This is a genomic window from Saccharospirillum sp. (assembly GCF_039982735.1).
Classification (GTDB): Bacteria; Pseudomonadota; Gammaproteobacteria; order Pseudomonadales; family Natronospirillaceae; genus Saccharospirillum.
Window position 1 is genome coordinate 288,357 of the sequence record NZ_JBDWXV010000010.1, and the last position, 43,683, is coordinate 332,039.

Genomic DNA, 43,683 nt, shown 5'->3' on the forward strand with positions numbered 1-43,683 from the left:
CGATGAGTTCAGTTACGATCCGATGGATCCCGTACCAACCCTCGGTGGACCAATCTGCTGCACTTACCGGCCAGAAGACAGGGCCGGAGTGCTCGACCAACGACCGCTGAAGTCTCGCCAGGATGTGCTTGTCTACACCAGCAAACCGCTGGAAGAAGATTTGACGATTACTGGAAACCCCAGCGTAGTATTGCACGTCTCCACCAGCGCGCCGGATACGGACTTCACCGTCAAGATGGTAGACCAGTACCCGGATGGCAGGGCTTACGGACTTCAGGATGGCGTAGTAAGGTTGCGATACAGGAATGGAGTTGATCAACCGAGCCTCGTTACTCCAGGGCAGATCTATCAAATTAAGCTTGAGATGAGGCCACTTGCCTATGTGTTCAAGGCCGGGCATCGCATTGAGTTCCATGTATCAAGTAGTAACTTTCCACGCCTGGTACGAAACCTGAATACTGGCAAAGATGAGTACAGCGACTCAGAAATTTTTGTGGCAAAGAACAGAGTTCACCTAAGTGGTGACTCCCCTTCATATGTGACGCTACCGGTCACCAGATCGGGCGACCCACTTTGAACTCAAATATACCGGGGAGAACATAGAAGTGTACAAATCCGTTAAGAGCAGGATCATCAATGGAATAGAGCTTCTACCGTTTGGTCACGATATTTACCTCCAATTAGCCAAGAAGCGACTCGGCATCACATACCGCGGGGTATTTGATACGAGCCGTGCTGCTCAGCACAGTGCTTTCGGTGAGGTAACCAGTGAGTACGATGTCATCAATGAAGAAAAAAATGAAAATCTGGATAATGAAATGCCCATACTCGATAAACGGGTATTGGATATCGACTACCCGCTGTTGTTCTGGCTTTCCAGGTTGATGAAACCTTCTCAGAAGATTCTCGAATTGGGAGGAAGTATCGGGCAAGGGTTCTACAGCTTTGAACGTTATTTTCCCTACCCAGACAACATCATATGGGTGATTGCAGAGCTGGCAGGGGCTGTAAAAGCCGGCCAAAAAGTCGCTGAGATGAAGCAGGAAGAGCGACTGGACTTTATAGAAAGCAATTGCCTCAGCGACGTACATTCTGCTGATATTTTTATGACAGCAGGAACCATACAATATATTGATACTAACTTGAGCACCCTGCTAAACGATCTTAGGCAACTTCCGGAACATGTGCTGATACACAACCTGCCGGCTCACCCGACTGAAGACTTCTGGACGCTCCAAAATCTGACCGTCTGTGAAGTACCTTATCACATTCATTCATTGGCCAATCTTGTCAGTGATATGGAGAGTTCCGGCTTCGAACTTATCGATCAGTGGAAACACCCCCGACAGATAGAGATACCCTACAACCTTAATAAAAAAGTTGAGCATTATTTTGGTTTTTACTTTAAGAGGAGGTTGTCTGCCCACCCGAAGGTCCAGAATTGACCCAGATAATGATAGCGCGCTTATCATGACGTAATCGTACAGTGTTATGCGGCGGTTAGGTAATTGGTGCACGCTGCCTTATAAGCTTTTGCTTCTATTACGGCAGATCAAAAAACAGGCAATAGATCGCCATTCCCTCTTCCTCTAACAGTTAAACTGTGACAAAGTTAACGTTGTTAAGGATAACAGCAGTTAAGATGAGATGTTACGGATGACCGTCAAAAGCACTCTGATTCAAGCACTCACCAGCGCCCCCATGAACCGCCTCATGAGCGGGATACGCAACCAGTGTGTCCCTGTATTCATGTTTCACCGAATGCAGGACAAAGCGCTGGGAGTCCATGGCCACCAGCCAGACACCTTGCGGGCAGCCTTGTCTTACGTCCGTGAGAATCACTTTCAACCCATTTCAATTCGTACGCTGGTCGATCATCTGAACCAAGGAACGCCGCTGCCCGAGAAAGCCGTTGCTTTCACAATGGACGACGGCTTTTACGACCAGGCCGAAATTGCCGTGCCCATTTTTCAGGAATTTCAGGTTCCAGTAACTATCTTCATTGCCACTGGCCTGCCGGACAACGAGTGGTGGTCTTGGGACTACAAGCTTGAATACCTGATCATGTCACGCATGCGAAGCGCGCAACAAGTGCACATTGCCGACCAGGCTTGGGACATAGACAACGCTGATCGCGACAGCCGCCGGCGTTGCTTGCGCTCCATGCGCAATTACATCAAAGGCCAGGATGGCACCGGGTACGATGCCTTTGTAGAAGACATCAGCCATCAACTGGGCTGTGACTTGCCGCCCTTGCCACCCCCGGCCTACCGCGCCATTTCCTGGTCTCAGGCCCGGGCACTGGAATCCCAGGGCGTGGAATTCGGCCCCCACTCACACCGACACAATATTTTACAAGCCCAGTCGCTGGCCGATGCCGAGCGCGAAATTCGTCACAGTTGGAGCCGGCTGAAAGCCGAACTCAAGCACCCACTGCCGGTGTTCTGCTATCCTACCGGGCGCAGCGGCGTGGACTTTGGACCGCGCGAAATGGCGATTGCCCAGCACATAGGCTTAGAAGCTGCCATGTCGGCCGATGCGGGTTATATTGACCTGGGTGCCGATGCGCATAACAATCTGTTCGCCCTGAGGCGATTCGCCTTTCCCGACAAGCTCAGTGACTTTCGCCAATACTGCAGCTGGCTGGAACGGTTCAAAGAACGTCGCTACGCCTTCTGACAACGTTAGAGCGTGGAAAATTACCCAAAACTGAATATACTCACTACAGATGTAGCAAGGAGCATACGCCGTGTACCAGGAAAGGATTCGCAGTATTGTCGCCAAGTCCGTCAAACTGTCCAAAGACATCACTGACATTCAGGATTCCGACGACCTCTATTCGGTCGGCCTCACCTCACTGACCACCGTCAACCTGATGCTCTCTCTCGAAGACGAATTCGACATTGAATTCGACGATAACCGCCTTTCCAGACAAACCTTTGAAAGCATTGCCGCGTTGAACGACGCCGTAGAAGAGCTGAGTGCCTAACCGCCACTGACGGCGGCACGTGCAGTTCTAATTGTAAAAGAACAGGAGAAAACGCATGGAAGCACACGCACTTAGAACGTTCGCTCAAATAAAAGCCACCGTTCATGAGCTGGGGCAGAGCATTGTTGCCGCTCACGCCGACGACGTAGACCAGCAAGCCCGTTTCCCGCACGAGGCCTTCGCCGCCCTGCGCAGTGAACGCTTACTGTCGAGCTATGTGCCATCGAGTTTTGGTGGCGACGGCCTGAGCCTGACCGAAGTGTCCGAGCTGTGCCGAATTCTCGGCCACTATTGCTCCTCGACCGCGATGATTTACGCCATGCACCAGATTCAGGTGGCCTGCATCGTTCACCACGGTCAGGAATCCGCTTATTTCAGCCGGTATTTGCGCCAGATGTGCGAACAGCAACTGTTGCTGGCATCGGCAACAACAGAGATGGGCGTCGGCGGTGACTTGCGTTCCAGCCTCTGCCACGTAGAGGTCGCTGACGATCAATTCACACTGACCAAGCAGGCGCCAGTTATCTCCTACGCGCTGCATTCCGATGCCATTCTGGTTACCTGCCGCAGCCATAAAGACGCCCCGGCCAGCGACCAGGTTCAGGTATTGGTCGAAACCCAGAAAACCAACCTGACCCCGCTGACTGGCTGGGATACCCTCGGCTTTCGCGGCACCTGCAGTGCTGGCTTCACACTGGAAGCCCAGGGTCATAAAGATCAGATTCTGCCCACTCCTTTCTCAGTGGTGCTGGCGCATACCATGCACCCGGTATCGCACCTCACCTGGGGCTCACTCTGGACCGGCATGGCCCAGGGCGCGACCAACAAAGCCCGGCTGGCCGTGCGCGACATGATGCGCCGCAGCGATGAACTGCCTCAGGTCACCGCCCTGCGTTTGGCCGAGCTGGACGAAGTATTGTTCAGCATGAAGGGCGGACTGGCCGGTGCCATGCAGGCTTACCAGGCCATGCTCGATGACAACAACCTGTTCCAGGCCGAGAAATACGGCTTTGCCATTCAGGTGAACAACGTGAAAACCAGCTGTTCGGAAATGGTGGTCGATGTGGTCGGCAAGGCGTTGCAAATCGTCGGCATCGGCGGCTATCGCAACGATGGAAAATACAGCCTGTGCCGCGAACTGCGCGATGCCCATGGTGCCGCGCTGATGGTCAACAACGACCGGATACGCGGGCACAACGCCACCATGCAAGTGGTGGTTAAGGAAAGCTAACACCCGGATCGCAAGGAGAGGCCGGGCTGTACAAGCCCCGGCCAGCGCTGCTTATGAAACACATACTGTCATTGGACCCGACCACCTATCAACGTCACGCCCTGCACGGCGAGGACCGGGTATGGTCGGAAACCAACTGCTACGTCGATGTACTGATCGAACAAATTCATGCCCTGGGTTTCGACCCCGTGGCCGGTCTTGCCTTTACTCTGGCGATTGATTTTGAAGTCGATCAGTGGACATTTTTCAAATACCCCCATGCCGACCTGTGGCAGCTGTACGGTTTTGACATTCAGGAAATGAACCCCTGGCACCGCCTGGCCGACCATGTTGAACGTCAGGTTAGTGCCGGCCGGCCTGTATTGGTAGAACTGGATTCGTGTTATTTACCGGACACTCAGGGAACCACCTACCACTGCGAACACGTTAAATCGACGGTCTCTGTCAATGCCATCTCCGTTGCCGACCGAACCCTGGGCTACTTTCACGGTCAGTCTTACTACCAGGTCGATGGCGACGATTTTGACCGCTTGTTTCAAACCGACGGGCTGGTGCACGAACGCATGCTGCCGCCCTACGTTGAATACATTAAACGGCACCATACCCCCACCACGCTGGATGCCCAGACCCTGACTCAACGCTCGCTGGCCTCGTTGCGTCATCAGTGTGCCCTGATACCCAAGCACAACCCGTTTACATTGTTTATTGAAGCGTTCAGTCGCGAATTACCCGAATTGAAAGCGGCGGGCATGTCCCACTTCCATCTCTACTCATTTGCCACGCTGCGGCAGTTTGGCGCCTGCTATGCGCTGGCTGAAACATATTTGAACTGGCTAGACCAGCGAACGAACCTCCCATTCGCAGACGCGGCAGCGGCCTTCGGGCGCATTAGCCTCGCCGCCAAGACACTGCAATTTCAACTGGCCCGGGCCATTGCTCGCGACAAGCCACTGGATTTGACCGCACTGGAGCAGATGGCAGGCGACTGGCAACAGGCGGTCGATCAGGTTCGCACACTGATGCGGGAATGATCCGATGATCGACGTGTCTCTCAGCCATGCCAACGGATGGCTACTGGCCAGCACCGAGCCCGAGGGGGAGCCGGCGGCGTCAGACTGGATACCCATTGCTGCTGCCCGGCCTGTTAACGCGCTGCTGTGTGAAGGCGAGCTCGATGTTTTACCGAGACAAGCGGTCAATCAGCCCGGCGACCGGGACTGGTGGTACCGGCTCGACTTGCCCGCAGACCAGCCCCACCAGGCCGTGCTGCGCCTAACCAACCTGGCGACGCTGTTTGATGTGTGGTTCGACGACCAACCGGTTTTTTCTGGCAGTAACCCCTTTGTAACCGACTATTTGCCTGTGCCCCCCGACACCCGGCAACTGACGCTGCGATTCCGGTCTCTGGCCAGCGCCCTCAGCACCCGCAAACCCCGACCTCAGTGGAAAACCGGACTGGTTAATAACAACCTGCGCTGGTACCGCACGTCGTTGCTTGGCCATACCGTCTGGTCAGGATCGCTGTGGGCCATTGGGCCCTGTCAGCCACTTGAATGGCTGAGTAAGGCGCAGGCCTGGCTCGACCAATGGTCGTTTTGCCCGAGCGTAAACGGTGACAATTGTCAGGTTTCCGTGAGCCCCCCCGAAGACGCTGCATTACAAAAGACCGGCCAGCACCTGACGTTTCAGTTAGGCGACGCGGCGCCGGTTACCCTCACCGGAGAGGGTGAAACGCTGTCGTTTGGTGACTTGCCACGCTGGCAGGTCCACAGCCAGGGCACTCCGCACCGGCACCGCGTTACTCTGGCACTGTGGCAGGGTGACCAGTGCCTGGCCGAACGTACGGTTCGGCTTGGGTTCCGGAAACTCACGGTTAGCCTGAGCGGGCAGGCGCCGGCCTTTTACATCAACCAACAGGTGCTGTTTATGCGCGGTGCCTGCTGGTCACACAGCAATCTCCCTGGCTTTGAATTCGATGCCGACAAGGCCCGGCGCATTCTCACAGCGGCCCGGGATGCAGGCATGACCATGCTCCGTATCGGCGGCACCATGCAGTATGAAACCGATGCGTTTTACGACCTGTGCGATGAGTTGGGCTTGCTGGTATGGCAGGACGCCGCCTTCGCCAATATGGACTACCCGCATGACGACCCGGACTGGCTGGCCTCGGCTTCAGCCGAACTGCACCAGCAAGCCCGCCGGCTTAGCCAGTATGCCGCCGTGGTTGCCTGGTGTGGCAGCAGCGAAGTCGAACAACAGGCCGCCATGCTGGGCCAGCCCCGCGAGCGATGGCGCAACCCCTGGTTTGCAGAACACCTGCCCGCCCTGCTGCGCGATGCCAACCCAGACTGGCCCTACTGGCCTTCAACCCCGTGCGATGGCGCCTTGCCGTTTCATACCGATACTGGCCTCGCGCACTATTTCGGGCTGGGCGCCTACCGCCGGGATGAACAGGACCTGCAACTGAGCCAGGTGCGGTTCACCCCCGAATGCCTGGGGCACTCACACTTACCAGACGATGCCTTTACCGCCCGGCACTTTGGCGCCACACCGCCGCTTACCCACACCCCGTCCTGGAAAGCCGGCGTGCCCCGGGATGCCGGATGCGGCTGGGATTTCGAAGACATCCGTGATCATTACCTGCACCGGTATTTTCACTGTGATCCGGTGCGCTTGCGCTCCGTTGACCCGGCTGGCTATGCCCAGCGCAGCCGTCTGCTCACCGGCTACCTGCTAAGCCAGGCGTTTCACCTGTGGCGCAGTAACGCCAGCCCGTGCCAGGGTGCACTGGTCTGGTGGTTGAACGACCTGGTGCCCGGCGCTGGCTGGGGGTTGTTCGACAGCGACGGCGGTGCCAAACCGGCATTGCACGGTGTCGCGGATGCCTGGCAGGCGGTGCAAGTGAGCCTGGTACCGCAGGGGCTGAATGGCCACAACCTATCGTTCATCAACGAAAGCCCCGCCAATATTAATGCCCGAATTAAGGTCACGTTGCTTCAAACGGGCCGGGGCAACACGTTAGAACACGAACAAAAGGTAACGCTGGCACCCTACAGCAACACCCTGACCCGTCTGGATTCAATGCTCGATGGCTTTCAGGACACCACTGCCAGCTATCACTTTGGTGCTGAACCCTGGGATGTGATTGCGGTATCGCTCTATGACGAAAACAACGACTTGCTCAGCCAGCACTGCCACTTCCCGACCGGGCTGAATTTGCCCGTTCAATACGACCGCGACCGCTTGGGGCTGAGCTGTAACATAGCCCGCGAAGGCGACGACGTCTGGCTGACCCTGAGCGCCGATCGCTTTGTGTATTTTTCTGAAATCACCCTGACTGGCTGGCAGGCCGCGCGCCAGGGTCTGCACCTGTTGCCAGGGCAAGTACAGCGCGTTCGGCTGATTCCCGATGCCCCGGGCCAAACTCGATTGCGCGGTCACCTTAGCGCCCTGAACCTGGCCAGCACCGTGCGCCTGGCGGCGGAGGTCGAGCTGCTATGACCACCGTATCCGAGGTGACAACAACGACCGTACCGTCGGCCACATCTCCCACCCCGCCCATTCATCGCCAGGCGGGCTGGCTGGCGCACAACGACGACCAAACTTTCTACTGGTTGCATCAACCGGCTGAACAGCCCATTACTCACCTGGTGGTGCTGTGCCCGCCGATTGGCTACGAGTACGTGCACAGCCACCGTACGCTGAAATTTCTGGCCGATCAGTTGGCTCAGGCGGGCTGTTGCGTCGCCCGACTCGACTACCCGGGCACCGGCAATGCTGGGTCGGACCTTACCTCCCCAAACCTGATTAACCGCTGGATTGACGCCATCAGCGCGGTTCGCAATGATCTGAAACGTCAGCGCCCCGACCTGGCGTGTACCCTGATGGGTCTTCGCCTGGGGGCGACCCTGGCCGTGCAGGCCACCCAGCCCGGTGACGACCTGGTGCTGATTGAACCCGTGGCAAGCGGCAAGCGCTTGGTGCGGGAGCTCAACGCCGCCTCGCGCTTTGCTGAAGTTCAAAGCCAGAGCGACTTTATTGAATCGGGCGGGTTCATCTACACCGAAGCAACACTGGCCGCGCTCAGTGCGCTGTCCATCTCCGGTGCCGACCTGCAACCCGCCAAACGCGTACTCTGTTTTAGTGAACAACCGGCCAAAGCCTTGAAAGTCAGCCTGGCGGAAGTAGACGCTGTCTGCCAGCCGTACCAGGGCTATGCCGGCATCATGGCCGAGCCGCAACACACGGAAATCCCCGTCGATCTGTTAACGCAGATCGTCAGTGCCGTGGTGGAAGCACCCAAAGACACCTCAACACCCGCTCAGCCTGAGCGCATCGCCGTAGCAGACCATCAATGGCACGAAGGCCAGTTCACAGAGACCACCGCGACAGACCCCCAGGGCCAGTTTTATCTGGTCACCCAGCCGGTTACCGAGGCCCCGGGGGCTTCAGTTCTGGTACTGATCAACTCGGGGTCGGTGCATCATGTTGGTCCGAACCGAACTTATACAGAGTTCTGCCGCGCAGCGGCGCTGCAGGGTATTCCCTCTGTCCGGTTCGATCTGCTGAATCTGGGTGACAGTGCCCGGGCAACCGTGGCTGAAGAAAACCACTGCTACCCGGCCGAGGCCAACGCCTATGTTGCTTCCCTGCTCGCCTACATCCGGCAGCGTTTCCCCGGGCGCGCCATCACGCTGGGGGGCATTTGTTCCGGCGCCCACCACGCCCTGCACACTGCGCTGATGCAACCTGACCTGGTGCAGCGGCTGGCCATCATCAACCCGCTGACGTTTTACTGGCGACCGGGCCTGTCACTGGACATCCCACGGGAGTCATCCACGCATCAGGATACCGCTTATTACCGACAAGCGATGAAAGATCCGAAACGCTGGATAAAATTATTGAAAGGCCAGGCCAGCCTGGGCTACATCGCCGGTTACGCGGTTCGCTTTGCGCGCAAACGCCTGGCGGCACTGGGTGACCAGATCAGCGGGATACTCAAACCCATTCCCGATACGACACTGAACAGGGATTTGCAGAAACTGGTGCGGGCCGGCATTAAGGTGAACTTCGTGTTTTCGGACCGAGACCCGGGCTGGGACATTCTGGCCGACGAAACCCGGCTGCCCAAAACCAAACTGGCGCGCAAGCTTGGGGTTCGTATTCACCCGGTCACCGAGGCCAACCACACCTTTTCGTGGTACCGAAGCCGCGCGGTCGCAGCCCAGCTGCTGACGTCTCTGGCGAGTACAAATACAGTCCAGGTAGCCTCATCAGACAACGGTGTCGCGCCCCATGGGTGAGCCAATAAACGCCTCATGGCGTGCTGCTCTGTCTAGCTACCGGGCGCTGGCGTTGCTGATAGCGGTGGCAAGCCTCGCCTGTTTCGATCTATTAAACTGGTCGGGCAACCGCACCACGGAACGCTGGCTGTTGAATCTGTTTAACAACGCACCGGTGTTTTTTGTCTTTTTAACCGGTCTGTTGCTGACGCTGAAGCGCACTGAACTCAACACAGCAACCGCTTATGGCCGTTTTCTGGCAAGGCAGGCCTGTTTTATAGGGGTGCCTTATCTGGTCTGGCTGTTACCGGGGCTGGCCTATGAGTATTTTCCCAACGGCGAGCCAAGCGCGAATTATCCACACCTGGCCGAGTGGCCTCTGTGGTTGCAACTGGGCTGGTACGTTGTGACCGGGGGTACCACAGCGAATTACCCGCTCTGGTTCATTCCGATGCTCGCCCTGATCTATCTGTCGCTGCCATTGTGGCTTGCTCTGGCAAGGCGCCCCGCCCTGCTGCTTTGCGTGTTTATCGGGGCGGTGATCTGGGCCAACATGATTCAGCGCCCGCACTACCCCAACCGGGAAGTCTGGTGGCTATGGATGTATTTCTGGCCCGGTTTGTTGCTGGGTATGCTGGCGGCGCTCTGGCTTGAACGGGGGCAGCCGGGTCATCGCACCATTGTGTGGGTCTGTGCCGTGCTGGCGGTTGCATCCTTTCTATGGATGACACTGGTGGAACAGCATGCAGGTGTTTACCGGGTGACTGAATGGCTTGGGCCCGAGCGTGCGCTGATCGATTTTCTGTTGATTAACAAATTATCACTGGCCGTGCTGTTACTGAGTGTTTGCCTGTCGTTGTCAGCAGCAATGCATCGCCTACTGCAGCCTTGGGCCGCCGAGAGTTACGGTATTTTTCTGGCGCATACCTATGGCACGCTTGCTGTGGCCATTGCGCTGGATCATGGGCTGATTGCGGGCAACCTGGGTACCTGGCTGATCCGGGTGGCGCTAAGCCTGACAGTCTTTTACGGCGTCATGGTGCTTACCCGTCGGGTTTTCTCACACCAGGCCAACTGGCTGATTGGACAGCCACGGGGGTGGGTATGAAGGCATACTGGTTTTCGGCACCGCTGCCACGACAGGACATACGTTTGCCCGCACTGGATCTGCTTCGGTTTTTTGCGGCCCTGATGGTGTTGTTGTACCACTACACCGCCAGCGGCGTGGGCAACACGAATTTCCCCAATCGCTACAATCTCATTGCCTCGACCGAATTACTGCCTGGCTGGTCCAACGTTACCCATTTCGGGTTTATGGGCGTTAATCTCTTTTTCCTGATCAGTGGCTTTATTATTTTTGCATCGGCCAGTGGCCGCACGACGCTCGATTTTGCGGTCTATCGCTGGATTCGGCTGTTTCCAACCTACTGGGTATCCATTCTGTTTACCCTTGCCATGCTCTGGTTCTTTCTTGGCGCCAGCCTTGAGGTCAGTGCGTTCGAGGTCGCCGCCAACCTGACCATGGTGCAGTCGTATCTGGGCGTCACCCATCTCGACCCGGTGTACTGGACGTTGCTGGTCGAACTGCATTTTTACATTCTGATCGGGCTGGCATTACTGACTCGCCAGCTTGGTGCCTACCGGTTCTGGCTCAGTCTCTGGCTGATCTCAGCCATCGGCTACCGGTTGGTGGGCCAGCCGTTTTTTCTGAAATACCTCATCGCGCCTGATTACTCTGCTTATTTTATTGCCGGTATGACCCTGTGCGCCTTGCGCACTGAGCGGCGAGACCCCTGGGCCTGGCTGGTGTTACTGGGCAGCTTTGCGCTGGCCTGCAGTTACCTGCCCGAGCAAATCGCCTTTTACAACTTTGGCACCAGCACCGGTCTTGACTGGCTGGCCGGCAGCCTGTTGCTCGCACTCGGCTTTGCCGCGCTGACGGCCATCAGCCTGGGTTACTGGAACCCGGCCAACCGCCCCTGGATCCTCCTACTCGGCAGCCTGACTTACCCGCTGTATCTGGTGCATCACCAGTTAGGCCGCTACCTGATAGACGCCTGGTATAGGCAAATGCCGGGCCTGGTCATTCTGTTGCTGTGCACCGCCCTGAGTCTATTGTTTGCGTTGCTGGTTCACCTGCTCGGTGATCGCTGGATCGCCGGTGCCTGCCGCCAGTTCTATAAACACCGCATCAGACCCAAACTCACTCATCGACCCAAACCAAAAGGACCCGCGCATGGAAGCCTCCCTTCGTGACGACATCGACGCCATTCTGAGCAGCATCATCAAACTCGACACGGCTGAGGGCGTGCATCGCAGCCAGTGTGACACCTGGGATTCAATGGCACAGGTGGCTCTGGTATCGGCACTGGAAGGTGAGTTCGACCTGGCGTTAAGCCTCGACGACGCCATGCAACTGAACACGCTCGACGATTGCGTCGAGCTGGTGAACCGCTACCTCTAGGCCGCTGCCATGAAATATCTGCAAGCACAACGCGCGGTCGCCGCGCTCGCGGACGACGCACCTGCCTCAATCGTCCTGCTGGCAACGTCGTTTCAGAGTGAGAACCTCGATCGGTACTTACAGGCGCGACACGCCCTGGCAGGGCAACGGCTAACGGTTCAGCATTTGCCATTCAATACGCTGGCACAACAAAGCTATACCGCCGCCAGCCTCGATGAAGTCTGGCTGATGCTGCCCTGGGACTGGTTGCCGGAAACCGACTGGCGCACCGGGTTGCCCGCACAACCACTGGGTCTGGCTGATCTGGAGGCGAGGTTGGCCGCACAGGAACAACGCCTGCAGCAACGCGGCATGCCCATTCTCTACCTCGATGCGCCCATGCCACCGGTTATGGCCAGCCCGGCCCAGCAAGCGCAACTCGCAAACCGGCTGCGCGAAGCCGCGTATCGGGCTGGCGCCAGGTTGCTTGATGGCGAGGCCTTTGATCTGGCCAGTTTTCTGAACACCGGCGTTGCCATTGCAGGCCGCAGTGCCGATGCCATTGCCGAAGCCCTCTATGAGCAGCGCTACCCAAGCCCGAAGTCGCCGCGCAAGGTGCTGGTGACCGACCTCGATCAGGTCATGTGGCAGGGCATCATCGGTGAAGACGGCCTCGATGGCATTCAATACCGGCCCGAGGGCGCCGGCTACCCGCACTTCTTGTATCAGCAGGCGCTGCAGCGCCTGAAGCACGGCGGCACCCTGATCGCCGCTGTCAGTCGCAACGATGCCGACCTGGCCCGAGCTCCGTTTGAAACGGGCACCATGTCACTGAGTGAATCTGACCTTGTCGCCATTCTGGGCAGTTACCAGCCCAAGTCGGCCCAGATCCGTCACTTGCTGGAACAGCTGGATCTGGGTCTGGATGCCGTGGTGTTTGTCGACGACAACCCGGTCGAACTGTCGGAAGTCAGCACCGCGTTGCCCGACGTTCAGTGCCTGCAGTTTCCGGATTCCGTGGCTGCCTTTCCGGATTTTCTGGAACGGCTGCTAACGCACTTCGAGCAGGACACCACCAGTCAGGAAGACCGGCAACGCACAGAACTCTACCGAACACGGCTTAAAGGCATGGCGCCGGTAAACGCCGAAGGGGCCGATCTGACGGACTTTCTGAGCTCACTCGACATGCAGCTCACCTGGCACGACCGCAGCCAGACACAGCGCGACCGAGCCTTGCAGCTGATCAACAAGACCAATCAATTCAATTTGAATGGCAAGCGCTGGACGGACGACGAGCTCGATGCAGTTCTTAGCCAGGGTGGCCGGCTGTACTCAGCCAGCCTGGCCGATGCGCACGGTGGCCATGGCGAGATCATGGCTTGCCTGATCGATGTGGAGGGCTGCATTCGTGCCTGGGTGATGTCATGCCGGGTGCTGCAGCGTCAGGTCGAGGCCGCGTTTTTGCATATTCTGTCTGAGCACTCAGTCGCCGGTGAGATACTGGTGTTCGACCGGGTGAACACCGCGCGCAACCGGCCCCTGCAGGATTTTCTGGACACATTGGCACTGAAACACAACCAAATTGAACGGGACAGGCTGGCGCAACAAACGCAGGCGGCGCGCGCCTTATTCACCCTTCACAACGCCACCGAAACGAGCCCTTCATGAAGCAGCACACCTTCTGGCTACCCACCGACAACAACGGTGCCGTTTTTGCACACTGGTTCGATGTAGAGGCGCACCGTGCGCCACCTGTGGTGCTGTGCCACCCGGTCGGCCCGGAATACATGCACTGCCACACGGCGCTGCGTCAGCTTGCGTTGCAATTGCAGGCCGCCGGTCAGGCAGCACTGGTGTTTGACCTGCCCGGTTATGGCAACAGCAGCGGTCAGTTAACCGAGCCCGGCATACTGGACGACTGGGAACAGGCCCTGATTGCGGTCACTGGCTGGGTGCAGCGGCACTGCGGTATCGCCCCTGTTTTACTGGCCATGCGGGCCAGCAGTTTGCTCACACCGGCGGTTGTTTCCCGTGTCCCGCTGGCAGGCCTGGTGTGGTGGTACCCGCACACCCGGGGCCAGACGTTCGTTCGCGACCTGAACCTGATTGATTTGCAACTGCACAGCCAGGCCCCGGAAGATGCTCCCTGCCTGACCGGGGGCGGCTACCCCATGCACCGCGACACAGCGGCGCAGCTTGAACAACGGTCGCTGGCCATAGAACCCGATTACCCACTGAATACGCTGGTTATTCATACCCCTGAACAGAAGCGCATTGCTGCGCTGGCCGGGCTTGAAGCGGCTGGCGGTCAGGTCGACCGCATCCGTTCTTCGGAACTGTCGGCCATGGCCCGCCAGGCCGAGGCATCGGTGGTTCCGCAACACGATATTGACCACCTGGTCGAGTGGCTCGGCTCACAATCAATCTCCTCCAAAGCTCATCAGCCCGAAAGCCTGGAGCCTGCAGATAGCTGGCAATCCACCGGGTTTACTGAGACATCGCTGCGGGCCGGCGCCGTTTTTGGCATTCTGACCCGGCCGTCACGGTCTGAGAGCACGACCCCCTTGGTACTGATCCCCAATACGGGCGCTGGCCATCATGCCGGGCCAAACCGGCTTCATGTTGACCTTGCCCGGCAGTTGGCGGCGCAGGGCATTGCCAGCGTTCGGCTGGACCTCGCGCATTTGGGAGACAGCCCGCAACACACCCATGCATTGAGCAATGAAGCCTACAACCTGACCGGTCGCGATGATCTGGCCGCCATGGCACGGGCAGTGATCGAGCTCGGCGCGTCCTCAGTGACCTTGCTTGGGGTGTGCGCCGGTGCCTATAACGCCTTTCAAGCGGCCCTTGCGCACCCGGACGTTCCTGTGGCCGGGCTGACGCTGATTAATGTGCAAACGCTGTACTGGCAACAGGGTGACGACAGCCGCATGCCTTCGGGTGCCCAATCGGCACTGACCCGCGCGCAATATGCGCAATCGACCAGCGACCCCAAAGCCTGGCTGCGATTACTCACCTCGCCGCGAAAGTGGCTGAACGTGGGGCGTCATCTGGTGGAACGCGTCGGCCGGGTTGCCCATGCAACCGGCCAGCGGCTCAGCCGGCATCTGTCACCCCTGGAGAGGGATCTTAGTCGGCTGACGGAGCGTGGTCTGGTGGTCCGTTTTGTGTTTTCACCAGATGAACCTGGTATGGCGGCTCTACAAGAGGCGGGCGGACGAACCCTGGCAAGGTTGATCCAAACCGGTCAGGTCAGCTGGGATCAGGTCGAACAGGCCGATCACACCTTCACCACCGCCGTTAGCCGGCAGCGGCTGATTGATCACCTCTGCCAGCAGTTAACCCTTGTCGATCACTCTTCAACTACTGTATCGACAGCGGGGCTCAGGGCGGAAAGCCAGGCATCATAACCGGCTTGATTCAGGTGGATGCCATCGCCGATGTGCATGGCCACGGCCAGGTTGTCGCTGTCGCTCTGCGGGGCATGGGGCGAGGCGACCAGTTCCACCTGTTCCGAGTCGGCAAAGGCCTCCTGGTAGGCGTCATTCCAGCGGCGAATATTGCGGTTATACCCCACCAGCCCAACGCGCTCATCCATGGCGTGAATGGTCGTCAGTAAGACCGGGGGTTGCCCGGGCAGTCGCGAGACGATATCGCGCAGGTTGGCCACAGTTTGGTTGACCCGATAGCCCTGGGCGATGTCGTTGGCGCCCAGGCTGATAATCACAACCCGGGCGGTTGCCAGGCTCTGGTAGCTGTCCATTCGATCGAGCACGGCCGCCGTGGTGTCGCCCCGTATGCCGAGGTTCAGGGAACCAGGAAAGCGCTGTTCGTTGTCCATCAGTTCCAGATGGCTGTCGCCGAGCAGTACAATGGCACCGGCGCCGGTGGCGCTATCCTGTTCCAGCAGCACTTGCTGGCGCTGGGCAGCATGCTCATCAAACATTGCGTCTCTGAGCGGCAGATCCGTTTGCCTGAAAAAGGCAATCGCGACTGTTGCCAGCGTGGCCAGCGCTACGGCGGTGATCAACAAAACCCATTTAAGACCCGGGCGCCGCCGTTTGATCAGGGGGTTTACAATCATGCGGCCTCCGTCGTGACAAAACGTTTCAGAATGGTTTTCCGATCGTACTTGCCATTGGGCGTGCGTGGAAACGGCTGGTCGGTTCGCTCAATGCGAGTAGGCACCATATAACCGGGTAACCGCGCTTTCATGGCATCGATCAGGTCTGTCTGGCTAGCGGACGAGTCGGCGTGAATCAGAGCGGCAATAAAAGGCTCCTCGCCTTCCTGTTCCGGGCTGAACACGACAACGGCTTCTTCAATGGCGTCCAGACTGTTCAACCCAGCTTCTATTTCACCCAGCTCAATGCGATAGCCAAGGTATTTGATCTGGTCGTCCAGACGGCCGAGATAATGCAGCAAACCGGCGTCATCGATCTGAACCAGATCGCCGGTGCAATACAGCGGGTCGTGGAATCGCTCGTGCCAGGGGTTTTGAATGAACACCTCGGCGGTCTTTTCCGCCAACCCCAAATAGCCATAGGCGACCGAGGTGCCGCGTACCAGCAACTCTCCCTGGGTACCCGGCTTACGGGACAGCTCACCCAGCTCGGTTCTGACCCAGATGTCCATGTTGCGCCGCGGTTTGCCAATCGGGATGGAGCGGGCGTCGGCGGCCGGCACCTCATCGATGATGTGATACGTGCAATCGACGGTGATTTCTGTCGGGCCATACATATTGGTGAACTGAATGTGCGGGTACATCAGCATCCACTGGCGCACCACCGTTGGTGGTAAGGCTTCACCGGCGCACAGAATGTGCCGTACCTGGCGAAACGCCTCCGGCTTCAGGCGACGGGATTTGAGCAACAGGGTCAGCACCGACGGCACGCAGAAAAAGGTGGTAATGGCATGCTCGTCGAGCCAGCGGATCAGCCTGGGCAAGACGGCATTCAGGGCATCGTCGACCAGATGCAGAGTCGCTCCGGTCTTGAAGGCGGTGTAGAGATCGAAGGTCGAATTATCGAAATACAGCGGCGCGTGGTTGGCAATCTCGTCCTGGTCGGTTAGCTCGTAGGTTTCAACACACCAGTCAATGTAATCCACAATGGCTTTGTGCGGAATCATCACGCCCTTGGGTACGCCGGTGGAACCGGAGGTAAACAGCACATAGGCCAGGTCGATCGATAAATTGGCGCAGGTTGTAGGCTCAGAACTCAACGATGCATCTGCAAGTTGATTGACGTTGATGATCTCGATGCCGGCATCTTCCGGCAGGCGCTCCCGCAGCAGGGCTTCGCTGGTATCGCTGACCAGAATGACCTGGGAGTCGAGACTCTTAAGAATCGATTGCAGTCGTTGGGCGGGTGAATTCACATCAATGGGAACGTAGGCACAGTCGGCTTTCAAAATTCCCAGGATGCAGTGCATCGACTCCAGACTCTTGGGCATGAAAAACGCGACCATGGACTTGGCTGGTACGCCGCACCCTGAAAGATGGCGGGCCAGTCGGTTGGTGGCCTGATCAAGTGCCTGGTAGGTAATGGACTGATCGGCGCAACGCACGGCGATCTTGTCGGGGAAGCGGTGTGCCGAGGCGGTAAAAAAATCCTGGACCAACTGCGTCATGGTGTCCTCCTTAACGGTCGATATCCTGATGCTCTGACAGCAGAGCACGGGTTCTGATCATGGCGGCCCAATCATATAGTGAGAGTTTTATTGACCTGCGTCGATCAACTGCACTCTCAGCCCGATCAGCCATTGCCATTCCTCATCGTTGTCACTTTCGGTGTACTGCACTTCCGCCTGACTTTGCCAGCGCGGACTCAGCACCCGCGTCCACCCCAGGTTGGCTTGCCACAGCGATTCTTCCAGCCACTGGTACGAGGTATCCAGCGTGGTGGTTGAACGCTGCGAGGCCTGATATTCAAACCCGAGTTCAACCCGGGCCGTGCGTTCCCGGTCGTCGGCAACATTGCTGCCGGCCAGCGTCAGCTCCTGCTCCTGATCACTCAGTTCCAGCAGTGCCGAGACCGTCAGATCCCGCTGCCATTGTACGTCGGACAGGCTCAGCGTGAACTGGCGGGTAATGGCCAGCGCTTGCTGGTCTACCGCTGTGTTCTGGTTGCCAATGGTCTGCGAACTGAGGGTGTCATCCACCGATCTCGCCAGCTGCACCTGCCACAGACCCAGCTCGGTTTCTCGCTGCCACCGGGCCGACAGGCTGTAAGTTTCCAGCTCCTGCTGCTCGCGACTGGCTTCAATCCACTGGCCGTTCAGGTTCCAGGTATTCACCTGGGTCTGGTACTGCCAGCCCAATCCATACCGCCACTCACTGAGCCCCGACTCGCGCTCCTGATAGCGGGTTTCGGCCTGCCACAGGGTTTGCCGGCTCTGCTGAAAAGCGGGGGCATACCCCGCCTGCCAGCCCTGGTCTTCCACCTCCGACAGCACCAGATCATCATCGACCTGGCGATTGTTCTGCCAGTCCCACTCTGCTTCCAGCCGGTGAATCAGCCTCTGGCCCTGTCGACGCTGAAGGGCTACCAGGGTAGCCACCCGGTCATCAATGGTTCGGGCTTGGCTGAAGTCGACCTCGTCTTCGGTATGCTGATGTTCCAGTGCCACAGACAACACCTCGTCACTGGATGTCCAGACAATGTCGTTCTCGGCCTGCCAGGGGGTGGTTGGCTGCCACTCTTCGAGGGGCGATGTGACCGCTACGTTTGCCGCGGATGTCCAGTCAACCCAGGGTGTTTCCAGTTCGAACTCGAACTCCGGCGTTACGGACCCGGTTGTTTCGGTACCGTCATTGGCCAGCGCACCGGTCGCCGCCGCTTCCAGTGACCATTCGGCCAGCGCCGGTTCAACCGCAGCGATCAGCGCCAGCAACACCACCTGCCGGCCAAACAGCCGGGGTGTTGAGCACCGTGGGTCATAGCTGCTATTGCTGGTACACAACACCGGTCACCCGTTCAGCGCCTATTGCCTCCACCGCGTCTTCAATGGCGTCCATGCTGGCCCGGCCATACGGCACGGTAATCACCGACTGGTCGCAGAACTTGGACAGTACCCGGGCTTCGCTGTTCGCCAGCACCGGCGGTGTATTGATCACGATGAAGCGGTCCGGGTAGCGGTTTTTCAATTCATAAATCAGGTGTTCCATGCCCTGAGATGAGAATTGCTCGACGCTGATGCCGGTTTCATTACCGGCCGGTATCACCGCCACCCGATCAATGCCCGAAGGATAAATAATTCGATCCAGCCCCAGCGAGCGGTCTTTCAGGTAATCGGTAACACCCACCGACAGCGGGGCGGTCACCAGGCGTTGCAGGTCGGAACCGTAGGGGTTGCAGTCGACCAGCAATGCCGAGGAGTTGAGGTCGAGCGCAAAGGATATGGCGAGGTTCATGGGCGTCAGAATTGAATTGCTGTTCACGTCGACCGAGGTGAGCATGACGACGATGTTGCCACCATTGGTGTTGGCGCTACCAGCCGTGCTTTTCTCTATCAGCTTGATACGCAACTCACGGTAGGCATTGAGCACAGCGCGGTTTTTCATACCGGAATAGACGAGCTTGTTCTTTTTCATATCGGCCTTCGACATCGGATCCGGATTGGGCATTAATTCAAGCGACGCCTGGCGGGTCAGCCGATGCTCCTGGGGCAGCAGGTCGGTAATAATGTCTGCCCCCCGCGGCTTTTCGCGTACGGGTTTGGTTTCACTTTGCAGCTCAAAATCAGCCGCCTGGCTGCGTTGCGCCTTGTTTTTCTCCAATGCTCGCAAGAGCTTACTGTTATCCATTCATACTCCGGCATGGCCTTACAAGGTTGGCAAAAAGGTGCTGATCAGTTCGGGCGATGCACCAAATACAACAAAGCCATAAACCGCCAGATACAATAGCACCAACAGCGCCAGAAGAATCAGGCTGCGTTTGCTCGCCACCTCACTGACGGCGCTGTTGTATAGCGGAATGCTGGTCACCAGCTGTACATGGGCCGGCAATTGCGATTCCATATAACTGGCTGAGCGAACCCGGGGATCAAACAGCACCAGTGCACCGGTGAGCCCCAACGGCAACATCAGGCCAAGCAAAGGCCCCAGCGCGGCGAAATGAACCAGTTGCAAGCCGTCCCATCTGACCGGGTAGGACGGCGGTTCATGAATTTTGTAGGTTACGCCCTGGCCTTCGATATCCAGCGTCATGGACAGGCGTGCATTTTCACGGGTTTTTAGCATGTCTTCGTAAACGTCTTTGGTGACCGAGTAATCGCGCGTCAGCTCCTGCAGCCGGGCCTGCTTCGACGCTACTGTCTCGGCGCTGGCATATTCGGTTTCCAGTAAATTATTCAGGTTGGTCAACCGCTGACGCGCTGCACTGAGAGTGGCTCGCTCGTTGCTGATCATTTCTTTCAGGTTAGTCATGGCCGGGTTTTCCACCCGCTCCACAGCACTGCGCCCCGGGTTGTTGATGCGCTCCTGCTCGATCTGGGTTTCCAGAACGACCATTTGCTCCATCAGATTCACGATGTCCGGATGGGTATCGCGATAACTCAGGCGCAGTTCCGCCAGTTGCTCTTCATAGGCTTCCATGCGGCGTTCGCGACTGGTGGGCTCAATGTCCCGCTCTACCGTGAGAAACTCAGGTTCGGTCAGCATCTGGGCTTCAAAGCTGCGCAACCGGGCCTCACTGTCCTGCACTGAAAGACGCAAGGTTTGTATTTCATTCTTGATGCCGTTTACCCGGTTGGTCACGCTTTGTTCGGTAACATCGATGTTCTGGCTGTTGAATTCCTTCAACCGGTTTTCAGCCGCTTCCAGTTGGCGCTGGTAGGAGGCAACCTGAGAGTCAATGAACTCGAAGGCTCCCCGGCTCTCTTCCCGTTTTTTGCGTGAGGTCTCTTCGATAAACTCCTGAGTAACAGCGCTGACCACCTTAAACGCGGTATCGGCATTACTCGAGCGGTAGCTGATTTCCACGTAGTCGCCGTTAGCCGAGATACGCAACCCGTTGCGCAGCCGGGGAATGGTGTCGTCAGGATTTTCAAAACCGCTTTCAATGGCGACTGACCGTAAAATGCGATCGGTAAAGACGATATCCCGTGCTTCCTTGGCCCGATCAATCCGGGTTATTTCAGCCTGACCTTCCAGCAAATTACCAATAATATTACTCACGTCCGCATAGAGAATGACTTTGGACGAATAGGTTTTGGGCATCATGAACCCGGCTACCAGTACGACAGAAGAAACAGCTATAAACAACGCCGCGATAACATAGCGGTAACGCAGGGCTTCCATTTTCAATGACTGTAATAAATCTTTAATGTTACTCGGATCCATCAGAGCTCTCCTCGAAACACTGATTTTTCAGGTACGGTTAGAATGTCGGACGGCTGTAAAGGATAGTTGGTCTGAATGTCACCCTTGTTTAGGATGTCGTCGAGTCGCACCCTGTATTCGACATAACCATCGGGCGTTTCCCGGTTGAGCACTGCCCGGTTGCCGGCACCGAAAGGGCTGATTCCGCCAGCGGCTAGCACCAGGTCGACGACCGTCATGCCATCGACAAAGGCGATCGACACGGCTTCATTCACCTGCCCCATGGCCCGCACCCGGTACTGGTAGGCAACGCTGACCGGGTTGGTCACCGTGACGCTGACTTCGGGTGAAATAATGATAACGCCCAGCTCATTTGAAATGGCAGCCGCCAATTCTTCGGGTGTTTCTCCCTCGGCTTGCATGTCGCCCATCAGCGGCATGGTGATCAGTCCATCGGGTCTGACGATCAGATCTCTGGTTAATTCCTGGTTGCGCCAAACATCAACCCGCAACTGGTCGCCAATACCAATAACATAGGCCTCGCGTTTGTAAGTAATTTCCGGGCCTTGCCCGTCGGTCACCCCAGAAGAGGCACACCCGGCCAGAGCCAGGGCCCACAGCACTCCCAGGGCGGCCAGCAGAGAACGTTTGCAGCCTGAAACACTCATCAGTGAACTCCTTTGCCGAGCAATACCACTTCAACGGTTTGGATCATAATCAGTATGTCCATCACAAAGCTGTGGTTCTTGGCGTAGTAGAGGTCGTACTCAAGTTTGCAGCGCGCATCTTCAACCGACGCACCGTAGGGGTAATTCAACTGTGCCCACCCCATCAACCCGGGTTTGACCGCGTGACGGTGAGTATAAAAGGGAATGCTGTTTTCGAGGTCCACAACAAATTCGGGTCGTTCGGGCCGGGGGCCTACGAAACTCATGTCACCGCGAATCACGTTGTAGAGCTGGGGAATCTCATCGAGCCGGGTATTGCGGATAAAGGCGCCCACCCGGGTTACGCGCGAATCCTGCGCTTTGGCCCACACTGCCTTGCCGTCTTTTTCGGCATCCTGACGCATGCTTCTGACTTTGTAGATTTTAAAGGGTTTGCCGTGCTGCCCGGTGCGTATCTGGCTATAAACGAAAGGCCGGCCCGACTCAAGATAAACCGCCGCAAAGACAAACAACATGATTGGCGCCAGTAGAATAGCCAGCGCTACGCTGACCACCAGGTCGAACAGGCGCTTGATGGCATCGCGGGCTTTAGAGGCCTTGAAGCCGTCGGAGAATATGATCCACGACGGTTGCAACAGGGTCAGGTCAATGCGGTTAAGCTCACGTTCGTAAAACGCTTGCGCACTGGAAATTTGTACGCCCCCGAGCTTGCAGCGTATCAGGTCATCGAGCGGGAACTGGGCGCCCTCGGTGCGCCGGCGTTCCTGCGTTGCGACGACAATCTCGGAGATACGGTTGTTTTTGCAAAAGGTAAAGAGATCTTCCGGTGTTGGCATGCAAGCGTGGGCTGGCAACGCTTCTTCCTCACTGCCCAGGTAACCGACAATGCGAACCCCCAGGCTGCGCCGGTAGCGCTCATACTCACGATGAATCTGACCTGCTAACTGGCCGGTGCCAAGTACCAGGATACGGCGCGACAGCTGGTCTGAATCGACCAGATGCACAAAGGCCCGTCGAACCAGCAAGGTGATGCCGGTCGAAATCATCACCGCCCAGAACAGGTTGGAACTGCCCACATCGAGCGCGGGCCAAATGACGGTGACAACCGATAACCCCAGCGACCCCAAAAAACAGAAGGCGACCAGAGTTCGAAAAAACATGGCGGCAAAGCCTTCGCGCATCATCGCCAGGTAGACCCCCATGGCAAGGGAACCGGCACTGAGCAGGGACGCATATAACAGGGAAGACCAGAGACTGTAGGAGACCGGCACCAGGTCGAGCGCCTGCTGGATCTCGCTGAGTACATAAAAACTCAGAAACAGCACCAGAAACTCAAGCAGACCGAGCGCCAGGTAGGGGACGTGCAGGTAGTGTTTTCGAATACGGATATACGACACAATAGCTTCCTTGCCCAATGATCTGGAACGATGACCCAATTGGCTAGCACCAATGGGACAGCCAACTCCGATGGCTATCGGTCATTATGGTGCTCTTTTTCCATAAAAATCACAAGTCCTGCCCTAGTGCATATTGTTAACAGAAGCAGTAAACTCGTCCTTCAAAGGATAGCCAACCCGGTGGCGTTGTTCCAACGTTTGATACCCGGGTACGATGTTACAGGATGTAGCCATGCTTGCCGGAACCACCACAGCCAAAACCCCAGCGCCGATTAACGCGATGACCATCGATGTGGAAGACTATTTTCACACCCTGGCGCTGTCTGGTGCGGTTTCCCGGACCGACTGGCACCGCTTGCCCTCCCGCGTTGAAATGAACACTGATCGGCTGCTGGAACTGTTCGAGCAGCAAAATGTAAAAGCCACTTTTTTCATTCTCGGCTGGGTTGCCGAACGGTTCCCCAACCTGGTGCATCGCATTGCCGCCGGCGGCCACGAGATCGGCTGTTACGGCTACCACCATGAATCGGCACACGACCAGCTACCCGCAACGTTTCGCGAAGAAACCCGCCGTGCCAAATTCCTGCTCGAAGATCTGACCGGACAAAGCGTAGTGGGCTATCGTGCCGTCAATTGCTCGGTCACCCGCACTTCGCTGTGGGTTTTGGATGTATTGGTCGAACTCGGGTTCAAGTGGGATGCCAGCATCTACCCGATCTACCACGATCAGTATGGCCTTCCGGAAACACCTTCAGAACCGTACACCATCATTACCCGGTCGGGCCGCAGTTTGTTTGAGTTTCCGTTTACAACCACCCATTTCATGGGTTTGCAGGTGCCGGTATCCGGCGGCGGCTCGTTTCGGCAGATGCCTTACCCGCTGTTCCGCTATCTGTTTCGGGCTGCTGGCCAGAGTGGCAATACCCCGCGTGTGTTCTATCTGCACCCCTGGGAAATCGACCCGGAGCAACCGCATTTCAGTGGCTTGAGCCTGATATCCCGGCTGCGTCATTACCGCCACCTTAAGCCCTGTTTCAAGCAGTTTAAGCGCCTGCTCGATGACTTTCATTTTACCACTCTGAGCCAAAGCCTTACCGGCCACCGCTGGGCAACGACTTACACTAATCTAGACGGTTCGCTCGTCCAATTGACCTGACTGACCACTGGCAACCACACTCTCACAGGATGTGACTATGACCCAAAAACACTCAAACCCCGCTCGCGATGCCGCCACTGCAGATCATTCGCCTCACAACCGCCGTATCTCCATCATCGGCCTGGGGTATGTTGGCCTGCCGGTCGCCGTTGCTTTCGGGCACCAACATGGCTGCGTTGGTTTCGACGTGAACACCAGCCGCATCCTGCAGCTACAGCAGGGCGACGACCATACCGGTGAAGTGGCCATTAAGGATCTGAGCCAGGCAGACATTCTGTTTACCAGCGATGCCGCTGATCTGGCGCGGGCCGATTTTCACATCGTCTGCGTACCGACACCGATTAACGACTCCAAGCAACCCGACCTGACGCCACTGATCAAAGCCTCTGAAACGCTGGGGCCCCACCTAAAAGCCGGCGACATTGTCGTGTATGAGTCGACCGTCTACCCGGGCACCACCGAAGAAGACTGTGTTCCGGTGCTCGAACGCACCTCAGGCCTGACCTGCGGGGTGGATTTCTTTGTCGGCTACTCACCGGAGCGTATCAACCCGGGGGATCGCGAGCGTACGTTTACCAATATTCTGAAAATTGTGTCTGGCCAGACACCGGAGATTCTCGACATCGTCGCCCGGGTGTATGAATCGGTGGTCACGGCCGGCGTTCACCGGGCCCCCTCAATTAAAGTGGCCGAGGCAGCCAAGGTGATCGAGAATACCCAGCGCGATCTCAATATTGCCTTGATGAATGAGCTGGCCATTATTTTTAATCACATGAACATCGACACCACCGAAGTTCTGGAAGCAGCCGGTACCAAGTGGAATTTCCTGCCTTTCAAACCCGGCTTGGTCGGGGGGCATTGCATCGGTGTTGACCCTTATTATTTGACACACAAAGCAGAAAAACTTGGCTATCACCCGGATGTTATTCTAGCCGGCCGTCGAATTAATGACGGCATGGGTGAATTTCTGGCAACTCAGATTGTGAAGCAACTGGTGGCTAGAAATCAGCCAGTTAAAGGCGCACGACTCGGTATTTTCGGCATTACATTTAAAGAAAACTGCCCCGATATTCGCAATTCGAAAGTCATTGATGTTATTCGCAGTTTGCGCAGCTGGGATGTTGAGGTGTTCGTTCATGATCCGCACGCTGACGAAGCCGACACCTTGCATGAATACGGTCTGCCGCTGGCAAAACTGGAAGACCTGAATCAGCTGGATGGCATTGTTATCGCCGTCGCCCATAACGAATACCGGGCCATGACACCAGCCGACCTGAAAGGCATGCTGGTTCCGGGCGCGGGCGCTTTCGATATAAAATGCATTCTTGATCGGGCCCGGTGCGCTGAGCTGCAATTACCGGTCTGGCGTCTGTAACCGCGGCACACCCGCAGGAGAGTTCACATGAGCCAACACAGCAAGCCCGACCCGACCCGAGCCGTTCACGCGCTAAGCATCGATGTGGAAGATTACTTTCATGTCGCGGCAATGGCCAAGGTGGTAAAGCCGGCCGACTGGGATGCCATGCCCTCCCGGGTAGAAGCCAACACCGAGGCGATGCTTCAGTTGTTTGAACGCAAAGGCGTCAAGGCAACGTTTTTTGTGCTCGGTTGGGTAGCCGAACGCTACCCACAGCTGATTCGTCGCCTGGCTGACCATGGCCACGAAATCGCGTCACACGGTTACAGCCATCAGCTTATTTACAATCAGACACGCGCCGTTTTTACCGAAGAAACCCGTCGCTCCAAAGCCTTGCTTGAAGACATTGTTCAGCAACCGGTCACGGGCTATCGCGCGGCCAGTTATTCAATTACCCAGCGCTCGCTCTGGGCACTCGATGTACTGACCGAACTCGGCTTTACCTGGGATTCCAGCATTTTCCCGATCCGCCACGACAACTACGGCATTCCCGGTTCCCCGCGCGAACCTTACCTGCTGCAAGCCGCTAACGGGAACACCTTGCGTGAGTTTCCGTTAACCACCGCGCAGGTTATGGCCCTCTCAATTCCGGCCGCCGGTGGTGGTTATTTTCGCCAATTTCCTTATCCTGTATTCCGACAGTTGTTTCGCCAGGCTAGCCAGGGGGACAGCGTTCCTCAAATGTTCTATCTACACCCCTGGGAAATCGACCCGGATCAACCCAGGTTCGATGCCGCCAGCTGGTTTTCACGATTCAGACACTACACGAATCTGGACCGGTGCTATGCTCGCCTGGAGCGACTGCTGGATGATTTTCAGTTTGATACCGTGTCGAACAGTTACCGGCAGTATCAACCGGCAGATACGGTGTTTTTTGCCAGTGAACTTGGAAGAGCGGTCTGACCCCGATGACCAGATCTGTCATCACCCCTAAAACTGTTCGGTGCCCACAACTGGCACCCAACTGGATGCAATAACATGTACCTCGAACATTTCGGTCTGCAACGTCACCCGTTCCGGATGGCGCCGGAAGATGACTTCATCTATATGAGTCAGCAGCATTCGCGCGCGTTCGTGTATATGGATTCGGCCGTCTGGAGCCCTGAAGGATTTGTCGTCGTCAGCGGCGAAATTGGCTCGGGCAAGACGACCTTGCTCAAGAAGCTGATGCGTGGCCTGAATCAGGACCTGAAGCTGTTTCACATTGCCTACACCAATTTGAAATCGGATGATCTGTTCCACCTGATTGTCCGCCAGGCTGGCTTGCCATATGACGACAAGAACAAGGTATCCATGCTGCTGGCCATTAACGACTATTTGCAAAAACTGTCGGACGATGGCGTACCCGTGGTACTGGCGGTGGATGAAGCCCAGAACCTGAGCCGCGAGAACTTGGAAGACATTCGCATGCTTTCGGGCCTGGAGGGCAAGGGTGGCCCGGTGATGCGAGTCATCCTGCTGGGCCAGCCCGAATTGAAAGACGCTATCTACAACATTCCGCAGCTGGCGCAACGCGTTAAACTCTTCTTTCACCTCAACGGCCTGAGCGCGAAAGAGACTGGTGAGTACATCGATCATCGCCTCTTTATTGCCGGTTACGAAGGCGACACCCTGTTTAATGCCGACACGGTGCAACAGGTTTATGCACTCAGCAAAGGGATTCCCCGGTTAATCAACAAATTGTGCGACGGCCTGATGCTGTGCGCCTATTCCGACGACCGCCCTCACCTCAACGCCGCCGATCTGGTCGAAATTCGCCAGGACCTGATGGGTGAGACCTTTATGGCCCATATGGAAGCGGAAACCGGCGACGAGGAGAAAGCGTCGGGCGCAGCGGAACACTCAAACGCAGTCGCCGGCAAGTCACCGGTTAACGAGCAAGCGTCAAGCCCGATCGACGATACGGCCCTGGGCCGCATTGCCAGCGCGCTCGAACGCATCGATGCCAAGCTCGATCGGCTGGTCAGCCAACAAGACACGCCGCCCAGCAATGTTAAACCGCTGAACCCCAAGCGCCGGAGTTGAACTGCAAGCCATTCGCCCTGACCCCTTCAAGGGGGGTTAGGGCGACTACCGGATGCCGCTTTACACCCAGCCCTGCAACTCCTGAGTAACAATCTTGTCCAGCATCTCAATGCTCCGATCGGAGGCATTCAGGCACGGCAGTACATCGCACACTTCACCGCCTGCTTCCAGAAACCCATGACGCGCCTCAATGGCTATCTCTTCGAGCGTTTCAACGCAATCCGACACAAACCCTGGCGTAGCCACAGCAATGCGTTTAATGCCCTCTTCCGGCAGCTTTTCGAGTACCTCGGCAGTATAGGGCTGCAGCCACTTGGTTGGCCCAAGACGCGACTGAAACGTCACCCGCACCCTGTCTTTCGGCCAGCCCAGCCCTTCACGCAGCAAACGGGCGGTTTTCTGGCAATGGCAGTAATAGGGGTCGCCCTTATCGAAATAGGCTTGTGGCAGACCGTGAAACGACAGCACCAGCACCTCGGGCTCCTGCTCCAGCGCAGCCAGTTGTTCCCGAGTTTGTGAGACCAGCGCATCGATATGAGCCGGATGGTCGTGCCAGGGGTGGGCGACGCGCAGGGTTGGCTGCCAGCGCATCTTCTTCAGGGTATCAAACACCGCATCGGTGACCGAGGCTGACGTGGTGGCTGAATATTGCGGGTACAGCGGCAATACCAGCAAACGGTCACAGCCCTGAGCCATCAGGGCGTCAATGCGCGAGGCGATCGATGGCGTGCCATAACGCATGGCCCAGTCGATGACCCATTCGGGCTGCTGCTGTTGCAGACGCTCTGCCTGCTCGCGGGTATATCGCCGCAGCGGGGATTCATCCGGGTTGGTCAGCCAGATTTTCTGATAGGCCGCGGCCGATTTCTTCGGGCGAAACGTCAGAATGGGGCCAAACAGTATGGGCCACCAGATCAGCGGGCTGACTTCGATAATGCGCCGGTCCATTAAGAATTCACGCAAATAGCGGCGCACACTGGTGGTATCAGGAGCATCCGGCGTGCCCAGGTTGACCAGCAAGACGCCAATGCGACCGTGCTTTACTGCAGGATGTTGCTCGGGTTTAGACATTCCGTTCCTTCCAATCGGGCGATAGGGGCGAGTAGATCTTTACGGCGAGGGTTACACCATGAATACTGCTAAAACCATGATTACTGATAACGTATTGTAACGCGCTAGGCCCGCTGACCAATAATGCACGTCTGGCATCGGGTTTTATACCACTGTGGCTCAGACACTACGGAGTACGCGGGTTGCTGGTTCATCTGCGCCATAAACCCGTGCGGGCTGCCGGGTAAGCCTATTCGGGGCAGCGTGAAATAGAGCCGGAGAACCTTCCGGCTACCGGGTATGCCTATCCGGGGAAGTCCGCAACATGGATGTTGCGGTCTAGGCTCCATGGACGGGTTCACGCCGACCCCGGATAGGCATGCCCGGTTGCCGGCTTTCAACCGGTGAAGTCTAAGAATACCTAATAATAAGAGGTGCAGTACCCCCGTGATGAACCCCTGGTCGTTATTCTCCCTGGCGATCGCCTATGTGGCGGTCCTGTTTGTGATTGCCCTCTATGGTGACCGGCAAAAAGAAAAACGCTGGCCGGGGTGGATCAATGCCAGCATTTATTCCATGTCGCTCGCGGTCTATTGCACCAGTTGGACCTACTACGGCGGTGTGGGCCGTGCCGCCAGCGGTGGCTGGGAGTTTCTGCCCATTTATCTCGGGCCCATTCTCGTGTTTACCCTGGGTGGGCCGGTGCTGATCAAGCTGGTGAAGCTCGGGCACCGGCAGAATACGACCTCGATCGCTGATTTTCTGGCATCGCGCTATGGTAAGCGCAACGGCATAGCCGTGCTGGTAACCTCTATTTGCACCCTGGCGGGGGTGCCCTACATTGCGCTGCAGTTGAAGGCGGTTTCCACCAGTCTGGAAGTACTGGTCGACCCGGTGCTGATTCAGCAAAGCGGCATCAGCGACACCGCGCTGATGGTGGCACTGGCGATGATCGGCTTTGCCACCCTGTTCGGCACCCGGCAGGTCAATGTGTCGGAACATCACCGGGGCATGATGCTGGCGATAGCGTTTGAATCAGTGATCAAGTTGGCAGCACTGGTGACGCTGGCGCTTTTTGTAATCTATGTCTTCTTTAACGGCCCGTCTGACTACATGACCACCTTCCGGCAAATCGAGGTGTTCGATTGGGATGGGCCGTCACTCAATTTCATTACCCAGACGATACTGGCCGCCAGTGCCATTCTGGTGTTGCCACGCCAGTTCCATGTGACGGTTGTGGAAAACACCGATCTGCGCCATCTGAACCAGGCCCGCTGGGGATTCAGCCTGTACCTGATTCTAATCAGCCTGGTGATTCTGCCTATTACCACGGCTGGTCTGATGCTGTTTCCGGCTGATACCGTTAACGCCGATACCTACGTACTGCTGATTCCCCAGGCGACCCAGCAGAACTGGCTGAGCGCGCTGGTGTTTATTGGCGGGTTTTCAGCCTCGACGGCGATGATTGTGATCACCACGCTCACGCTGTCGACCATGCTCAGTAACGATGTGATCTTACCGCTGCTGATGCGCGGGCGCATGGCGGAGCCCAGACGCCAGGTTGGGCCAGCGCTGATCATGGTGCGGCGCCTGGCCATTGTTGGGGTGATTCTTGCGGCCTGGTTGTATCACCACAGCTTTGGTGGCATCGATGAACTCTCGACCATCGGCCTGTTGGCGTTTTCCCTGGTGGTGCAGTTAATGCCAGCGCTGATTGGGGGCCTGTACTGGCGCAAGGGCAATGCCTGGGGGGCTTACGGCGGCATGCTGATCGGCACCTTGCTCTGGGTGTGGACGCTGATGTTGCCTACCCTGGTTCGTTCAACCATGCTCCCGGAGACCTTTTTGCAGCACGGCCTGTTCGGGTTCGACTGGCTTAAACCAGAGGCGCTCTTCGGGTTCGAGTTTACCGACCCGCTGAGCCACGGGGTCTTTTTCAGTCTGTTCGCCAACACGGTGGTCTACATATGGCTATCACGTCGCACCCAACCCAGCCTCAATGACCGGATGCAGGCGGCCGCCTATGTGAATCTCGATGAGCACCTGCACCACCCCGGGCAAGTGCCGCGCAAAATCAGCATTCGCACCGGTGAGCTGATTGCCATGCTGGAACGTTTTGCCGGCTACGGTCGCACCCGCACCCTGATCGAAGATTTCGAGCGAGTGAACCACCTGCACCTGAACCCCCAGGAAGCCCCCACGGCCGATTTCATACGCTACGTTGAACGCACTCTCTCCGGCGTGATTGGCGCCAGTTCGGCACGCGCCATGATGCACTCGGCACTGTCGGGGCGGCACCTGAATTTTGAAGATGTGGTGACCTTCTTTGATGAGACCACCCAGGCGATCCAGTTCAACCAGAAGGTGCTATCGGCAACGCTGGAAAACATCGACCATGGCGTTTCGGTGCTCGACGGCGACATGAACCTGGTCGCCTGGAACCGCAAATACCTGGAGATGTACCAGTACCCCAAAGGCATGATTCGGGTAGGCGTGCCGGTCGAGACGCTGGTTCGGTTCAATGCCGAGCGCGGTGAATGCGGGCCCGGCTCACCGGATGAGCACGTGCGGCGCCGTGTTGAGCACCTGAAACAGGGTACGTCGCACCGCTTTATCCGGGTGCGGCGCGATGGGTCGGTAATCGAAATACGAGGCAACCCGCTGCCGGGTGGTGGCTTTGTAACCACCTTTAACGACATTACCGAGTTCGTGAAGGCACAAGACGAATTGCAGGATGCCAAGAACACGCTTGAGATTCGCGTAGCGGAACGGACGGAAGCGGCGCGACTGATCAATGCGGAGTTGCGGGCTGAAATCGGTGAGCGGGAACGCGCTGAAACGGCTCTGCTGGCGGCTAAAAGTGAAGCCGAGCGCGCCAATGCCAGTAAGACCCGCTTTCTGGCGCTCGCCAGTCACGACATTCTGCAGCCGTTGAATGCGGCCCGGCTTTATACGGCGGCCCTGGCTGAACAATGGCCTGCGGAGGCGACGCTGGGCAAGCTGGATCAGTCGCTGCGCACCACGGAAGAGCTGATGTCGACGTTGCTTGAGATTGCCCGGCTCGATGGTCAGGAGGTGGCCCCCGAATCTCAACCGATGGCGCTGGGACCACTGTTATTGGGCATCGACAACGAGTTTCAGCCAGTCGCCCGCGAAAAGCAGCTTCAGCTGCGAATTCGGCACACCCGTCTGGCGGTGAAGTCGGTCCCCAATGCACTGCGTCGCATCGTGCAGAATATGGTGTCGAATGCCATTAAGTACACTCGCTCGGGTGGCGTTCTAGTGGGAGCCCGCCAGCGCGGTGACCGGGTGGTTATTCAGGTTTGGGATTCCGGTCTGGGCATTGATGACCGGGATTTACAGCGCATTTTCAATGACTTCACCCGGCTCGATCAACACAGCCAGGAGGCCGAAGGTGTGGGCCTCGGTCTGGGTGTTGTGACCCGCCTGAGCCAGCTGTTGCAGCACCCGATTCGGGTTTACTCACGCCCGGGACGGGGCTCCTGCTTCGAAGTTGAACTACCCTTGGCGCAGCCGACAGTGGTATTGAAACCCGCCCAGACCATAACGGCCGCCTCCCGGTCCGATCTGACCCTTAAGGTGCTGGTGATCGACAATGAACCCCAGAATGTGGACGCTCTGGTCACTCTGCTGCAACGCTGGGGTTGCGAGACCCATTTCGCGACCAGTGGCGACCAGGCGCTAAAGGTGCCCGTGCCCGATCTGGTGCTGCTCGACTACCACCTGGGTGAAAACGAAACCGGGCTGACGCTTTACCCGCAGTTGCTGGCACACTGGCAAACCCCGGTTCCGGGCATTCTGATCACCGCGCACCCGGACGACCAGTTACGCGGCGAAGCCGAAGCCATGGGGCTGAGTTATCTGCGCAAGCCTGTGAAGCCGGCCACGCTGAGGTCTTTGTTGAGGGCGATGACGGCGGCTTGAGGCAGGGCCGACCTCAAGCCAATCGTTCGTGCCAGCCACCGGGCAAGCCTATCCGGGGCCGGCGTAAACCCTTCCATGGGGCCTAGACCGCAACATCCATGTTGCGTACTTCCCCGGATAGGCTCACCCGGTAGCCAGCACTTGCATTGCGACTGCTTTTGAGTTCTACCGATGTCATTCCCCCATGGTTCGCAATGGGGCTGATGTTGAATTGGAAGCGGGAAAATTAAAACAGATGTTTGAGGCAATTACCGAAGTTGAGACCTGATGCTCTGAACTGGGTCGGACAATTCTATAAGCTGGATGGTTCGAGGAGGATTCACAAGATGCAGAAAATGCACATTTTGACCCAGGTTCCGGAGCACATCTTTAGCGCTCCGAACCAAATCGCCGTTACCCAGCGCTGGCAAAAACGCTTCAATGTGGCCAGCTGGGTACGCTTTGACGCCCAGGACAACAGCCCGGTACGGTTGCTGCTTCGTTATCGGGATGCCTCTGGCGTGCGGGATGTTGCGGTAGACCAGGGAAGAATCAACAGCAAGACACTGCTGCTCTCCGGTGTGGCCAATCTGAAGTTGACGGGCCGGCTGGAACGCATCGATGTCATTTTGCAGAGCGATCTCGATCACTACGTGGTCGATGAACTTTTTGTTCAGCCGGTGCAGGAAAAATCGGCCGAGCGGTCACGGCCTGCACGCAAAGTTCTTTGGGGCTCATCAGAAAGCTGATTGGCTGCCCGGAACGATTGATGGCTGCTTTTCTAACGCTTGCCGGTCTTCGGCGGTCAGCCCTCAAAGGCTGATCAGCCGCGGCACTCCACTACGTCCGTCAGAATCGGCGGCTCGGAATACCGGTCATCGTCTTCTTTGGCCAGATTCACGTGATTGACCAGACTTTGGGGTACGGAATCGAAATCCAGCCCGGTGGTGCGCTTGAGGTGCGCCAGCGCGAGTTCGGGGCGAACCTGATAAAGGTGCACAACCTTGCTGGCCGAGTCGTCCTGGCTGCGGCGGGCGGTGCTGTGTTTAAGCGTGGAGGTCATGTCACTTCCCCTTGTTTCCCACTGGGTACTGAATCAAATACATCGATTTAATTCGTTTACACAGAGCATAGAGCGAGAAGCGTGCCAATGTTGGGAAAGGCGCTCAGTCGGCATTTCAGGGGAGTACTGGTTCACAGCCTTTGCCGTATCGGCCAGAATGTGACGCTTTTTGTCAGTACGTCGCTGGAATCAAAGCGGTCAGGTGTTCTCTGAGTCCATCGCCAGGCGGTTGACTAGAATGACCGCCTGAGTCCGGTTTAACACGCCGAGTTTGCGAAAAATAGCGGTTACGTGGGCTTTTACCGTGGCTTCGGAGATATTCAGATCGTAGGCGATCTGCTTGTTCAGCCGCCCTTGTTGCAGGTGTTGCAATACTCGGCGTTGCTGGTCGGTCAGCTCCCCGAGTCGGCGAACGATGTCGAGCAGTTCGTCGTCTTCCGGCGTCGCGTCGACGCCCTCCGGCCAGACTTCATCGCCGTTCAGAATGGCCAGTACCGACTGACGAATGGCGTCCGTCGGGGCTGACTTGGCAATAAATCCCAGCGCGCCAAAGGTGCGGGTACGCGCGATGACGGCCGGGTCGTCGCTGCCGGATATCACCACAACGGGTACGTCCGGAAAGGTTTTGCGAATCTGAATCAGGCCAAAGAAGCCGTCGCTGCCTGGCATGCGCAAGTCGAGCATCAGCAGGTCGAGATCCTGTCGTTGCTCCAGGACGGTCAGGGTTTCTTCCAGCGTAGAGGCCAGGGCAATGGTGCTGTCGCTCAGGTCACCCTGCTGCAGGGCCATCATCAATGCATCCCGGAACAGGGGGTGGTCATCGGCGATGAGTAGCTGATATGACATAGGCCTTCCTATTGCTGAGGCTGCGTGGCAGCTTGGCCAGACCGGTTGATGGCGCTCCGGGCTTGGCTTGTTGGTGCATTTTTTGTTTTAGTCGCTCAAACAGTCGGTCAGCGCTTGACTCTGTTTTCTATTGCTACCTAGTTTGACCTGTTTTTTGGCGTCTGTGAACCAACAAAAACCCGGCGCGGGGCCGGGTTGTCGATTACCTTGGGTTCAGCGGGTGTTTATTTCTGATTCAGACGATGCTCAATCAGATCATCCACCACCGATGGATCGGCCAGGGTAGAGGTATCGCCCAGGCTGTCCTGCTCGTTGGCGGCGATCTTGCGCAAAATGCGGCGCATGATCTTGCCGGAGCGGGTCTTCGGCAGGCCGTCGGTCCACTGAATCAGGTCTGGTGAGGCGATGGGGCCAATTTCCTTGCGCACCCATTGCACCAGCTCTTTGGTCAGTTCGTCGCTCGGTACCACACCAGCCATAGGGCTGACGTAGACGTAGATGCCCTGCCCTTTCAGATCGTGCGGGTAGCCAACCACCGCTGCTTCGGAGACCGACGGATGGGCGACCAGGGCGCTTTCAATCTCGGCCGTGCCGAGGCGGTGGCCGGACACGTTGAGTACGTCGTCGACACGACCGGTGATCCAGTAGTAGCCGTCTTCATCCCTACGGGCGCCGTCACCGGTGAAGTAATAGCCTTCGTAGGTGCTGAAGTAGGTTTGGGCGAAACGGTCGTGGTCGCCATAGATGCTGCGCATCTGGCCCGGCCAGCTGTCGGTGATGACCAGGTTGCCTTCTACCGCGCCTTTCAATTCGCGCCCGGCGTTATCGACCAGCGCTGGCTGAACACCAAAGAAAGGCCGTGTGGCGGACCCGGGCTTGAGATCAGTCGCGCCAGGCAGCGGGGTGATCAGGATGCCGCCGGTTTCGGTTTGCCACCAGGTATCGACGATGGGCACTTCGTTGCGGCCGTAATGGTTGTGGTACCACTCCCAGGCTTCCGGGTTGATCGGTTCGCCAACTGAGCCCAGCAGGCGAATGGTGGAAAGATCGGTGCCTTCCGTGGCTTCGTTGCCTTTGGCCATCAGTGCGCGGATGGCGGTGGGGGCGGTGTACAGAACATTGACCTGATGCTTATCGATCACCTGAGCAATACGCTTCACCGACGGGTAGGTCGGCACGCCTTCGAACATCAGGGTCTTGGCGCCGTTGGCCAGCGGTCCGTACAGAATGTAGCTGTGACCGGTGATCCAGCCCACATCGGCCGCGCACCAGTAGACATCGCCGTCCTGGTAGTCGAATACGTACTGATGCGTCAGCGAGGCGTACACCAGATAACCGCCGGTGGTATGCAGTACGCCCTTCGGCTTTCCGGTTGAACCAGAGGTATAGAGAATGAACAGCGGGTCTTCTGCGCTCATCTCTTCGGCCGGGCAGTCAGCGCTGGCCTTGTCTACCGACTCGTGATACCAGACATCGCGACCTTCTTTCCAGCCCACCTGGGCGCCCGTGCGACGCACCACCAGTACTTTTTTAACACACTCGGTACCGGAATGTTCCAGCGCCTTGTCGACGTTCTGCTTCAGCGGAATGGCTTTGGCACCCCGCACGCCCTCGTCGGCGGTGATGACCAGGTTGGAGTCACAGTCTTCAATGCGACCGGCCAGGGCATCGGGCGAGAAACCACCGAACACCACCGAGTGAATCGCGCCAATGCGGGCACAAGCCAGCATGGCGTAGGCGGCTTCGGGAATCATGGGCATGTAGATGGTGACCCGGTCGCCTTTGCTGACGCCCAGGTCTTTCAGGGTGTTCGCCAGCCGGCTGACGTGGCCATGCAGTTGGCGATAGGTGATTTCGGTTTTCTCGTCGGTCAGTTCATCGCCTTCGAAGATAATTGCAGTCTGATCGCCTTTGGTCGCCAGATGGCGGTCGATGCAGTTATGGGCAACGTTTAGGGTGCCGTCCTGAAACCATTTGATGTGCAGATTGTTCTTGTCGAAACTGACGTCCCGAACCTGGGTATAGGGCTTGAACCAGTCGAGTCGCTGGCCCTGTTCGCGCCAGAAACCCTCGTTGTCTTCGATTGACTGCTGATACAGGCGGTCATAATCTTCAGAAGTGACCAGGGCACGCTCACGTGCCGCAGCGGGCACCGGATAGACCTTGCTGTCCATATTCTTCCCCTATGTTCTTGTTTTGAAATGATTCTGGCCGTTTCAGCTGAACTCCCTGCGCGTCAGTTGCCCGGAGCAGGGAGGGACACGCGGCCATGGCTAGTCGAGTGTAGCCTCCTATTGTTGTTTTTGGTGGTTGAACCACAATGCGACATTAGTCGATTCGGCTCACGCTCGGGCTGGCAGGTGCACAGCGACGGGCGCTACTCTTCATCGGTATCCTGGTAGTTCTCAAACAGCTGTTTCAGGGCTGCCTGGGCCTGGCCATTGACAGACTCCGCCGGGAACAGCCCTTTGCTGTCGGCTTCGCCGGGTTGCATGCCGGTCAGTAGCGCCAGCGCCTGGTAAACGTGCCGCACTGCATGAATCTGAAAACGCCCGGCGCTGACCGCCTCGATGACTTCCTGCTTCAGCATCAGGTGCTTGACGTTATCGGCCGGTATAATCACGCCCTGCTTACCGGTCAGCCCACGAATCTCGCAAAGCTTGAAGAAGCCTTCAATTTTTTCATTGATGCCGCCGACCGCCTGCACTTCGCCCAACTGGTTCATTGAGCCGGTAATCGCGTAGCCCTGATTCACCGGAATCTGCGCGATGGCACTGATCAGCGCGCAATATTCGGCGACGGTGGCGCTATCGCCATCAATGGCGCCATAACTCTGCTCCATGGCGATGTGCGCTGACAGAGTCAGCGGAAACTGGCGACCAAAATCATGGCCCAGAAAGCCACTGAGGATCATCACGCCCTTGCTGTGTATGGCCTGACCGAGCTCTACTTCCCGCTCGATGTCGACGACGCCCTTGGCGCCTACATGCACAGTGCCGGTTATGCGGGCCGGGGAGCCAAAGCGGCTCTCGCCAATTTCCATCACGGTCAAACCGTTCACGCAACCGACACGCTTGCCCTGGGTGTCAATCAGGACAGTGCCTTCCTGAATCTCCATCAACATCTGGTCGGCAATGCGACCATTGCGATACTCCGCCGCATTCAGGGCGCGCTCAATGTGTACGGCATCGATCACCCGGGCGTCGTCATGCCGGCACAGAAAATCGGCTTCGGCAAACACCTTGAACACCTTGATCACCTGGGCCGAAAGCCTTGACTGGTGTTCCGCCTCGCGCAGGCTGAATTCAACCAGCCGCTCCAGAGCGGCGCGTGTTAAAGGACGAAAGCCCTTGTCATCGCCATAGGCTTTGATGCGCAGAATCAGGTTATCGACGGTTTCCGAATTGCGCGGAATGAAGTTATCGAAATCGACCGGTACTCGAAACAGTTCATTGAATTCCGGGTCCCATTCCTGCAGCTGATAATAGATATCGCGCGAGCCAATCAGAATGACCTTCACGTTCAACGGAATGCTTTGCGGGCTGAGCGTGATGGTGTGCATCAGTGACGCATCGATAAAGGGCGATTCCATCTTTACTTGCTTGGTCTTCAACGCCAGCTTCAATGCTTCCCAGGCAAAGGGCTCGATCAGCAGCTTTTCCGCATCGAGAATCAGATAACCGCCGTTGGCACGCAGCAAACTCCCGGGCCGAATCAATTGAAAGTTGGTGACCGGAATGCCTTGCTGGGTGCTGTATTCGATGCGGCCAAAGAGGTTCTGGTAAGTTGGCAGCATTTCGTAAACCACCGGGGCGCCGGCGTTCATTTCGTGCTGAGTCAATAAATTGGGGCGCAAATAGGTTTGCAGCGTTTGTTTGCGCTCCTGGTCTGAACGCACTTCCAGCCCCAGTTCATCGGAATACAATTCGAGAATCAGCGGCGGCAGATGCTGTTTAACCGCGCGTAGATAACGCAGCACCGACAGCTGGCTCTGATAGCGAACTTCGAGTTCCTTCAGCAATGGTTTGATGGCCTGCTGTACGGTCTCGTTATTGAGTTCTCGCAGCTTTTCCGAGCTGGTGCGCCGCCAGGTGGGCATCTCCAGCAATTGCTCGTTCAGGTGCTCTTCAATCTCACTGATGCGGCGCTGAAATTCGCTGCGCAGTTCTTCTGGCAGTTGTGCAAATTCGGTTTCATCCAGGGCTTTGCCATCGATCACTGGCAGCAGCATGACCGAATTGCCATCGGAGACGACGGCAATTTCATGCTGGTTGGCAAACCGCTCCACCACCGCCATGGCGGCGTCGTATTTCTGATTGAATTCCCGATCGATGGCGGTGCGTTTACGCTGGTAAGTCGGGTTTTCAAACGCTGCAGGAAAGGTATCCATCAACTCACCAATAAAGCCGTTGATGGCCTTCAGCAAGTCGTCACCACGGGAGGCCGGCAGCTCCAGTGTCATTGGCTCCCGGGCGTTTTCAAAATTATTGATGTAGGCCCATTCGGTTGGTGACTGCTGGGTGTCAGCCAGGTCTTTAACGTACTTGGAGACGAGCGACTGCCGGCCGGTACCTGAAGCGCCCATCACATAGAGGTTATACCCGGAACCACGCATGGCGATGCCGAATTCCAGCGAGTCTTTGGCGCGTGGCTGGCCGAGAAAGCCACTAACGCCTTCAAGATCGTCTGAGGTTTCGATCAGCAGATGCTCCAGCGAGACCTGAGCTTTGAGTTGTTCGGGCTGCAAACGGTCGGCTGTCGGGGTTGTGACTGTGTTGGGCATTTTGTTCCTTACTCTACCGAGTTGTTGAAGAAAGCGTCCTGCCTTATTCAATACACCCAGAGCAAACAGTGTGAGTTATGCGTTACTACCAGGCTTGATGACGGGTCCGTCACCAGGCTCGCCGGAATGTCCCTACTCCGGATGCCAGGGGCATGCATCAGACCGAAACCTCGGCCTTGATGTGCGGATGTGACTGATAATCCAAAATCTCGAAATCGTCGAACCGATAGTCAAACAGTGACTCCGGTTTTCTCGCCAGGCGCAGTTGCGGCAAAGGGTAAGGCTCGCGACTGAGCTGCAGGTCCGTCTGTTCCAGATGGTTCAGATACAGATGCACATCACCGCCGCTCCAGACAAAGTCGCCCACGTCCAACCCGGCTTGCTGGGCCACCATATGCGTCAGCAACGCATAGCTGGCAATGTTGAACGGCAACCCGAGAAACACATCGCAGGAGCGTTGATACAGCTGGCAACTGAGCTTGCCGTTGGCGACGTAAAACTGAAACAGGCTGTGGCAGGGCGGGAGCGCCATCTTGTCGACATCGGCCGGGTTATAGGCAACGACCAGCATGCGCCGGCTATCGGGGTTGGTTTTCAGAGTGTGCATCACCTGGCTGATCTGATCGATGGTGTCGCCATCCGGCGTGCGCCAGTGGCGCCATTGCTGGCCATAGACCGGGCCCAAATCACCGTTTTCATCGGCCCATTCATCCCAGATGCGAACGCCGTTGTCTTTCAGGTATTGAATATTGGTGTCGCCACTCAGAAACCACAGCAGTTCGTGGATGATGCTGCGCAGGTGCAGTTTTTTGGTGGTAACCAGCGGAAACCCCTGGTTCAGATCGAACCGCATCTGGTGGCCGAAAATGCTGAGGGTACCGGTACCGGTGCGGTCCGCTTTGCGGGTGCCTTCGTCTTTGATGCGTTGCATCAGGTCCAGATACTGCTTCATGTGCGCCTGCCTTTGCCCGACTTCCCGGACTGCTTTTTGGAAGATGTCTTACCGGATTTGGCCGCTGAGGCTGATGTTGATCCGGTAACGCTCGGTTCAACCGCAGGGGCCGTATCAAACACATTACGACGGTAGGCCCAGACCATCATAAGTATGCCGATCAGGATCATCGGGATACTCAGTATCATGCCCTGGGTCAGGAACCCCAGTGCGCGAATGCCCAGGTGCTCGTCCGGCTCACGGAAGAATTCGGCGGCGGTACGAAAGACACCATAGCCGACAATGAACAGACCTGACACCGCCATGCGTGGCCGTGGGTTGCGGCTAAACCACCACATCAGAATAAACAGCCCAAGGCCTTCGCCGGCCATCTGGTAGAGCTGAGACGGGTGGCGCACCAGGCCATCTATCTGCGGAAAGATCATGCCCCAGGAGACATCGGTGGGGCGCCCCCAGAGCTCTCCGTTAATGAAGTTACCCAGTCGACCAAAGAAAATGCCCGGCGGTACCAGCGGCGCGACAAAGTCGCCTACGGCGAAGATCGGCTTGCCGGTCTTGCGGGCAAACAGAATCACGGCCAGACAAACCCCCAGGAAGCCGCCATGGAAGCTCATACCGCCTTCCCAGATACGGAACAGATATAGGGGGTTCTGAAAGAATTCGCTCAGGTTGTAAAACAGGACATAGCCGACACGTCCACCCACAATGATGCCGACGACGATGTAAAACAGCAGATCCTGCACCTGCTCCGAAGTAAAACCGCGCCACGACTGCTTGCGCGCGCGCCAGATACCCAGATACAGACCGGCTGCAAAGCCAGCCAGATACATCAGACCGTACCACTGGATTTGAAGGGGCCCCAGGGCCAGAGCAACCGGGTCGAATTGAGGGTGAATCATCAGAAGGCTATCCGCTAAAACCGAGTGCGGATGATACCCCACCCGGCACAGCTGAGAAACCGGTGCGGGTTAGCGTACCGGTCCCTCACAGCCCTGGCCAATTAGCGGTTGAAGCGATCTCGATCGTGGGGAGCATCAAAGCTCAGCGCCGGGCCCTTCGGGATTACCCCATGGGGATTGATGGTCTTGTGGCTGAAGTAGTAATGCCGCTTGATATGCACCAGATCCACTGTCCGGGCAATGCCTGGCTGCTGGTAAAGATCCCGTACATAGTTCTGCAGGTTCGGGTAGTCCTGAATGCGCTTGTGGTTGCACTTGAAGTGTCCCACATACACCGGATCGAACCGGACCAGGGTGGTAAACAACCGCCAGTCAGCTTCGGTAATCTGCTCACCGACCAGGTATCGCCGGGTGCTCAGCCGGTCTTCCAGCCAGTCCAGACTGTCGAATAGCTCATCGAAGGCCTTTTCGTAGGCCTCCTGAGTGGTTGCAAAGCCACTCTTGTAGACCCCGTTGTTAACGGTGTGATACACCCGATCATTGACCTCATCGATCTCAGCGCGCAGCGCGTCGGGGTAAAAATCAAGCGTGTTACCGGTGATATGATCGAATTCGCTGTTCAGCATCCGAATGATCTCGGCACTTTCATTGCTGGCTATGGTGTTTTGCTCGGTATCCCACAGCACAGGCACAGTTACCCGACCGGTATAGTCGGATTTGGCCCGGGTGTAGAGCTCATGATAAAACCGGCTTTGGTAAAGGTTATCACCAACAACAGTCGGGCTTTCCAGATTGGGGCCCTCAAACGTCCAGCCATTTTCTAGCATGTCGGGATGCACTGCCGACAAACCAATGTAATCTTCCAAACCTTTCAGCTTGCGAAAAATCATGGTGCGATGGGCCCAGGGGCAGGCCATGGACACATAGAGATGGTAGCGCCCGCTCTCGGCCTTGAAACCGGCCCGGCCTGAAGGACCAGCTTCACCGTCTCTGGTGACCCAATTACGGAAGTGCGCGTCCTCACGCTCGAATTTGCCACCGCTTTTACTGGTGTCGTACCACTTGTCTTGCCATTGTCCGTTTACTAAAAGCCCCATGGTGTTCTCCTCTGGTGGTTATAGCCTCCACACAGTTGACTGCATGAAGACACCGGGCCCAAGCCATCACTAAGCGACAGCCCTAGATTATTAACAACCATAGTATCGGAAAGGGGGGGTGAGAAAAGCAGAAGAAACTGACCACGGTCTTCAGAATATTTGAAGACGAGCAGTGATCCAGTCTCAACCGCCCAAAAACAGGCCAGCAGCAAAAAAGCCAGAAGGAGCCGAATTACCGGCTCGTTCTGGCTTTTCTGTCGAGCAAATAGGCCTTTGCAGCCAATTCTGATAGACCGAAGTGCGTCGAGTACCGCTTATTGAACGGCCGCTATCATGTGATCGACGGCGGCTTGGACTTCCTCATCGCTCAAACTGGCGTTACCGCCTTTGGCTGGCATGGAGCCGATGCCGTTGATCGCATGGTCGTACAGTGTTGCGGTATCCTGTTCCAGACGAGCAGACCACTGTCCGGCATCTCCGAAAACGGGTGCACCCAATACGCCCGAGGTGTGACAGGCAGCACAAGCCGCAGCGTACACTGCATCACCGCTTCTGGGCTCAGAGCTTTGAGGCGCGGAAGCAGCAACTGTCGCAGTTGTGCACTCCTGGCCTTCAACACAGACATTACCAGCTGGCGCCAAGCGCTCGCGCACCTGATCTTCATAAGACTCACCCCAGGCGAAGCCCGCCAACAGGGTTACGGTGATCAGACCTATCAGTTTATTCATTATCAGACCTGTATTATGTAATCAAATTCGAAGGTGGACGAAGTATAACGAGTTAAAGCGCCGTTGAAAAACCATTCGCTGTAAAAGGGTATTAACCAATGCATAAAAATTCGAGGCGTCGAACTACCCTTACCCTCTCGGGCCGGTACTAGTGAGAGAGCTGTATGCGGTGGTTGGGATGACCTACTCTCACATGGGGCGGTACGTCTGGTCCGGCATCCCGGTCTCGGGACCCCACACACAAAAAAGCGGGTCTCCCCATGCATAAAAAAAACCCCAGACCATTGCTGGCCTGGGGTTGGTATTAAAAGCTTGACGATGACCTACTCTCACATGGGGAGACCCCACACTACCATCGGCGAGGCTGCGTTTCACTTCTGAGTTCGGCAAGGGATCAGGTGGTTCCAC

35 protein-coding genes and 1 rRNA gene (1 of these 36 cut by a window edge) are annotated in these 43,683 nt (G+C 57.1%); 19 read left to right on the plus strand and 17 right to left on the minus strand.

The genetic code is table 11. From position 1 onward, the window contains the following. The 13 genes from ABJT94_RS08060 to ABJT94_RS08120 form a co-directional block, all read left to right on the plus strand. A protein-coding gene (locus tag ABJT94_RS08060; protein ID WP_348475812.1) for a CocE/NonD family hydrolase crosses the window boundary here: on the plus strand, window positions 1–577 show its 3' end. 1,247 nt of this gene lie to the left of the window's left edge; only the last 577 of its 1,824 coding nucleotides appear in the window; its start codon lies beyond the left edge, outside the window; the stop codon is at window positions 575–577. Window positions 578–605: 28 nt separating this feature from the next. After that, window positions 606–1,445: a methyltransferase, TIGR04325 family gene (locus ABJT94_RS08065; RefSeq protein ID WP_348475813.1), complete on the plus strand. Its 840-nt coding sequence runs from the start codon at window positions 606–608 to the stop codon at window positions 1,443–1,445. Window positions 1,446–1,656: 211 nt separating this feature from the next. Then, complete coding sequence (locus tag ABJT94_RS08070; protein ID WP_348475814.1) at window positions 1,657–2,679, plus strand: polysaccharide deacetylase family protein; 1,023 nt, start codon at window positions 1,657–1,659, stop codon at window positions 2,677–2,679. Window positions 2,680–2,749: 70 nt separating this feature from the next. Further along, window positions 2,750–2,989: an acyl carrier protein gene (locus ABJT94_RS08075; RefSeq protein WP_028671356.1), complete on the plus strand. Its 240-nt coding sequence runs from the start codon at window positions 2,750–2,752 to the stop codon at window positions 2,987–2,989. 55 nt (window positions 2,990–3,044) lie between these two features. Beyond that, window positions 3,045–4,220: an acyl-CoA dehydrogenase family protein gene (locus tag ABJT94_RS08080; protein ID WP_348475815.1), complete on the plus strand. Its 1,176-nt coding sequence runs from the start codon at window positions 3,045–3,047 to the stop codon at window positions 4,218–4,220. A gap of 53 nt (window positions 4,221–4,273) precedes the next feature. Further along, window positions 4,274–5,251: a DUF1839 family protein gene (locus ABJT94_RS08085; RefSeq protein ID WP_348475816.1), complete on the plus strand. Its 978-nt coding sequence runs from the start codon at window positions 4,274–4,276 to the stop codon at window positions 5,249–5,251. Window positions 5,252–5,255: 4 nt separating this feature from the next. Then, window positions 5,256–7,721 (plus strand): hypothetical protein, encoded by a 2,466-nt coding sequence (locus ABJT94_RS08090; protein ID WP_348475817.1) that lies wholly within the window; start codon window positions 5,256–5,258, stop codon window positions 7,719–7,721. Further along, window positions 7,718–9,523, plus strand: coding sequence for an alpha/beta fold hydrolase (locus ABJT94_RS08095; protein WP_348475818.1), 1,806 nt, complete (start codon window positions 7,718–7,720; stop codon window positions 9,521–9,523). Before ABJT94_RS08090 ends, ABJT94_RS08095 begins: the two co-directional genes overlap by 4 nt. After that, window positions 9,516–10,610, plus strand: coding sequence for an acyltransferase family protein (locus tag ABJT94_RS08100; RefSeq protein WP_348475819.1), 1,095 nt, complete (start codon window positions 9,516–9,518; stop codon window positions 10,608–10,610). Before ABJT94_RS08095 ends, ABJT94_RS08100 begins: the two co-directional genes overlap by 8 nt. Beyond that, window positions 10,607–11,758, plus strand: a complete 1,152-nt coding sequence (locus ABJT94_RS08105; protein ID WP_348475820.1) for an acyltransferase — start codon at window positions 10,607–10,609, stop codon at window positions 11,756–11,758. The genes ABJT94_RS08100 and ABJT94_RS08105 overlap by 4 nt, the downstream gene beginning before the upstream one ends. Continuing rightward, complete coding sequence (locus ABJT94_RS08110; protein WP_348475821.1) at window positions 11,739–11,966, plus strand: phosphopantetheine-binding protein; 228 nt, start codon at window positions 11,739–11,741, stop codon at window positions 11,964–11,966. Before ABJT94_RS08105 ends, ABJT94_RS08110 begins: the two co-directional genes overlap by 20 nt. A 9-nt stretch (window positions 11,967–11,975) precedes the next feature. Continuing rightward, window positions 11,976–13,613 (plus strand): HAD-IIIC family phosphatase, encoded by a 1,638-nt coding sequence (locus ABJT94_RS08115; protein WP_348475822.1) that lies wholly within the window; start codon window positions 11,976–11,978, stop codon window positions 13,611–13,613. Beyond that, complete coding sequence (locus ABJT94_RS08120; RefSeq protein ID WP_348475823.1) at window positions 13,610–15,358, plus strand: alpha/beta fold hydrolase; 1,749 nt, start codon at window positions 13,610–13,612, stop codon at window positions 15,356–15,358. The genes ABJT94_RS08115 and ABJT94_RS08120 overlap by 4 nt, the downstream gene beginning before the upstream one ends. On the opposite strand, the gene ABJT94_RS08125 is transcribed toward ABJT94_RS08120, so the two are convergent. The 7 genes from ABJT94_RS08125 to ABJT94_RS08155 all read right to left on the minus strand — a co-directional run bounded on the left by ABJT94_RS08125 (window position 15,301) and on the right by ABJT94_RS08155 (window position 23,335). Next, window positions 15,301–16,032, minus strand: coding sequence for a GDSL-type esterase/lipase family protein (locus tag ABJT94_RS08125; RefSeq protein ID WP_348475824.1), 732 nt, complete (start codon window positions 16,030–16,032; stop codon window positions 15,301–15,303). The genes ABJT94_RS08120 and ABJT94_RS08125 overlap by 58 nt on opposite strands. Continuing rightward, a complete protein-coding gene (locus tag ABJT94_RS08130; protein WP_348475825.1) occupies window positions 16,029–17,579 on the minus strand; it encodes an amino acid adenylation domain-containing protein in 1,551 nt (516 codons plus the stop codon). Before ABJT94_RS08130 ends, ABJT94_RS08125 begins: the two co-directional genes overlap by 4 nt. 87 nt (window positions 17,580–17,666) lie before the next feature. Continuing rightward, window positions 17,667–18,911 carry a hypothetical protein gene (locus ABJT94_RS08135; protein ID WP_348475826.1) on the minus strand — a complete coding sequence of 415 codons (1,245 nt, stop codon included), beginning with the start codon at window positions 18,909–18,911 and terminating at the stop codon, window positions 17,667–17,669. After that, window positions 18,895–19,755 (minus strand): hypothetical protein, encoded by an 861-nt coding sequence (locus ABJT94_RS08140; protein ID WP_348475827.1) that lies wholly within the window; start codon window positions 19,753–19,755, stop codon window positions 18,895–18,897. Before ABJT94_RS08140 ends, ABJT94_RS08135 begins: the two co-directional genes overlap by 17 nt. Window positions 19,756–19,773: 18 nt before the next feature. Next, the gene (locus ABJT94_RS08145; protein WP_348475828.1) at window positions 19,774–21,291 is read right to left on the minus strand and encodes a hypothetical protein; all 1,518 of its coding nucleotides are present in this window, start codon (window positions 21,289–21,291) and stop codon (window positions 19,774–19,776) included. Then, the gene (locus tag ABJT94_RS08150; RefSeq protein WP_348475829.1) at window positions 21,291–21,938 is read right to left on the minus strand and encodes a polysaccharide biosynthesis/export family protein; all 648 of its coding nucleotides are present in this window, start codon (window positions 21,936–21,938) and stop codon (window positions 21,291–21,293) included. Before ABJT94_RS08150 ends, ABJT94_RS08145 begins: the two co-directional genes overlap by 1 nt. Continuing rightward, on the minus strand, window positions 21,938–23,335 hold the full coding sequence (locus ABJT94_RS08155; protein ID WP_348475830.1) for a TIGR03013 family XrtA/PEP-CTERM system glycosyltransferase: 1,398 nt from the start codon (window positions 23,333–23,335) through the stop codon (window positions 21,938–21,940). The genes ABJT94_RS08150 and ABJT94_RS08155 overlap by 1 nt, the downstream gene beginning before the upstream one ends. Window positions 23,336–23,567: 232 nt before the next feature. Between ABJT94_RS08155 and ABJT94_RS08160 the strand changes: the two genes are divergently transcribed. The 4 genes from ABJT94_RS08160 (at window position 23,568) to ABJT94_RS08175 (ending at window position 27,933) form a co-directional block, all read left to right on the plus strand. Beyond that, window positions 23,568–24,491: an XrtA system polysaccharide deacetylase gene (locus ABJT94_RS08160; protein ID WP_348475831.1), complete on the plus strand. Its 924-nt coding sequence runs from the start codon at window positions 23,568–23,570 to the stop codon at window positions 24,489–24,491. A 37-nt stretch (window positions 24,492–24,528) separates the two neighbouring features. Then, window positions 24,529–25,866, plus strand: coding sequence for a nucleotide sugar dehydrogenase (locus tag ABJT94_RS08165; RefSeq protein ID WP_348475832.1), 1,338 nt, complete (start codon window positions 24,529–24,531; stop codon window positions 25,864–25,866). 27 nt (window positions 25,867–25,893) lie between these two features. Beyond that, entirely contained in the window at window positions 25,894–26,811 is a 918-nt protein-coding gene (locus tag ABJT94_RS08170; RefSeq protein ID WP_348475833.1) for an XrtA system polysaccharide deacetylase, read from the plus strand. A gap of 75 nt (window positions 26,812–26,886) precedes the next feature. Beyond that, window positions 26,887–27,933 carry an AAA family ATPase gene (locus tag ABJT94_RS08175; protein ID WP_348475834.1) on the plus strand — a complete coding sequence of 349 codons (1,047 nt, stop codon included), beginning with the start codon at window positions 26,887–26,889 and terminating at the stop codon, window positions 27,931–27,933. A gap of 60 nt (window positions 27,934–27,993) precedes the next feature. Here ABJT94_RS08175 and hemH read toward each other — a convergent pair whose 3' ends face one another. After that, the gene (gene hemH, locus ABJT94_RS08180; RefSeq protein WP_348475835.1) at window positions 27,994–29,004 is read right to left on the minus strand and encodes a ferrochelatase; all 1,011 of its coding nucleotides are present in this window, start codon (window positions 29,002–29,004) and stop codon (window positions 27,994–27,996) included. 429 nt (window positions 29,005–29,433) lie between these two features. Here hemH and ABJT94_RS08185 point away from each other — a divergent pair, with 429 nt between their 5' ends. Together ABJT94_RS08185 and ABJT94_RS08190 are read left to right on the plus strand one after the other, a co-directional pair. Then, window positions 29,434–32,928 carry a PAS domain-containing hybrid sensor histidine kinase/response regulator gene (locus ABJT94_RS08185; RefSeq protein WP_348475845.1) on the plus strand — a complete coding sequence of 1,165 codons (3,495 nt, stop codon included), beginning with the start codon at window positions 29,434–29,436 and terminating at the stop codon, window positions 32,926–32,928. Between the two features lie 326 nt (window positions 32,929–33,254). Continuing rightward, window positions 33,255–33,656 carry a hypothetical protein gene (locus ABJT94_RS08190; protein ID WP_348486034.1) on the plus strand — a complete coding sequence of 134 codons (402 nt, stop codon included), beginning with the start codon at window positions 33,255–33,257 and terminating at the stop codon, window positions 33,654–33,656. A 74-nt stretch (window positions 33,657–33,730) separates the two neighbouring features. Here ABJT94_RS08190 and ABJT94_RS08195 read toward each other — a convergent pair whose 3' ends face one another. From ABJT94_RS08195 to rrf, 9 genes are all read right to left on the minus strand, one after another. Next, a complete protein-coding gene (locus ABJT94_RS08195) occupies window positions 33,731–33,970 on the minus strand; it encodes a hypothetical protein (protein ID WP_348475837.1) in 240 nt (79 codons plus the stop codon). A gap of 198 nt (window positions 33,971–34,168) precedes the next feature. Continuing rightward, entirely contained in the window at window positions 34,169–34,816 is a 648-nt protein-coding gene (locus tag ABJT94_RS08200; RefSeq protein WP_348475838.1) for a response regulator transcription factor, read from the minus strand. A gap of 224 nt (window positions 34,817–35,040) precedes the next feature. Continuing rightward, window positions 35,041–36,990 carry an acetate--CoA ligase gene (gene acs, locus ABJT94_RS08205; RefSeq protein ID WP_348475839.1) on the minus strand — a complete coding sequence of 650 codons (1,950 nt, stop codon included), beginning with the start codon at window positions 36,988–36,990 and terminating at the stop codon, window positions 35,041–35,043. A gap of 203 nt (window positions 36,991–37,193) precedes the next feature. Continuing rightward, window positions 37,194–39,599, minus strand: coding sequence for an ATP-binding protein (locus ABJT94_RS08210; protein ID WP_348475840.1), 2,406 nt, complete (start codon window positions 39,597–39,599; stop codon window positions 37,194–37,196). Between the two features lie 157 nt (window positions 39,600–39,756). After that, the gene (gene thyA / locus ABJT94_RS08215; RefSeq protein WP_348475841.1) at window positions 39,757–40,551 is read right to left on the minus strand and encodes a thymidylate synthase; all 795 of its coding nucleotides are present in this window, start codon (window positions 40,549–40,551) and stop codon (window positions 39,757–39,759) included. Beyond that, entirely contained in the window at window positions 40,548–41,450 is a 903-nt protein-coding gene (gene lgt, locus ABJT94_RS08220; protein WP_348475842.1) for a prolipoprotein diacylglyceryl transferase, read from the minus strand. The genes thyA and lgt overlap by 4 nt, the downstream gene beginning before the upstream one ends. 101 nt (window positions 41,451–41,551) lie before the next feature. Next, a complete protein-coding gene (locus ABJT94_RS08225; protein WP_348475843.1) occupies window positions 41,552–42,547 on the minus strand; it encodes a glutathione S-transferase family protein in 996 nt (331 codons plus the stop codon). A 314-nt stretch (window positions 42,548–42,861) separates the two neighbouring features. Further along, on the minus strand, window positions 42,862–43,275 hold the full coding sequence (locus ABJT94_RS08230) for a c-type cytochrome (protein ID WP_348475844.1): 414 nt from the start codon (window positions 43,273–43,275) through the stop codon (window positions 42,862–42,864). A gap of 310 nt (window positions 43,276–43,585) precedes the next feature. Beyond that, window positions 43,586–43,683, minus strand: a 5S ribosomal RNA gene (gene rrf / locus ABJT94_RS08235); the annotation flags it as partial.

Bases quoted from the DNA above. Each gene is read 5' to 3' on its own strand.
- ABJT94_RS08070 (WP_348475814.1), top strand. From the start codon at position 1,657: ATGACCGTCAAAAGCACTCTGATTCAAGCACTCACCAGCGCCCCCATG.
- ABJT94_RS08080 (WP_348475815.1), top strand. From the start codon at position 3,045: ATGGAAGCACACGCACTTAGAACGTTCGCTCAAATAAAAGCCACCGTT.
- ABJT94_RS08085 (WP_348475816.1), top strand. From the start codon at position 4,274: ATGAAACACATACTGTCATTGGACCCGACCACCTATCAACGTCACGCC.
- ABJT94_RS08090 (WP_348475817.1), top strand. From the start codon at position 5,256: ATGATCGACGTGTCTCTCAGCCATGCCAACGGATGGCTACTGGCCAGC.
- ABJT94_RS08095 (WP_348475818.1), top strand. From the start codon at position 7,718: ATGACCACCGTATCCGAGGTGACAACAACGACCGTACCGTCGGCCACA.
- ABJT94_RS08100 (WP_348475819.1), top strand. From the start codon at position 9,516: ATGGGTGAGCCAATAAACGCCTCATGGCGTGCTGCTCTGTCTAGCTAC.
- ABJT94_RS08105 (WP_348475820.1), top strand. From the start codon at position 10,607: ATGAAGGCATACTGGTTTTCGGCACCGCTGCCACGACAGGACATACGT.
- ABJT94_RS08110 (WP_348475821.1), top strand. From the start codon at position 11,739: ATGGAAGCCTCCCTTCGTGACGACATCGACGCCATTCTGAGCAGCATC.
- ABJT94_RS08115 (WP_348475822.1), top strand. From the start codon at position 11,976: ATGAAATATCTGCAAGCACAACGCGCGGTCGCCGCGCTCGCGGACGAC.
- ABJT94_RS08120 (WP_348475823.1), top strand. From the start codon at position 13,610: ATGAAGCAGCACACCTTCTGGCTACCCACCGACAACAACGGTGCCGTT.
- ABJT94_RS08125 (WP_348475824.1), bottom strand. From the start codon at position 16,032: ATGATTGTAAACCCCCTGATCAAACGGCGGCGCCCGGGTCTTAAATGG.
- ABJT94_RS08130 (WP_348475825.1), bottom strand. From the start codon at position 17,579: ATGACGCAGTTGGTCCAGGATTTTTTTACCGCCTCGGCACACCGCTTC.
- ABJT94_RS08140 (WP_348475827.1), bottom strand. From the start codon at position 19,755: ATGGATAACAGTAAGCTCTTGCGAGCATTGGAGAAAAACAAGGCGCAA.
- ABJT94_RS08145 (WP_348475828.1), bottom strand. From the start codon at position 21,291: ATGGATCCGAGTAACATTAAAGATTTATTACAGTCATTGAAAATGGAA.
- ABJT94_RS08150 (WP_348475829.1), bottom strand. From the start codon at position 21,938: ATGAGTGTTTCAGGCTGCAAACGTTCTCTGCTGGCCGCCCTGGGAGTG.
- ABJT94_RS08160 (WP_348475831.1), top strand. From the start codon at position 23,568: ATGCTTGCCGGAACCACCACAGCCAAAACCCCAGCGCCGATTAACGCG.
- ABJT94_RS08165 (WP_348475832.1), top strand. From the start codon at position 24,529: ATGACCCAAAAACACTCAAACCCCGCTCGCGATGCCGCCACTGCAGAT.
- ABJT94_RS08170 (WP_348475833.1), top strand. From the start codon at position 25,894: ATGAGCCAACACAGCAAGCCCGACCCGACCCGAGCCGTTCACGCGCTA.
- ABJT94_RS08175 (WP_348475834.1), top strand. From the start codon at position 26,887: ATGTACCTCGAACATTTCGGTCTGCAACGTCACCCGTTCCGGATGGCG.
- hemH (WP_348475835.1), bottom strand. From the start codon at position 29,004: ATGTCTAAACCCGAGCAACATCCTGCAGTAAAGCACGGTCGCATTGGC.
- ABJT94_RS08185 (WP_348475845.1), top strand. From the start codon at position 29,434: ATGAACCCCTGGTCGTTATTCTCCCTGGCGATCGCCTATGTGGCGGTC.
- ABJT94_RS08190 (WP_348486034.1), top strand. From the start codon at position 33,255: ATGCAGAAAATGCACATTTTGACCCAGGTTCCGGAGCACATCTTTAGC.
- ABJT94_RS08195 (WP_348475837.1), bottom strand. From the start codon at position 33,970: ATGACCTCCACGCTTAAACACAGCACCGCCCGCCGCAGCCAGGACGAC.
- ABJT94_RS08200 (WP_348475838.1), bottom strand. From the start codon at position 34,816: ATGTCATATCAGCTACTCATCGCCGATGACCACCCCCTGTTCCGGGAT.
- acs (WP_348475839.1), bottom strand. From the start codon at position 36,990: ATGGACAGCAAGGTCTATCCGGTGCCCGCTGCGGCACGTGAGCGTGCC.
- ABJT94_RS08210 (WP_348475840.1), bottom strand. From the start codon at position 39,599: ATGCCCAACACAGTCACAACCCCGACAGCCGACCGTTTGCAGCCCGAA.
- thyA (WP_348475841.1), bottom strand. From the start codon at position 40,551: ATGAAGCAGTATCTGGACCTGATGCAACGCATCAAAGACGAAGGCACC.
- lgt (WP_348475842.1), bottom strand. From the start codon at position 41,450: ATGATTCACCCTCAATTCGACCCGGTTGCTCTGGCCCTGGGGCCCCTT.
- ABJT94_RS08225 (WP_348475843.1), bottom strand. From the start codon at position 42,547: ATGGGGCTTTTAGTAAACGGACAATGGCAAGACAAGTGGTACGACACC.
- ABJT94_RS08230 (WP_348475844.1), bottom strand. From the start codon at position 43,275: ATGAATAAACTGATAGGTCTGATCACCGTAACCCTGTTGGCGGGCTTC.